Below are 51619 nucleotides of genomic sequence, written 5' to 3'. Positions count from 1 at the left end.
GTCACCTTCTTCAGCGCCTGTGCCACCATGTTGGTCTCGAAGGTCAGCATCGCCTGGTCGAGTGGCGTCATGTCGTGGGTCTCCTCCGCACCCGGCCTTTGTGGCACTAGAACCAGCCATGGCCAGCGGTGATCGTTCATGATCCGCAATTCGCACAGCCCAAGCCACATCAACTGCTCGCTGTCCGCCTCCAGCCGGGCGTCCAGCGTGAATCCGGCCTTCAGGCCCGGCAACATCGGCGTTTCCCTTACTTTTCTTGCTTTCCTCGAACTCGTGGACGCTAGAGCGCTGGCACGGGGGCCGCAAGCGAATCATTGTTTTCCTCACGGTTTGGTGCGTCAAATCTCATGCGCACTTGCATTTCATCGCGCAATTGCCGATATGGACAGCGGGAGGTTGGTGGTGGACGATCCACTCGCCAACCGGGTCAGGTCCGGAAGGAAGCAGCCCTAACGAGCCCGGAACGGGTCATTGTTCCAGCCTCCCGCCTCTTCGCCTTTCTCCCGCGACATTGACGGCGCCAAGCCGAGCGGGCGAAACTATGCGCAGGAATCGGCCGCGTTCAAAGGCGGTCCTTGGAGCTTTACGGGCGAATGAGCGAAGCCGGAAATTCGGGAGCGGACAAGGCCGGCGCCTATCGCGTGCTGGCGCGCAAATACCGTCCGTCGAATTTTTCGGAGCTGGTCGGCCAGGAGCCGATGGTGCGCACCCTCACCAACGCCTTTGCCACCGGCCGCATTGCGCAGGCCTGGATGCTGACCGGCGTACGCGGTGTCGGCAAGACCACGACGGCGCGTATCCTGGCCCGCGCCTTGAACTACAAGACATCAACAGTGGACCAGCCTTCGGTCGACCTTTCGGTGCCCGGCGAGCATTGCCAGGCGATCATGGAAGGCCGCCATGTCGACGTCATCGAGATGGACGCAGCCTCGCACACCGGCATCGACGACATCAGGGACATCATCGAGCGCGTGCGCTACGCCCCGGTTTCGGCTCGCTACAAGGTCTACATCATCGACGAAGTGCACATGCTGTCCACGCAGGCCTTCAACGGCCTGTTGAAGACGCTGGAAGAACCGCCGCCGCACGTCAAATTCATCTTCGCCACCACCGAGATCCGCAAGGTTCCGATCACCGTCCTGTCGCGCTGCCAGCGGTTTGATCTGAGGCGCATCGATGCCGGTGCGCTGGTCGCGCATCTCTCCTCGATCGCGGCCAAGGAAGGCATTTCGGTCGACGACGACGCGCTGGCGATGATCGCGCGCGCCGCCGAGGGTTCGGCCCGCGATTCGCTCTCCATCCTCGACCAGGCGATCGCCCATGGCGCCGGCTCCGTCAGCGCCGAGGCCGTGCGCGCCATGCTCGGCCTGGCCGACCGCGCCCGCATCGTCGATCTGTTCGAACATGTGATGAAAGGTGATGTGGCGGCCGCACTTGGCGAATTCCGCGCCCAATACGACACCGGCGCCGACCCGGCTGCCGTGCTGACCGATCTTGCCGAATTCAACCACCTCGTCACGAGGCTGCGTTTCGTGCCGACCGCCATGGACGACGCATCGCTGTCGCAGGACGAACGCCAGCGTGGCGCCGATTTCGCCAGGGCGCTGTCGGTCAGGGTGCTGTCGCGGACCTGGCAGATGCTGCTCAAGGGCATTCCCGAAGTGCAGTCCTCCAACCGGCCCGTCAGCGCCGCCGAAATGGTGCTGATCCGTCTGGCGCACGCCGCCGACCTGCCGACGCTGGACGAGGCGTTGCGATCGCTCGAAGGGGGAGCACCGGTTCAAAACGGTGCGCCGCGCCCAAATGGAGCGCCCGCCAGTCCCGGCAATGGTGGCGGCAGTGGGGCCAGTGCGGTGGCCCAGACGCGCATGCCCGGCGGATCGGGCGGCGCGCAGACCATGCGGCTGGTCGAGGCCACGCCGGCGCCGGCCGCCTTCGTCGCGCCTCCGCAGCCGGCGCTGGAGACGCAGCCGGTACCGTTGAAATCACTGGCCGACATTGTCGCCCTTGCCGATGCGCAGCGCGACATCGCTTTCAAGGTGCTGCTCAAGAGCTGCATTCGTCTCGTGCGCATCGAGCCCGGCCGCATCGATGTCGGCCTGACCAGCGACGCGCCCAAGATGCTGCTCAACGACCTGACAACGAAGCTGCGCGCCTGGACCGGCCGCAACTGGCTGGTGTCGCTATCGAAGGAAGAAGGTGGCCAGACGCTGGCCGAGATGGAATCGACGAAGCGCGAAAACGCCTTCCTCGATGCCAGGAGCGATCCGACCGTCGCCGCCATCCTGGCGCGCTTTCCCGGCGCCAAGATCATCGACGTGCGCATTCCCGACGTGCCGGAGGTCGACGAGACCGAGGCCGAAGTGCCGGTTGAACCGCCGGCAGATGACGACGAGACCTGACAAATCAAGACAAGGATCGGACCATGAAAGATCTTCTCGGCCTGATGGGCAAGGCGAAGGAAATGCAGGCCAAGTTCCAGGCCATGCAGGATGAGATCGCCACGGTCGAATCCATCGGCCAGGCCGGCGGCGGCCTGGTCAGCGTGACGCTGAGCGGAAAGTTCGAGATGAAGTCGCTGAAGATCGACCCATCTCTGTTCAAGGAGGACGAGGTCGAGATCCTCGAGGATCTGATTCTCGCCGCCCACAATGACGCCAAGGCCAAGGTCGAGCAGATCATGCAGGAAAAGACCAAGGCGCTGACCGCCGGCCTGCCGATCCCGCCCGGAATAAAACTGCCCTTCTAGCCTTCGGCGGCGATGAGCCCATGATCGACGAGCCGTCCGAACGACTGATCGAGCAGCGTATCCGCAACAGGATCTATGAGATCCTGGAAATCCTGGCCGATTGCGATGCCGGCGTCGATATTGTCGGCATCAAGGGCTACTTCAATCTGTTCGAGGATTTCGTGCACCGCCCGTCGATCGAGGCCGGCAGATCGGCGCTTTCGAGGGGGGAGCGCGCGATCGTGCTGGAGATCGCCGAATTCCTCGAGGCGGCTTCCGAAACAAATCCCGATTTCACCAAGGCCGAGTTCATCGACAGCGACTGGCCGGGAAAGATCGCGCCGACGGCCAGGGATGCGCGGGCGCTGTTCCTCAGGCGTGGCCTGTTTTCGGAGAAAGTCGAGGAGGTCGAGCCGGGGCAACCGGCCGCGATTGCGGCGGGGCGATAAAAGCGATTCCGGAAAAGCGTGAGGCGGTTTTCCGTCCGGAATTGCGGCGAAACCAAGAGAGGGCGGTCATCGCATTTATGAAATGATGGCTCGATCTATCTGGAAAGCCACGAAATTGTGCCAATTTGGCAACAGTGCTTCATTAATAACGTTTTAGCCATCATTTTGCCCGAAAGTGTCTCATTCTTGCCGCAGCCTGGGGGCGGGCATCGAAGTGAGAGGGTTACCTGTTGATTGCCATGCGATGGAAGGCGCCGCTGTTGCTCGGCGTCGTTACGTCTCCCCTGTTCTTGGCCGCTTGCAGTCAGACCACGTCGCACGGCATGTCCGTTGCCAGCCTGACCGACGCCATCACGCCGAGTTTCCTGAGCTCGCGGTCTTACAGCCACACGCCGAAGGACAAGGAATGCCTGGAAAGGGCGATGTTCTTCGAATCCAAACGCTCGAGCCGTGACGGCATGATCGCCGTCGGCACCGTCGTCATGAACCGGCTGCGCTCCGGCCAGCACGGCAACACAATCTGCGAAGTGGTGGGCGAGCCCGGGCAGTTCGCGCCAGGTGTCATGACCAGGCAGATGAACTCGCGGGCGATGCCCGATGTCGAGGAAGCCGCCGACGCCGTGCTCAAGGGCGAGCGCAAGGCCAAGCTCAAGAACACGATGTATTTCCACACCGCCGGCCTGCGCTTCCCCTACAACAACATGCATTACACCATGGTCGCCGGCGGCAATGCCTTCTACGAAAAGCGCGGCCGCGACTGGCAGCCGCTGCCCGATGAGCCGATGGTGGCCTCGGTTGAACAGCAGCAGCGCGCGCCTGCGGCGCCCGTGCTTATGGCATCCGCGGAACCGGTGGTCAGGACGATTGTCCATGCCGATCCGGCCAAGCAGGCTGGCGTAACCACCGCGCGCTCGACCCAGGCAACCGCCATACCCGCGCAGCAGACCTATGTGACCGCCGCCGTGGCGCCGGCGGCAAAGTCCGCGCGCGTTGCGGTGAAGCCGACACTGGTGGCGATGCAGGAGCCGATGGAAGAGCCGGATGCCGCCCGTTTCGGCGGCGTCTTGAACACAAGGGTCATCTCCTCGGTCCAGAGCGCGCCGCAGGAAGCGGCGATGGGATTCCAGTCGACGCCTGAGAACACCGATGCCATTGGCGCGATGATCGTCAGCCAGGGTCGGCCGCTCGAAGAGAATTGATCCGCGTCCCGACCCGCAATGGCAGGTCATGCGCGGATGCGGGCTGTTTCAAAGCGCTCTGAAAAATCCTAGATCAGAGCGATGTCGAAGCGAATCGCCGGTCCCGAGATCGAACGCCTGATCCAGCTCCTGGCCAAGGTGCCGGGGCTTGGTCCCCGTTCGGCCAGGCGTGCCGCCCTTCATCTGATCAAGAAGAAGGAGCAACTCCTGTCGCCGCTCGCCGCCGCCATGGGCGAGGCGGCCGACAAGGTGCGCATCTGCTCCACCTGCGGCAATGTCGATACGTCGGACCCTTGCATGATCTGCACCGACCCGCGCCGTGATGCCGCCACCCTCATCGTTGTCGAGGACGTCTCGGATCTCTGGGCGCTGGAGCGGGCGGCGGCGATGAACGTGCGCTACCATGTGCTCGGCGGCACGCTGTCCCCGCTCGACGGCATCGGTCCCGATCAGCTCAACATCCGCTCGCTGGTCGATCGTGTCGCCGGCGGCGATGTGAAGGAAATCATCCTCGCCGTCAACGCGACGGTGGAGGGCCAGACCACCGCGCACTACCTCACCGACCAACTCTCCGGCTTCGACATCAAGGTGACGCGGCTGGCGCATGGCGTGCCGGTCGGCGGCGAGCTCGACTATCTCGACGAAGGCACGCTGGCCGCCGCGCTGCGCTCGCGGACGGCGTTTTGACAAGATTGGCAGGAAGTGCGCGCAATGGCCGTCACAAATCCTTCGACACCTGTGCCAAGTACCCCCCTCTGTCCTGCCGAACATCTCCCCCTCAAGGGGAGAGATTGGCAGTTTCGCGGGCAGCCCATTCCTGTGGATTTTGATAGTTGGCGAAAGCGGTGGCGACGTCTGATCTCCCCCCTTGAGGGGGAGATGTCCGGCAGGACAGAGGGGGGCGCCATAGAGCGCGTCCATCGCAGATTCAGCTTTGTATTCTTTCTGGCCACACTCGTTGGGCTGTTCCTTGCTCTCCCCGCCTCCGCCGCATACGTCGACGACCAGTTCCAGGCCTGGCTCCAAACCGACCTCTGGCCCGAAGCCAAGTCCAAAGGCATCTCGAAAAAAACCTTCGACGCTGCCTTCCTCGGCGTGAAGCCGAACCTCAAGCTGCCGGACCTCGTCATGCCCGGCGAAAAGCCTGCGACGCCGCAGAAGCAGCATCAGGCCGAGTTCGGTGCGCCTGCCAACTATTTCGCCGAGAAGATCGTCCGAGCCGTCACCTTGGGCGGGCGCACACGCGAGAGCGCCAATTCAAGAGTGCTCGGGCTGATCGAGAAGCGCTACGGCGTTCCCGGCGACATCGTCCTGGCGATCTGGGGCCGCGAGACCGGCTTCGGCGCCGCCAAGATGCCTTACGACGCTTTCGAGGTGCTGGGCACCGACGCGTTCATGTCGACCAAGAAGGACTTCTTCCGCACCGAGGTGCTGGCGGCGCTCGAGATCGTCGAACGCGGATTGGCTCCCGTCAACGCCATGAAGTCATCCTGGGCCGGTGCGCTCGGCCAGCCGCAATTCATGCCGACCTCTTTCCTCAAGCATGCCGTGGATTTCGACGGCGATGGCAGACCCGACATCTGGAATTCGACGCCCGACGTGCTCGCCTCGATCGCCAACTATCTCGTCCACTATGGCTGGGTGCGGGGACGTGGCTGGGGTTTCGAGGTGACAGTGCCTGAGAGCGTCTCCTGCTCGCTGGAAGGGCCGGACCAGGGCAAGAGGATCTCGCAATGGGCCGCCATGGGCATCAAACGTGTCGATGGAAAGCCGTTTCCGGCGAGCGAATTGAAGGCGGAGGGTTTCCTGCTGATGCCGGCCGGTCGCAGCGGCCCGGCCTTCATCGTCACGCCGAATTTCTATGTGCTCAAGGAATACAACACCAGCGACCTTTACGCCCTGTTCATCGGCCACGGCGCTGACGGGATTGCCCATGGCGATCAGAATTTTTCCGGCAGCTGGGGGCCGGTCGGCGATCTCCATCGTTCCGACATCGCCGCCCTGCAACGGGCGCTGGAAGCCAAAGGCTATGATGTTGGCAGCGCCGACGGCCTGCCGGGCTTCAAGACCCGACGCTCGATTGGCAAGTGGCAGACCGAGAACGGCGAGCCTGCGACCTGCTTTCCAGACGCCGGCCTGGTCGCTGCGCTGAAATAACCCAAAAAAGTAAGGGATTTGTCCCGTTTGCCAGCCCCGATTGGCCTGCGTGTGCGTCGACGCGCCGCCCGCCATTCCGGTCGAATGAGCCGTCGCGTAAAATCCTCGTCGCCTGCCCCGAAGCGCCGGATATGCTGTTGACCAATTGGACAAAAACCACGACGGTAAGTGGTCGAGGGGCTGTTGCCGGCCCCGAAAAGAACACCGCAATCCTGAGCCGGGAACTCAGGTCAACAAAACAGGGAACAATCACCATGATGATGGAAAAGTTTGCTCTACGATCCCGCATTCTGCTTGCGGGCGCGGCCATGTCGGCGCTGCTTCTGGCTGGTGCCCCGGCCGGGGCGGTCACGCCCGCCGACACACTGGTCGAGGGTTTCGCGATCGACGACATCATCTCCATGGATCCGGGCGAGGCGTTCGAGTTGTCGACCGCCGAGGTCACCGGCAACACCTATGATCTGCTGGTCCGCCTCGACCTCAGCGACACCTCCAAGGTCAAGCCCGATCTTGCCGAAAGCTGGGCCGTCTCCGACGACGGCCTGACCTACACCTTCAAACTCAAGCCCGGCCTGAAATTCGCCTCGGGCAATCCGATCACGGCTGCCGACGTCGCCTACTCGTTCGAGCGCGTTGTCAAGCTGGACAAGAGCCCAGCCTTCATCATCGAACAGTTCGGCATCAGCGGCGACAACGTCGCCGACAAGGCCAAGGCCGTCGACAACACCACCTTCCAGTTTACCGTCGACAAGGCCTATGCGCCGAGCTTCGTGCTGAACTGCCTGTCGGCGACCGTCGCATCGGTCGTCGATAGCAAGCTGGTCAAGGAGCACGTCGTCAAGGCCGCGCCCACCGCCGACTACAAATGGGACAATGACTTCGGCAACGCCTGGCTGAAGACCGGCTATGCCGGTTCCGGCGCCTACAAGCTGCGTGAATGGCGCGCCAACGAAGCCGTCGTCATGGAGCGCAATGACAATTATCACGGCGAAAAGGCCAAGCTCGCCCGCGTCATCTATCGCAACATGAAGGAAAGCTCGGCGCAGCGCCTGGCGCTCGAGGCCGGCGACATCGACGTTGCCCGCAATCTCGAACCGAACGACCTCGACGCCATTGCCAAGAAGGCCGATCTCACCACCAACAGCGCGCCGAAGGGCACGGTCTTCTACATCAGCCTCAACCAGAAGAACCCGAACCTGGCCAAGCCCGAGGTTCGCCAGGCCTTCAAATATCTGGTCGACTATGACGCGCTGAGCTCGACCATCCTCAAGGGCATCGGCGAGATCCACCAGACCTTCCTGCCCAAGGGCGATCTTGGCGCTCTCGACGAAAACCCCTTCAAGCTCGACGTCGCCAAGGCCAAGGAACTGCTGGCGAAGGCAGGTCTGCCAGACGGCTTCAGCGTGACCATGGATGTGCGTACCGGCCAACCGACCACGGGCATGGCGGAATCGATCCAGCAGACGCTCGGACAGGCCGGCATCAAGCTGGAGATCATCCCCGGCGACGGCAAGCAGACGCTGACCAAGTATCGCGCCCGCAACCACGACATCTATATCGGCCAGTGGGGACAGGACTATTTCGATCCGAATTCCAACGCCCAGACCTTCGCCTCGAACCCGGACAATTCGGATGCCGGCAAGTCGCACACACTGGCCTGGCGCAACGCCTGGGACATTCCGGACCTGACCAAGCAGACCGAAGCGGCTCTGCTGGAGAAGGACTCGGCCAAGCGCGCCGCGCTGTACCAGGACCTCGAGAAGAAGGTACTCGACACCAGCCCCTTCGTCCTCATCCACCAGCAACTGGAAGTGGCTGGCTTGCGCAAGAACCTCAAGGGTTTCGCGCTCGGCCCGAGCTTCGACACCAACTTCGTGGGGCCGGTTTCCAAGGAATAGCGCCCGCGGACACGCCGCATGAGCGCGGTTGAAAGCCAGGGGAAGGCGGGGCGCGGCAGCGCCCGCGCTTTTGCCATTCTCTCCTCGATCGGCCGGTTCCTGGTCATCGCGGTGACGACCTACCTTGGTCTTCTCGCGGTCACCTTCTTCATCGGCCGCGTCATCCCGATCGACCCGGTGCTGGCCGTGCTCGGCGACCGCGCGCCGGCAAACGTCGTCGAGCGCACGCGCCGCGAGATGGGCCTGGACCTGCCGCTGATCGAACAGTTTTATATCTATGTCAGGAGTGCGGTGAACGGGGATTTCGGCACTTCGGTGCTGACCACCAACCCTGTCATGACCGACATCCGCCGCGCTCTTCCGGCAACGACGGAACTGGCCACGCTCGGAACGCTGATCGGCGCGCTGTTTGGCGTGCCGCTCGGCGTGCTGGCGGCCGTCAGGCGCGGCAGCTTCATCGACCAGATCGTGCGCGTCATCGGCCTGATCGGCTATTCCGTGCCGATCTTCTGGCTCGGGCTGCTTGGGCTCGTCCTGTTCTACGCCAAGCTGCAATGGGTGGCCTTTCCGGCGCGGCTCGACGTCGTCTACGAATACACCTTCACGCCGGTCACCGGTTTCTACCTGCTCGACTCGGCGATGCAGGGCCAGTGGGATGTCTTTTGGGACGCCTTCCGCCACATCATCCTGCCGGCCTCGCTGCTCGGCTATTTCTCGCTCGCCTATATCAGCCGCATGACGCGATCGTTCATGCTCAACGAACTTGCTCAGGAATATGTCGTCGCCGCGCGCGCCAAGGGCCTGTCGGAACGCCGCATCATCTGGGCCCACGCGCTGCGCAATGCAGCCGTGCCGATGGTGACGGTGATCGCGTTGTCCTATGCCGGCCTGCTCGAAGGTTCGGTGCTGACCGAGACCGTCTTCTCCTGGCCGGGCATCGGGCTTTACATCACCAACTCGCTGCAGAATGCCGACATGAACGCCGTGCTTGGCGGCACCATCGTCATCGGCTCGGTGTTCATCGGCATCAATCTTTTGTCAGACCTGCTCTATCGTTTGCTCGATCCGAGGACGAAATCCGCATGAGCGCCGAGGCGATCCAGAGCCGTCGCGACTGGCTGCTCAGCGAGCGGCCGGCCTCCCGCATGCAGGCAAGGTTCGGCCGCGCCTATGTCGCATGGCGGCGCTTTTCCGCCAATCGGCTGGCCTTTGTCGGCCTGCTGATCATCATCGCGCTGCTGGTCATTGCCGCTCTTGCCGGCGTGCTGGCGCCCTATTCGCCGACTGTCGGCGACCTGAAGAACGCGCGGCTGCTGGCGCCGAGCGCGCAGCACTGGTTCGGCACCGACGACCTTGGCCGCGACATCTATTCGCGCATCCTCTACGGCTCGCGCTGGACGCTCTATGTGGTCATTCTGGTCGCCATCATCGCCGCCCCGATCGGTCTTCTCGTCGGCACCGTCGCCGGCTATGCCGGCGGCTGGACCGATGCCATCCTGATGCGCATCACCGATATCTTCCTCGCTTTCCCCAAGCTGATCCTGGCGCTGGCCTTTGTCGCCGCCCTCGGCCCCGGCATCGAGAATGCGGTGCTTGCCATCGCCATCACGTCCTGGCCACCCTATGCGCGCATCGCGCGTGCCGAAACGCTGACCGTGCGCAACTCCGACTACATCAAGGCGGTGCAGCTGATGGGCGCGTCGCCCGCCCGCATCGTGCTGCGCCACATCATGCCGCTCTGCATCTCCTCGCTGATCATTCGTGTGACGCTCGATATGGCCGGCATCATCCTCACCGCCGCCGGCCTCGGCTTCCTCGGCCTCGGCGCGCAGCCGCCGCTGCCCGAATGGGGCACCATGATCGCCTCGGGCCGCCGCTTCGTGCTCGACCAATGGTGGGTGGCCGGCGCGCCGGGCTTCGCGATCCTCATCGTCAGCCTCGGCTTCAACCTGCTTGGCGATGGCCTGCGCGACGCGCTCGATCCCCGCAGCGGTGACCAATGAGCGCCCTTCTCGACGTCGAGGACCTGCGCGTCACCTTCCCGACCCGCACTGGGCTGATCGAGGCGGTGCGTGGCGTTTCATTCTCGCTTGGCCGCGAACGCCTCGGCATCGTCGGCGAGTCCGGCTCGGGCAAGTCGCAGACGGGCCGCGCCATCATGGGCCTGACGCCGCCGCAGGCCCGGATATCGGCCGGCAAATTGGCCTTCGACGGCATCGACCTGCTCGGCATCTCGCCGCGCGAACGCCGGGCGCTACGAGGCAACCGCATCGCCATGATCCTGCAGGATCCGAAATATTCGCTCGATCCGGTGATGAGCATCGGCCGCCAGATCGTCGAGACGCTGCGCACGCACGAGAAGGTCTCCAAGGCCGAGGCGCGCGAGCGGGCGCTGGCCATGCTGGAGGCCGTACAGATCCGTGACCCCAAACGCGTTTTCGACCTGCATCCGCACGAAGTCTCCGGCGGCATGGGCCAGCGCGCCATGATCGCCATGATGCTGATCGCCGGACCCGAACTGATGATCGCCGACGAGCCGACTTCGGCGCTCGACGTCACCGTGCAACTCGACGTGCTCAACATCCTCGATAAGCTGGTCAGCGAGCGCGGCATGGGGCTGATCTTCATCTCGCACGATCTGCGCCTGGTCTCGTCTTTCTGCGACCGCGTCGTCGTGATGTATGCCGGCAAGGTGGTCGAGCAGTTGAAGGCCTCGGAGCTGCGTGAGGCCCAGCATCCCTATACGCGCGGCCTGCTCAATTGCATGCCGCGGATCGGCTTCGAGCGCCATCCCTTGCCGGTGCTCGACCGCAAGCCGGAGTGGGCGGCATGACGTCAGCGATTGCCGTCGACAGGCTGGAGGTGATCTTCGACCGCTTTCGCGCGCTGAAGGGCGTCAGCCTGGAGGTCAGGGAAGGAGAGTCCTATGGGCTTGTCGGCGAAAGCGGCTCCGGCAAGTCGACATTGCTAAGAGCGATTGCCGGCCTCGCACCGGTCTCCTCCGGCAGCATCGCCGTCAACGGCAAGACGCTCGGCGCGCGCCGCGACAAGGCCTTCTACCGCGAGGTGCAGATGGTCTTTCAGGATCCGTACGGCTCGTTGCATCCGCGCCAGACCGTCGATCGCCTGCTGCAGGAGCCGCTTGCCATCCACGGCTTCGCCGATGGCGAGAAGCGCATCGAACGCGCGCTGGACGAAGTCGGGCTCGGCAACGGTTTTCGCTTCCGCTACGCGCACCAACTCTCGGGCGGCCAACGCCAACGTGTCGCCATTGCCCGCGCGCTGATCCTCGAACCCTCGATCCTGCTGCTCGACGAGCCGACCTCGGCGCTCGACGCCTCGGTACAGGCCGAAGTGCTGAACCTGCTCGAAGAGGTGCGACGGCGGCGCAAGCTCACCTTCCTGATGGTCAGCCACGACCTCGCCATCATCACCCATATGTGCGAGCGGCTGATGGTGATGCAGAACGGCGAAGCGGTGGAGACGCTGACCGCCAGCCAGTTGATCGGCCACCGCGTGAATGCGGACTATACGCGCAATCTGCTCAGGGCGAGCGAGGGGTTTGTGCGCGCCTGACGTTTATCGCTGACGGCATTCGAATTTCCGCCTTAGACCGCTCCACCTTCGGGCACCGTTTCCCCTTGTACGCCGTTGCCTTCGGGCTCCCGCTTCGGCTCCTTGATGCGGAACCACGTTACATAAAGCGCCGGCAGGAACAGCAGCGTGATCGCGGTACCCGCGATGATGCCGCCCATCATGGCGTAGGCCATCGGACCCCAGAACACTTCGCGCGCGATCGGGATCAGCGCCAGGCTGGCCGCGGCCGCCGTCAGCGCGATCGGCCGCATGCGGTGCTCGGTGGCTTCGATGACGGCCGTCCACCGGTCCTTGCCCTCGGTCACGAGGTCCTCGATCTGCACGATCAGGATGACCGAGTTGCGGATCAGGATGCCGATCAGCGCCAGAACGCCGAGGATGGCGACGAAGCCGAGCGGCGCGCCGCTCGGCACCAGGGCCGCCACCACGCCGATGAGGCCGAGCGGCGCCACCGCCACCACCAGGAACAGGCGCTGGAAACTCTGCAACTGGACCATTAGGATCGTCGCCATCACGAACAGCATCAACGGCACAACGGCAGCTATCGGTCCCTGGCTTTTGGCGCTCTCCTCGACCGAGCCGGCGGTTTCGACCGAATAGCCTGGCGGCAGCTTGGCGATGAAGGCGTCGACCGATGGCTTCAGTTCGTTGACCACGGTTGCCGGCAGCGCGTCGCCGACCAGGCCGGCGCGCACCGTGATGGTCGGGATGCGGTCGCGCCGCCACACCGTCGGCTGCTCGAGCTCGTAGCGGAAGTTAGCGACCGCCGCGAGCGGGATCGCCTCGCCGGTGCTGGTCGGCAGCTGCATGTTCTGCAATGTCTCGATCGAGCCGCGCTCGGCCTCGCGCGAGCGCGCCACGACATTGATCAGGTAGGTGGCGTCGCGCACCTGGGTGATCGTGGCGCCGCCGACCGTGCTGTTCAGCGCGCTGGCGATGTCCGAAGAGGTGATGCCGAGCTGGCGCGCCTTGTCCTGCAGCACGTCGACCCTCAGCACACGCTGCGGTTCGTTCCAGTCGAAGGTCGGCGCGGCGAGCTTCGGATTGACCGAGACGAGGCCGGCGAAGTGTTGCGCCAGTTCTCGCACCGTCTGGATGTCGGGTCCGCCGACGCGGTACTGGACAGGACGGCCGACCGGCGGTCCGAGTTCGAGCAGCTTGACGAAGGCGTCGGTGCCGACGAATTCCTCGCGCAGCAGCTTCTCCAGTGCCGCCTTGACCCGGTTGCGGGCCTCGATGCTCTTGGTGACAATCACGGTCTGGCCGAAATAGGGGTTGGCCGGCTGCACGTCATAGGCCAGCACGAAGCGCACCGCGCCCTGTCCGATATAGGACGAGAAATGGTCGATGTCTGGGTTGCCGACCAGCGCCCGCTGCTCGAACCGCTCCATCTGGTCGCGCGTGTCGGCGATCGACGCGTTCTGCGGCAGGTTCCAGTCGACGACCAGCTCCGGCCGGTCGGATGGCGGGAAGAACTGCTGCTGAACGAGACCGAAACCGGCGATGGAGGCGGCGAAGAGAAGCACCGTGACGATGATGGTGAGCCAGTGGCGGCGCACCGAGCCGATAAGGACCCTTCGAAACAGCGACGTGAGGCGGCCGGGCTGGTCGTGGTGCTTGGCCTTCATCGTCGCCGGCAGGATGGTGACGCCGAGCAGTGGCGCAAACAGCACCGCGACGATCCATGACACCAGCAGCGACACGGCGATGACGACGAACAGGGTGAAGGTATATTCGCCGGCTGCGCTGTTGTTGAGGCCGATCGGGATGAAGCCGGCGACCGTGACCAGCGTGCCGGTCAGCATCGGGAAGGCGGTCGAGGTGTAGACATAGGTCGCCGCCTTGCGCAGATTATCGCCGATCTCCAGCCGCGCCACCATCATCTCGACCGCGATCATCGCGTCGTCCACCAGCAGCCCAAGCGCGATGATCAGCGCACCCAGCGAAATGCGCTGCAGCGATATGCCGAGATATTCCATGACGGTGAAGGTGATGGCCAGCACCAGGGGGATCGACAGCGCCACCACGAAGCCGGCGCGCATGCCGAGGCTGATGAACGACACCGCGAGCACGATGGCGACCGCCTCGAACAGCGCGCGGGTGAACCCTGAAACCGCTTCCTCGACGATGACAGGCTGGTCGGCAACCAGATGCACGCCGACGCCGACCGGCAGGTCGGCCAGCACCTTGTTCATCTCCTCATGCAGCGCCTCGCCGAATTGCAGCAGGTTGGCGTTGGGCTTCATGCCGATGGCGAGCCCGATCGCGTCCTGGCCATTGAACCGGAACAGCGCCGTCGGCGGATCGACATAGCCACGTGTGATTGTCGCTACGTCGCTCAGGCGGAAGAAGCGGTCATTGACGCGCAGGTTGATGGCGCGCAGGCTCTCCTCCGAGGTGAACTGGCCGCCGACGCGCACGCTGATGCGCTCCGGGCCGGACTGGATGACACCGGATGGCGTGATTGCGTTCTGCGCCTGCAGGCTTGCCACGATCGCCTGCTGGTTGAGGCCGAGCGCCGCGATCTGGCGGGTCGAGAATTCGAGATAGATCGCCTCGTCTTGCGCGCCGACCAGGTCGACCTTGCCGGCATTGGGCACGGTCAGGATTCTGGTCCTGACATCCTCGACATAATCGCGCAGCTGGCGCGGCGTCAGCCCATCCGACGTGAAGGCGTAGATGTTGCCGTAGACGTCGCCGAAGCGGTCGTTGAAGAATGGTCCCTGCACGCCTTGCGGAAACTGGTTCCGGATGTCGTTGACCATGTTGCGCACCTGCAGCCACGTCGGCACGACGTCGCGCGCCCTGGTGGTCGGCTTCAGGTTGACGAAGATGACGGTCTGGCCGGCTGTGGTGACCGATTTGGTGTAGTCGAGGCTGTCGAGCTCCTCCAGCTTCTTCTCGATGCGGTCGGTCACCTGCCGCACGGTCTCGTTGACCGAGGCGCCTGGCCAGTTGGCCTGGATGATCATCGTCTTGATGGTGAAGGCCGGATCTTCCTCGCGGCCAAGATTGAGGTAGGAAAATACGCCGGCCACCACGAAGACCAGCATGAAATACCAGACCAGCGAGCGGTGGTTGAGCGCCCAGTCGGAGAGATTGAAGCCCTTCATGAGGCCCCTCCCTTGGGCACTTTCACTTTCTGACCTTCGCTCAGGCTGTGGACACCCGCGGTGACGACACGCATGCCGGCTTCAAGCCCCTCGGCCACGGTGAAGGTGCCGCCATTCTTCGATGCGAGCTTGATGTCGCGCGCGCTCACGCTCGATGTCTGCGGATCGACGATCCACACTTTCTCGGCGCCGTCTTTTTCGAGGAGTGCCGACATGGGCAGTTCGATCGTCGGCGCCACCTTGGTCACGCGGGTTGCCGTCACCGTCGAGCCGAGCCGGAAGGCCTGCGGCGGATCGGTCAGCGTCAGTCGCACGCGCCGGGTGCGGGTCGACCCCTCGGCCTGCGGCGCGATCTCGCGCAGCTTGGCCTCCGTCTGGATCGTCGGCAGCGATTGCAGGATGACCTGGAATGGCGTGCCGGCGGAGAGATCGCCGGTCAACTGATCGGGAATATCGACCACCGCTTCGCGCAGGTCCGAGCGCGCCACGGTGACGACCGTCTGCCCGGGTGAAACCGTCTGGCCGACCTCCGCGCCGACTGCGGTGACGACGCCGTCGAAATCCGAGAACAGCCTGGCATAGCCAAGCTGCTCCTGCGACTTGGCCAGCGAAGCCTTGGCCCGTTCGACACTGGCCTCGGCCGCTTTCCTTCCCTGCTGCGCGGCATCGAAGACGGACTGCGAGGTGTTGGCCGAGGCAAGCAGCTGGCGCTGGCGCTCCTCGCTGGCGGCGGCGTTGGCGAACTGCGCCTCGGCGTTGGAGAGCTCCGCCTTGGCCGCTTGCACCGCCAGCTCCAGCGCGGTCGGGTCGAGCGCGGCGATCGTCGTGCCCTTGGTGACGATGTCGCCGACCTTGACGTCGCGCGAGACAACCCGGCCAAGCAGCCGGAAGGCCAGGTCGGCGCTGACCTGTGGCTCGACCGAGCCGGCGAAGCCGAAGGTCCGGGTGGTGCGCGGCTCGACCACGAGCGACAGCACTGGCCGGGTGATCTCCGGCGGCTTTTGATCCGACTTCGAGCAGGCGCCAAGCGCGCCAAGCGCAAACAGGCCAAGCAGGATGCGTACCAGCCGGTTCATTGGCTCGCTCCCGCTATCTCGACCGTCTGGCCGGGGCTGAGCAACTGCCCGCCCGCGGTGACGACGCTTTGGCCTTCATTCAGTCCCTTGGCGATCACGACGGTACCGGAATCGAAAGCCAGCACCTCGACGGGCGTCGTCGCAACCGCCTTGGTCGAAGGATCGACGATCCACACCGCAGGCTTGCCGGCGCTGGATGTCAGCGCTTGCCAGGGCAACAGGATCACCTTCGCGGGCTTGGCGCTGACCGAGCCGATGACGGTGGCCCCTAGCGGCATGCCGGCGGGCGTATCGGGAATGCCGACCTTGACCCGGATCGAACCGGACGCCTGGTCGACCGCCGGCGAAATTTCGCGCACCTTGCCTGTTGCCCTCACCTGCGGATCGGACAACAGCGTGATCGTCACCGCGGGAGAGGTAGGCGTCCTGGCGACCAGCGTCTCCTGCACGTTGAACACGGCGTCCCGGTCGCCGTCCTCGGCTACGGTGAAGACGGTTTGCGCCGCTTGCACCACCTGGCCGGCTTCGACCTGGCGGGCGGTGATCACGCCGGCGGCGCCAGCCTTGAGTTCGGTGAAGGACAGGTTTTGCTGCGCGTTGGCGAACGCGCTCTGCGCCGCATCGACGCTGCCTTGCGCCACCTTCAGCGCCTGGTCGGCGGTGTCAAAATCGCGTCTGGTGGTGAAGCCCTGGGCAAGCAGCGTCTTCTGCCGCGCGAATGTGGCGGCGGCCTGGGTCAGTTGTGCTTGTGCCGCGTCAAGATCGGCCTGCGCGGAACGCAGATCGGATTCCTGTTCCTGCGGATCGATGCGGGCAAGCACCGCGCCCTGGTCGACATGCTGGCCGACATCGACAAGCCGCTCGGCGACGCGGCCGCCGACCCTGAACGACAGATTGTTCAGTGTGCGCGCCGCGATCACGCCCGTCAGCGAGGTTCTTGGCGCATAGTCGGCGAGCGCCACCGTCTCGGTGCGCACCATGATCGGCAGCTTTTTCGCCGCAGCCTCCTGCTTCTGGCAGCCGGTCAGCAGCAGGGCGACCATACAGGCGAAAAGCGCCGAGGCGACTGGAAAAGACAAAAGGCTAGAGGTTTTGACCGATGGCGGCGAGACGGAGGATGTCGCGTTCCTGCTCATGGGCTCCCCTCGACCGCGGACCGCTCGCTGACGCTCGCGGATATCTGGAGGATAATCGATCGCCGGAAAAAGGAAACCGGTCTTGCCTGCCTATCGCCCGACTGGGTAAGGGCAGGCACCCGCCGGCCGCAGGCCCAATTGCCTGCCGGTGGTGCCGACTTGAGGAAAACGTGAAATAAGGTCAGAAGACATCTGACCAACGAGAACGGGCGCCGGCCCGATGAGGGATATTATGAAGAATTCAGCCATTTCCGAACGCAAGAACCAGTCGATTTCACGCGGCGTCGGCATGACCACGCAGATCTATGCCGACCGGGCTGAAAATTCGGAGATCTGGGATGTCGAGGGCCGCCGCTACATCGACTTCTCCTCCGGCATCGCCGTGGTCAATACCGGCCACCGCCATCCCAAGGTAATCGAGGCTGTCAAGGCACAGCTCGACCGCTTCACCCATACCTGCCATCAGGTGGTGCCCTATGAAAGCTACGTGCGGCTGGCCGAACGCCTGAACGCCATGCTGCCCGGCAAGTTCGAGAAGAAGACCATCTTCGTCACCACCGGCGCCGAGGCGGTCGAGAACGCCATCAAGATCGCCCGCAACGCCACCGGCCGCCAGGCCGTCATTGCCTTTGGGGGCGGCTTCCACGGCCGCACCTTCATGGGCATGGCGCTGACCGGCAAGGTCGTTCCCTACAAGGTCGGCTTCGGCGCCATGCCGGGCGACGTCTACCACGTGCCGTTCCCGGTGCAGCTGCATGGCGTCTCGGTCGCCGATTCGCTTGCCGCGCTCGACAAGCTGTTCAAGGCCGATGTCGATCCGGCCCGCGTCGCCGCGATCATCATCGAGCCGGTTCAGGGCGAGGGGGGCTTCTACGATGCGCCGCGTGAGCTCCTGACGGCGCTGCGCAAGCTCTGCGACCAGCATGGAATGCTTCTCATCGCCGATGAAGTGCAGACCGGCTTTGCCCGCACCGGCAAGATGTTCGCGATGGACCATCACGAGGTCGCTGCCGACATCACCACCATGGCCAAGAGCCTTGCCGGCGGCTTCCCACTGGCGGCGGTCACCGGCCGCGCCGAGATCATGGATGCGCCCGGCCCTGGTGGGCTCGGCGGCACCTATGGCGGCAGCCCGATCGGCGTCGCCGCCGCGCATGCGGTTCTCGATGTGATCGAGGACGAAAAGCTGTGCGACCGCGCCAACACGCTGGGTGCGCGGCTGAAGCAGCGCCTTCAGTCGATCCGCGACGACGTGCCCGAGATTGTCGACATCCGCGGCCTCGGCTTCATGAACGCGGTTGAGTTCAACGACATCAAGAAGGGCCTGCCCTCGGCCGAGATCGCCAACGCCGTCCGGCTGAAGGCGCTCGACAAGGGACTGATCCTGCTGACCTGCGGCGTCTATGGCAACGTCATCCGCTTCCTGGCGCCGATCACCATCCAGGACGAAGTCATGAACGAGGCGCTCGACATTCTGGAAAGCTCGATCCGCGAAGCCTGCGCCGCCTGACCACTTTACCTCCCCCTCGTGGGGAGGTCGGACCGAAGGTCCGGGTGGGGGGCTTGGCGCCGACCCCCACCCCGCTGCTTCGCAGCGACCCTTCCCCGCAAGCGGGAGGGTAAGGGCGTCTAGCCCGCAGCCCTTGCCGGCTCATCCTGCTGAAACGCGGCCAGTGCTGCCTTTAGCCCTTCGGGGCCCATGGCCACCGTTTCCCGCGTCGGTGAGAAGCCGGCGCCGAGCATCTTGCGGCCGAGCATGTGGTCGCCCGGCCGATTGACGGATTCGATGCCGAGCAGCCGGTCCCCGGCGTAATGGTAGATCGAAAACTTGTTGTCGGGCAGGTCGCCCAGCACGACATGGCTGTCGCCGCCGGCGGTCAGCCCGACCATCTGCAGCTTCATGTCGCCAATGTCGGACCAGAACCATGGCACCGCGGAATAGGCATCGGCATGGCCTGATATGGTGCGCGCGGCAAGGCGTGCCTGGTCGGTGGCGTTCTGCACCGACTCCAACCGCACGTCGCCGCCGGTGAACCAGTGCCGGTAGGAGGCGGCGTCGCCGATTGCGAGGATTTCAGGCACCGAGCTGCGCATCTGTTGGTCGACGCGGATGCCGTTGGCCACGACGAGGCCGGCTGCCTGCGCCAGTTCGACATTCGGCACGGCGCCGATGCCGACGATGACCATGCGCGCCGGCAGCCTTTCGCCTGTTGAGGTGATCGCGGCCACGACATGACCGTTTTCGCCTTCCAGCCGGGCAATCGAGGTGCCGGTCAGGATGCGCACGCCGGTCGCTTCCAGCCGTTGGCGGACATGGCTCGCCACGGCGGGCGCCACGGCGCGTCCAAGCAGCCGGTCGACCGTTTCGACAACCGTCACCGTGCGGCCGGCCGCCCGCAGCGTCGCGGCAATCTCCAGCCCGATGAAACCGCCGCCGAGGATGACGACATCTTCGCTCTGTGCGCTCAACTCCCGGATCAGCCGCGCATCGGCCAGCGAGCGCAGCGACAAAACGCCGGAGAGGTCCGAGCCTGGCAGCGGCAGGGCGCGCGGGCGCGACCCGGTCGCCAGGATCAGATGGTCGAAGGCAAGCGAGCCGCCACCGGCGATGTCGAGGCTGCGGCGACCGGAATCGATGCGCTCAATCCGGATTCCCGGCCGGTAATCGATGGCGCTGCCAGTATAGAAGGCCTCGCCGCGCAGGGGCTGCGGCTTGGCTTCCGCGTCCTTGATAAAGGTCTTCGACAGTGGCGGCTTGTGGTAGGGCAGTTCGTTCTCGTCACCGACGAGGATCACCGGCCCGTCATAGCCGTCCTCACGCAGGCTTGCCGCCGCTTGCACGCCAGCATGACCCGCGCCGACAATGACCACACTGTTCTTCATCGCATTCCCATCCCGATTTTGATCCTAGGACGTCTCGCCAAGTGGCAATTGTCTGGCGCCGCCGCAAGAGAGCTTTTGCGGGTCGCACCGGGAATGGCGGCTGTCAATCGCACAGTTCGTCGAGAAAACCGGTGAAGGCAGCGGATAAAGTTGACTATCATAGTTTAGAATCATTCTAAACTATTGTTTCGATTGGATTTTCCAGCAATTTTGGTTGACTTCCGCTGGCGTCGAAGCTTTAAGGGATCTCGCGCATTGGCGCATCCCTTTGATGTCTGGGCCTTGAACCCGTTCGATTGGAGGCATTTTGGTGTCTTTCTTCCCTGAGCCGCGCGGCAGCGCGGCATATCCTGCGGCCGGTGGCATGCACACGGCCTGGTGCCGGCTGCCACGCGCGCCGTCTGCGGAATTCCCGAGAGACTGGAGAGCGATGATGACAGCACGATATGGCGGCAGGCTCGCGGCGATTGGTGCCACGGCCTTGCTGACGGCGGCGGTGTTCGTGCTGCCCGCGAAGGCGGAAACCGACCTCAAGGCGGTCATCAAGACTTACGCGGATATCGGGCTTGCCAAATATGAGGATTCCCTGATCACCGCGCAGGCGCTCGACAAGGCGATCGACGCCTTGCTTGCCAAGCCGTCGGCCGAAACGCTCAACGCCGCCCGCGACGCCTGGAAGGCGGCCCGCGTGCTCTATCCGCAGACCGAGGTCTACCGCTTCGGCAACAAGATCGTCGACGACTGGGAAGGCGGGGTGAATTCCTGGCCGCTGGACGAAGGCCTGATCGACTACGTTGCCAAGAGCTACGGCACGGAATCGGACGCGAATTCGCTCTATACGGCCAATGTAATCGCCAACAAGGAAATCGAGATCAACGGCAAGAAGGTCGATGCCTCGACGCTTTCGCCGGAATTCCTCTCCGGCACCTTGCAACAAGCTGGCGGCATCGAGGCCAACGTCGCCACCGGCTATCACGCCATCGAGTTCCTGCTCTGGGGCCAGGATATGCACGGCACCGGTCCGGGCGCCGGCGAGCGTCCCTATACGGATTACGACCTCAAGAACTGCACCGGCGGCAATTGCGCCCGCCGCGCACAGTACCTGAAATCGGCAACTGACCTTCTGGTCTCCGACCTGCAGAAGATGGTCAACGACTGGAAGGAAGACGGCGCCGCGCGCAAGAACCTCGTCGATGGCGGGCCGAACACCGCGATCTCGATCATCTTCACCGGCATGGGCTCGCTGTCCTACGGTGAACTGGCCGGCGAACGCATGAAGCTCGGCCTGCTGCTGCATGATCCGGAAGAGGAGCAAGACTGCTTCTCCGACAACACATACAACTCCCATCTTTACGACGCCGTCGGTATCCGCGCCGCCTATCACGCCAGCTATATCCGCCTCGATGGCACCGTCGTTTCGGGGCCCTCGGTGTCCGATATGGTGAAGGCAGTCGACCCGGCGATCGACAAGGAACTGTCGGGGAAGCTCGAAGTCACCGTCGCCAGGATGGAAGCGATCAAGGCGCGGGCCGAGGCCGGCGAAGCCTATGACCAGCAGATCGCCGAGGGCAATGCGCAAGGCAATGCCACCGTTCAGGCGGCGATCGACGCATTGATCGACCAGACCAAATCGATCGAGCGCGCCGTCGGCTCGCTGAAGCTCAACGCCATCGCCTTCGAGGGTTCCGACAGCCTCGACGCGCCGGACAAGGTGTTCAAGTAAGGCCAGAAGCCTGCTCAGGAGCCGGGCGACCGGCTTCGGAATGAGGAGGCCCCGGCAGTAAGAAATGCCAGGCGGCGCGGGAGCCGCCGCCAGCCATCCGAGCCAAGTAATGCTGATCTGCCATTGCAACATCATCACCGAAACGGAGATCGAGCAGGCCATCGTCGGGCTGCTTGACAAGGACCCCTGGCAGCTCATCGTGCCGGCAAAGGTCTACCACGCCATGCAGAAGCGCGGGCGTTGCTGCGGCTGCTTCCCAAATGTGGTCGAAACGATCATTCGGGTCACCGAAAATTACCACGGCCGCTCGGAGGCGGGCGGTGTGGATGTCGTTTCACATCTGGATCGTGTCAGAGGCCTGCGCGTCCAATACGGGAGCAGAAGCCATGAAAGGCGAACCGCGGATCATCGAGCGGCTTAACGAGGCTCTGTTCCCCTTGAGACGCAACTCGGTCTGCTGCCCTCGATCGGCGAAGAGGAATACTGGCAGCACAACCCCCCGGCGGGCGAGGCGGAATAAGGATATGCGGAAATGCGGCGCCCCATAGCTGTCTTGCGCCGCTTGCGGCGGGCCAAAGGCCCGCTAGGTGTTCAGAAAACGCCAGTTATGTCGGCTGGTCGGCGCTGCACCATTCTCATGCTGGCGCTGGCCTCTTCGGCGGTGGCCGGCGCCCTTCCCGCCGGCCTCGCCACCGTGCGTACCGACCTTAATGCGAAAGACCAGGCGCGCGTCGCTGCCGTCACCAGGGCGACTACGGATTTCTCCAGACCCGAGCCGTTCGAACTGATGCAAGGTGGCGCCGGCACGTCCGAGAAAGACGTCAGCCGTGAGTCCTTCTCGCAATCCTCGGCCAACATCACCTTCGAGGAAGAGAGCATCTTCAAGCTCGGTAACGCCCTGTTCCGCAAGAACTGGGTGTCGTCGCCATCCTCGACGCAGGCGTCGGACGGGCTTGGGCCCCTGTTCAACGAACGGGCCTGCCAGAATTGCCATCTGAAGGATGGTCGCGGCCGCCCGCCGCAAGGTGACGCCGGCACCACCTCGATGTTCCTGCGGCTGGCCCGCGAGGCAAGCAGCGCGGAAGAGAAGGCGGCTATCGCCGACCATCAGTTGCCCAACTTCCCCGATCCGGTTTACGGCACGCAGTTGCAGGAGCTGGCGGTGCCTGGCCTGCACGGCGAAGGCCGGATGCATGTCGACTATCAGGAACGTAAGGTAGAACTGACGGATGGCACGGTGGTTTCCCTGCGGAAGCCCAGTTACTCCGTCACCGATCTTGCCTATGGGTCTCTCGATCCGCGCACCACGCTGTCGCCGCGCCTGACCCCGCCTATGATCGGCCTTGGGCTGATCGAGCAAATCGCGCCGACCGACATCCTTGCTCATGCCGATCCGGAGGACCGCGATGGTGACGGCATCTCCGGCAGGCCGAACATCGTCCGCGACAGGCCGAGCGGTGAGTTGACGGTTGGCCGTTTCGGCTGGAAGGCGCAGACAGCATCGATCCGCCAGCAGGCGGCGGATGCTTTTGTCGGTGACATCGGCATTTCGACGCCGGAAGAACCGAAGCATTGGGGCGACTGCACGGCCGCGCAGGCAAAATGCCTCGCCATGCCCAACGGTGTGCAGGAGCGGCTCGGCCTGGTGGAGGCACCGCCACCGGTGATGGATCTCGTCACCTTCTATGCACAAAACCTGGCCGTGCCGGCACGCCGCGATCTCGCCGCGCCTGATGTGCTCGCAGGAAAAAAGGTCTTTTACGAGATCGGCTGCGTTGCCTGCCACACGCCGAAATTCGTCACCCGCCGCGACGCGCCCAACAAGGCGCAGGCCTTCCAGCTGATCTGGCCCTATTCCGATTTCCTGCTGCACGACATGGGGCCTGACCTTGCCGACGGCCAGGCTTTGGGCGACGCGACCGGCAACGAGTGGCGCACCCCGCCGCTGTGGGGTATCGGCCTGACCGAGATCGTCAACGGCAATTCCTTCTTTCTGCACGATGGCCGTGCCCGCAGCCTGACCGAGGCGATCCTGTGGCATGGCGGCGAGGGCCGGAAGGCGCGCGACCGCTTTGCCGCCGCCGACGCTGCCGAGCGCGATGCATTGCTTAAATTCCTGGAGTCACTTTGATGCTGAAGCGTTCCGCGCTGGTTCTCGCTCTTCCCCTGGCGTTGCTGGGTATTTTTCCGGCATCGGCGGCCGTGAAGGCCTCCGACGTGATCCAGCGCGCGGTCGACGGCTTTGTCCGCCCGGCCTATGCCGGCCTCCACGAACACACGCAATCCCTGGCGAAGGCCATGCACAAGCTCTGTGAGGCACCTTCGCAAGGGGAACTTGATGCGGCGCGTGCCGAGTTTTCGGCCACGGTCTATGCCTGGTCGTCGGCCGAGATCATCGGTTTTGGGCCGATCAAGGAGAACAACCGCCTGGAGCGCATGCTGTTCTGGCCGGACCGCAAGAGCATTGGCCTGAAGCAGGTGCAGGCGGCCATGTCGGACAAGGACGCTACCGCCACCGATCCGGCACAACTGGCCGGCAAGAGCGTTGCCATGCAAGGCTTGGGTGCGCTGGAATTCGTGCTTTACGGGGACGGCGCCGCTGCGCTGACGGGCAAGGATGATGCCTATCGTTGCGCCTATGGGGCCGCGATTGCCGGCAACATCGAGACCATGGCCAAAGACGTCGACGACGCTTGGAACAAGCCGGACGGCTTTGCAATGCTCTGGGCCAATCCGGGACCGCAAAACGCACTTTACCGCGACGGCAACGAAGCAGTGATTGAGCTGGTCGGGGTCTTCATCAAAGAGTTGGAGATGGTTCGCGATGTCCGCCTGAAGGGCTTCCTTGGAGCCGGGCCCGGGACGGACAAGCCGAAACAGGCGATCTACTGGCGTTCGCAAAACACTGCCAATTCGCTGGCCGGAAATCTCGCCGGCATCGATGCGCTGTTCCAGGTCTCGAAGCTCGGCGATGCGCTGCCGGCGGATGCGCGCTGGATGGCGGAGTCGATCCATATCCAGCTGGTCAACGGCGTCGCCACCGCGAAGTCCATCCATGGTCCGATCGACAAGGCGCTCGCCGATCCGGCGCAGCGCGAAAAACTCGAGCATTTCGCGCTGATCACCTCCAGCCTGTCGACGCTGATCGGAGCCAGGCTGACCGCCGAATTCGGCCTGACTGCAGGTTTTTCGTCGTTGGATGGAGATTGAGCGTGAGCCGGAAAATGGCGTGGGCATTTGGCGATAGGCGCAGCGGCTGCGACGCGTGGCCGGTATTTGCGAATCTCCGTCTTTGGAGATTGGTCGAAACGCTAGTCGCTTCGTCATCCTGGGGCGGAGCAAGGAGCGAAGCGACGCGGCGCAGACCCCGGGATCCATGCCGCGACTTCAGGGCGTTGCAACGGTTCGGCTTTCTGCTCCGCTGCGTTCTTCGGCTGAAATCACGGCATGGATCCTTGGGTCTTCGCGACGGAGCTTCGCTCCTGCTTCGCCCAAGCATGACGAATTCTGAAAGGCTTCGGCCAACCTCGGATGGCTGCGATAATCCGCTCGAGCGATCGGTGGGAACTGAATGCCAACTTCGACCTCCGGACATGGCGATGAGCGAGCCTCTAACCGTTGGGATGGTGTCATGAGAACATCCCTCATGGATCGCCGTGATTTCCTGAGGGCCGCGGGCATTGGCTTTGCCGCCGCGATGGCACCGTCGGCCTGGGCAAAAACGCTGGCGGCGGGTGCCGTCTTCGCCACCGCCTTCCTCAAGCGCGACGGCGGTTTTGGTGCTGCCGTCCTGTCGGAGGCCGGCAAGGTGCTGCATGCGATCGACCTGCCCGATCGCGGCCACGACGTCACCTTCGATCCCGTATCCAGGCGTTCGGTGGTTTTCGCCCGCCAGCCGGGCACTTTCGCCGTCGTTTTCGATCACACCGGGCACGATGCTCCGCTGACAATCGCCAGCATCCCCGGCCGGCATTTCTTCGGCCATGGCGTGTTCTCGCCCGACGGCGCGCTGCTCTACGCCACGGAGAATGATTTCGACAACGCTGCAGGCGTGGTCGGCATCTATGATGCGCGGGCGAAATTCAGCCGCGTCGGGGAGTTCCCGACCTACGGCATGGGGCCGCACGAGCTTCTGCTGCTGGGCGATGGCAGGACGATCGCGGTCGCCAATGGCGGCATCGAGACCCATCCCGATTATGGCCGTGCCGAGCTCAACATCGGGACCATGAAGCCGTGCTATGTGCTTGTCGACCGCGTCTCTGGTGACCTCATCGAAAAGCACGAACTGCCGGCGGCGCTGCATCAGCTGTCGATCCGCCACATGGACACCGACCAGACCGGCACCGTCTGGTTCGGCTGCCAATACAGGGGGCCGGGCACCGATCGTCCGGCGCTGGTCGGCCGCGCCACGCGCGGCAAGGATCTGCAGTTGCTCGACATGCCGGGGGATGTGCTGTCCGGCTTTCGCAACTATATCGGCTCGGTCGCCGCCAATCCTTCAGCCGCCACGATCGCCGTCTCGTCGCCGGAAGGCAATTCGCTTGCCGTGATCGACGCGGCGAGTGGCCGGGTGGTCTCGACCCGCGCGCTGGTCGAGGTCTGCGGTGTGGCGCCGGATGGATTGGGCTTCATGGCCACCACGGGCGCCGGTGAGATCATTGAAGGCAGCGGCGTGGCGCGGTCGGAACCGGACTATGTCTGGGACAACCACATGCTGCGCATCGAACAGGTCCGGTAGAGCGCTGGCAGAACCGAAGCCGCTTAACAAATTGTGCTTGCGGTGGCGCGCCTTGGCGGGCACAGGGAAGTGGTTCTCGGAACCGGTCGCTTCATGAAAGTGCTTGCCATCGACTGTGCCGCCAGCCTCTGCGCCGCCTGCGTCTACGACGCGGCGGCAGAGGAGGAACTCGGCCGCTCGGTGCTCGATCTCGGCAAGGGCCATGCCGAACACCTGATGGCGGTCATCGCCGAGGCGATGAAGGCGGGTGCGACTGACTACGCCGGCCTTGGCGCCATCGCCGTCTCCGTCGGTCCCGGTTCCTTCACCGGCCTTCGCGTCGGTGTTTCGACAGCGCGCGGGTTGGCGCTGGCGCTCAAGGTGCCCGCGATCGGCGTGACGACGCTCGAGGCGCTGGCGGCCGAAGCGGCAGCGGCATTTCCCGGCCGCGCCGTGCTGGCGGCGCTCGATGCCGGCCGTGAGGAGATCCATGCCGCATTGTACGATAAAATGTCAGCTTTGACTTACGGCCCCGCGGTGACCACGCTGGCGGAAGCCACGGCCCTGGCGGTCGAAAATGCTGCCGTGCTTGCCGGCACCGCGGCGGCGCACATCGCCGCTTCAGCCGGGCGCGCTTTCGACATCGGGCCACGGATGGCCACCGCCGACATTGTCACCTACGCCCGTCTTGCCGTCGCCAAAGGCGAGAGCGAAAGGCCAAAACCGCTTTACCTGCGCGGCGCTGATGCCAAGCCGCAGGCCGGATTTATTCTTTCGAGGCAAGAAAAATAGAATGCGCATACCCTTTCTTCAGCCGCGTCGCCGGGACTATGCACTCGAGCCGCTCAGGATCACCGACAGTCCCGCGATCTCGCTGCTGCACCGCGAGGATTTCGTCCGCCCGTGGACCGATGGCGAGTTCGCTGCCTTGCTCGAACAGGACACCGTGTTCGGCTACGCCGCGCGCGAAACCGGGCAGGGCGCCAAGCCGCCGGTGGGCTTCGTGCTGGCAAGGCTGGCAGCCGGCGAGGGCGAGATTTTGACCGTCGCCGTGGCGCGATCGCATCGCCGCCAGGGGCTGGGCTGGCAGCTGATGGACGCGGTGCTACGCGAACTGCACGCCCAGCGCGCCGAAGCGCTGTTCCTGGAGGTCGACGAGACCAATGTCGCCGCGATCGCCCTCTATCGGCGGCTCGGCTTCCGCGAAGTCGGCAAGCGCCCGGATTACTATAAGGCGCCCGGGCGCGGGCCGACCGGGGCGCTTGTCATGCGCCGCGATCTTCGCTAGCCAGAGGCCGCATGACCCCGAAAATCGGATCCGATTTCGGAAGGATCATGCGCCAAGATTAAGGTGTTGCAGCGTCCTTTGTGCGGCCAAGAGGACGCGCGGCACTGTAATGGTAAGGCCAAGGACGCATGATCGGAAAAATCAGGATTTTCCTGGCGCTGGGCCTCGTCGTTGCCGGTTCGCTGGTCCTGGTGCCGTTGCAGATACTGTCGATGAAAACCGGCTGGTGGCCGGAAACCGTCATCCTCAAGATATGGCATAGGCTGATCGTCCGGGCGCTCGGCATGCGCATCCATGTCAAGGGGACGCTGTCGGCCAAGCGCCCCTTGCTGGTTGCCGCGAACCACATCTCCTGGACCGACATCATGGTGCTGGGCTCTTTTGCCGATGTGAAGTTCATCGCCAGGGCCGACATGGAAGGCTGGCCGCTGATCGGCATGCTGTCGAAACTGCAGCGCACGGTCTTCATCGAGCGCGAACGCAAGCGTTCCTCGGGGGACCAGGCCAGCGAGATCGCCGGCCGCATGGCCAGGGGCGACGCCATGGTGCTGTTCGCCGAGGGCTCGACCGGTGACGGCAATGTCGTCCTGCCGTTCAAGAGCACGCTGTTCGGGGCCGCCTCGATGGCGATTTCGGAGGGTGCTGCCGAGCAGGTATTCATCCAGCCGGTGGCGATCGTCTATACGCGCCTGCATGGCGTGCCGCTCGGCCGCCGGCACCGCCCGATCGCAGCCTGGATCGGCGACGAGGATTTGATGCCGCACCTCAAGGTGCTGATGGCCGAAGGCGCCCTCGATGTCGAGGTGCATTTCGGCGAAGCGATTGCCTTTTCCAAGGGCTCGAACCGCAAGGAAACGGCGAAGCTGATGGAAAGGCAGGTGCGTGAGATGATGCAGGCGTCACTCGCCGATCCGCGCCCGAGCCGCTAGCCCGGCACGCTCCTGCGGGCGCATACCGAGAATCGTCTGTTTTTTGTCACGGAAAGGCGTTAGAAGCCGCCGGATGGACTTGAACACGATTGAAAGCGACGACATCGGCGCTGTCGCCGGAGAGCCGGCAGCGCGCGCCACGGCAACGAAGAAGGTCTTCATCAAGACCTATGGCTGCCAGATGAACGTCTATGACTCACAGCGCATGAGCGACGCTCTGGCCGCCGACGGCTACACCGCGACCGATGCCATCGGCGAGGCTGATCTCGTGCTGCTCAACACCTGCCATATCAGGGAGAAGGCGGCCGAAAAGGTCTATTCCGAGCTCGGACGCATCCGTGACATCAAGGCGGAGCGCGCCGATGCCGGCCGCGAGTTGCTGATCGGCGTCGCCGGCTGCGTGGCGCAGGCCGAGGGCGCCGAGATCATCAGGCGCTCTCCGGCTGTCGATCTGGTCATCGGTCCGCAGACCTATCACCGCTTGCCTGACGTGCTGGCGAGTGTCCGTGGCGGCGAGAAGATCGTCGAGACCGAATACGCCATTGAGGACAAGTTCGAGCATCTGCCGCAACCCAGGCGCGCCGAGATCATCAAGCGCGGCGTCACCGCCTTCCTCACTGTGCAGGAAGGCTGCGACAAGTTCTGCACCTTTTGCGTCGTGCCCTACACCAGAGGTTCCGAAGTATCGCGCCCGGTCGCACAGATCGTCGCTGAGGCCGAGCGGCTCGCCGAGGCCGGTGTGCGCGAGGTGACGCTGCTTGGCCAGAACGTCAATGCCTGGCATGGCCAAGGCGAAAATGGCGAGGAATGGGGTCTTGGCCGGCTGCTGTTCCGGCTGGCCGAAATCCCCGGCCTTGCGCGGCTGCGCTACACCACCAGCCATCCGCGCGACATGGACGACGAGCTGATTGCTGCCCACCGCGACCTGCCGTCGCTGATGCCCTATCTGCATCTGCCGGTGCAGTCGGGATCCGACCGTATCCTCAAGGCGATGAACCGCAGGCACACGGCCAAGGAGTATCTGGCGTTGCTTGATCGCATCCGTGCCGCGCGGCCGGATATCGCACTGTCTGGCGACTTCATCGTCGGCTTCCCCGGTGAAACGGACGCCGATTTCGAAGCGACCATGGAATTGGTGCGCCAGGTGAACTACGCCTCGGCCTTTTCCTTCAAATATTCGCCACGCCCTGGCACGCCGGGCGCCGATATGCCCGATCATGTGCCGGAATCGGTCAAGGACGAACGCCTGCAGCTCCTGCAGGCTCTGCTTTTGAAACAACAGCAGGATTTCGGCTCGAGCCTGGTCGGCAGCACCATCGACACGCTGATCGAGAAGCCTGGCCGGCAGGCCGGCCAGAAGGTTGGCCGCTCGCCTTGGCTACAGCCGGTTATTGTTGATGAAAAGGCCGGCGAAATCGGTGACATTATCCAGGTACGAATCACGAAGACGGGCTACAATAGCCTGTTCGCCGAATTGGCCTGATGGTCTCGGCAGATGAGGAGAGACGGTTGAGCGCAGCGGAGCTGAAGAATCTGCCCCCGGTACCGGCATCTGGGGCTTCTGACATGGCGCACATCGTTCTGACTTTCGACAACAACAAGCTTGCCAGCGCCCTTTACGGTCAGTTCGACGAGAACCTCGCCCGGCTCGAGCAGAAGCTCGGCGTCGACATACGCTCGCGCGGCAACCAGCTGACCATCAAGGGGTCTGCTTCGGCCGCCGAACAAGCGCGCCGCGCCTTGGACAATCTCTACGGGATTCTGCAGAAAGGCGTCGATATCAGTCAGTCCGATGTCGACGGCGCCGTGCGCATGGCGGTGGCCGCCGACGATCAACTCACGCTGCCGACGCTAGAGCGCAAGGGCAAGGTTTCAGCTGCCCAGATATCCACCCGCAAGAAGACGATCTACGCCCGCTCGCTCACCCAGGACGCCTATATGCGGGCCTTGGAGCGGTCGGAACTGGTGTTCGGCATCGGTCCGGCCGGCACCGGCAAGACTTATCTGGCGGTGGCGCATGCGGCGATGCTGCTCGAACGCGGCATGGTCGAGCGTATCGTGCTGTCGCGCCCCGCGGTCGAAGCCGGCGAGCGGCTGGGTTTCCTGCCCGGCGACATGAAGGAGAAGGTCGATCCCTATCTGCGGCCGCTCTATGACGCGCTCTATGACATGATGCCGGCCGACAAGGTCGAACGCGCCATTGCGGCGGAAGTGATCGAGATCGCGCCGCTCGCCTTCATGCGCGGCCGCACGCTGGCGCATGCCGCGGTCATCCTCGACGAGGCGCAGAACACCACGCCGATGCAGATGAAGATGTTCCTGACGCGTCTTGGCGAAAATTCGCGCATGATCGTGACGGGCGATCCGACCCAGATCGACCTGCCGCCGAACACCAAGTCCGGCCTGGTCGAGGCGCTCAGGATTCTTGACGGCGTGACGGGTATGGTGACGGTGCGCTTCAACGAGGGTGACGTCGTCCGGCATCCGCTGGTCGCCGAGATCGTCAAGGCCTATGACCGGGACGGCAAGCTCGCGCGCGGCATGGGGACCGAAGGCTGATTTGACCCCATGACCGAGCCCGAAAGGCCTGATGGGATGGGCCTGCCCCTTCCCGTCGACATCGATCTGATGGTCGAGGCGGGAAACTGGCCTGGAGAGGCGGTGCTTTTGCAGCTTGTCGACAAAGCCGCCGCGGCCGCTTTCGCCGAAACCGGCGCGGCAGGACATTCCGAACTGAGTGTCGTTTTTTCCGACGACGCCCATATCCGCACGCTGAACGCCGGCTGGCGCGGCAAGGACAAGCCGACCAACGTCTTGTCTTTCCCGGCTTTTCCGCATGCGAAAGGCGCTCCGCTGCCGCCGATGTTGGGCGACATCGTGCTCGCCGCCGAGACGGTGGCGCGCGAGGCGGCACTGGAAGACAAGCCCCTGGAGAACCATATCTCCCATCTCGTCATCCATGGCCTGCTGCATTTGCTGGGCTACGATCACGAGACCGACGCCGAGGCCGAGGAGATGGAAGCTCTCGAACGTACAGCGCTCGCAAGGCTTGCCATTCCCGATCCCTACGCGTAACTACATCTGACAATTGACCGGACGACGATGAACGACAAACCAGAGACTGCCGCCCGCCCCGACGCCGGCAGTGCCGCCAAGGCTTCCGATACGTCGGAAGAGGGATCAAGTCCGAGTACCGTTACCCCTGGTGTTGCCAACACCGGCAGCGTTGCCAGCGAGTCTTCGCCTGCCGGCCCCTCCCTGTTCGAGCGTGTTCTGGGCCTGTTCCGGCAACGCAATGGAACCAGCCTGCGTGAGGAAATCGCCGGCGCGCTTGCCGAGACAGCCAGCGATGCCGAATCCTTCTCGCCTGGCGAGCGCGCCATGCTCAACAACATCCTGCGGTTGCGTGAAGTGCGTGTCGAGGACGTCATGGTGCCGCGCGCCGATATCGAGGCCGTCGAAATCACCACGACTCTCGGCGACCTCCTGGGCACCTTCGAACAATCCGGCCACTCCCGCATGCCGGTCTATTCCGAGACGCTCGATGATCCGCGCGGCATGGTCCATATCCGTGACGTGCTGGCGCACATCACCAAGCTCGCGCGCGTCAAGAAGGGGCGCACGACCAGGAAGACGCCGGCCGCCACGCAGCTTGATCTTGCCCAGGTCGACCTCGCGCGCACCATCGGCGAACTCAACCTGATCCGCCCGGTTCTGTTCGTGCCGCCTTCGATGCTTGCCTCCGACCTGATGGGCCGCATGCAGACGACGCGCACGCAGATGGCACTGGTCATCGACGAATATGGCGGCACGGACGGCCTTGTCTCGCTCGAGGACATTGTCGAGATGGTCGTTGGCGATATCGAGGACGAGCATGACGATGACGAGCCGATGATCACCCAGGCCGGCGACGGCGTGTTCGTCGTCGACGGCAAGGCCGAGATCGACGACGTCGCCAAGATGATCGGCGGCGATTTCGCCGCTGGCGAACATGGCGAATATGTCGACACCATCGGCGGCATGATCTTCAACACGCTCGGCCGCGTGCCGGCGCGCGGTGAGGTGGTGCAGGCCATCCCGGGCTTCGAGTTCCATGTGCTCGATGCCGATCCGCGCCGCGTCAAGCGCGTGCGCATCGTGCAGAGCCAGAAGGGCGAACGCCGCCGGCGTGCCGCGGCGCGCACCGAACAGGCCTGAGCCGCTCGCTCGCCGATGACGATTGAGGATCCGTTCAAGCACGCGCGCGTAGGGTCCGGTGTCTTCTACAGGGGTCCTCGCACCGCGCTCACATGGCTGGAAGCGGCGTTCGGCTTCGAGCGCAACATGGTTGTCAGTGACGCCGAGGGAAAGCTCGTCCATTCCGAGATGCGGTTCGGCGATTGCTACATCATCGTCGATTCTGAATGGGCTGATTATGTCGCCAGCCCGGCTGCGGTCTCCGGCAAGAACACCCAGTCGGTCTATGTCAGGCTGAAGGACGGCCTCGAAGCGCATTGTGAGCAGGCGCGGGCGGCCGGTGCGGTAATAATCCAGGAGCCGACGGATCAGTTCTATGGCGAGCGCCAGTATCGGGCCCGCGATCCCGAGGGTCACGTATGGACCTTCACGCAGGCGATCCGTTCCGTTTCCCGCGAAGAGGCCGAACACCTGGGCGGCCTGCGGATCGAGGGTTGGCATCGATAGAGCGGCGGTCGGGGCATCGCGGCCGTCGGCGTTTGGAGTGCAAGCCGCGGCCTGATAAATCTGGCGTCCTGATTCGCGCGACTCGGAAGTATGCATGGTGCGCCTTGCTGGCCGGATAATTCTGCTTTGGGGTTGGCGGCGCGCGCTCGTTGCCTTTCTTGCCGGAGCGCTGGCGGTGCTCGGCCAGGCGCCATACGATTTCTTCGCCGCCTGCTTTATTTCATTTCCCTTGCTGGTCTGGCTGCTGGACGGTGCAACCGGCGAAGCCTCCGGCAGCCTGTTCCGGCGCCTGCGGCCGGCTTTCGCCGTCGGTTGGTGGTTTGGCTTTGGCTATTTCCTCGCCAGCCTCTGGTGGGTCGGCTCGGCGCTGCTGGTCGAGGCCGACAGCTTTGCCTGGGCGCTTCCCTTCGCCGTAATCGGCATTCCCTTCGCGCTCGCCTTTTTCTATGGCTTTGCGACGATGGTCGCCCGGCTTCTGTGGAGCAGCGATGTCGGCCGCATCGCCGCTCTTGCCTTCGGCTTCGGGTTGACGGAATGGCTGCGCGGCTTCCTGTTCACCGGCTTCCCCTGGAATGCGATCGGCTACGCGGCGATGCCCGTGCCCCTTCTGATGCAGAGCGTCTCGGTGACCGGCATGATCGGCATGAACGCTCTTGCCGTGTTCCTCTTTTCCCTGCCCGCATTGCTGGCGGCGCGCCGGCATCTTCGCCTCGGCGCAGCCCTGTTTGTGCTGCTTGCCGCCGCCCATGTCGGCTTCGGCTATGTCAGGCTTGCCACTCCTGAAAAACCGGCTGAGCGCAGCCTGGATGTCCGCATCGTCCAGCCGGCGGTGGACCTGTCGGAAAAATGGAACGCCTCGGTGCGTGACCGCATCTTCGCCACCCTGTTAGGCCTGTCCGCCAAGGCACCGGACCCCGGTCACGGAAAGCCGCAGCTGATCCTGTGGCCGGAAACCTCGGTGCCGTTCCTCTTCACCGAGCGGCCTGATGCGTTGACGGCGCTGGGCGATATGCTGGCCGATGGCCAGATGCTGATTGCCGGCGTCGTTCGCGAGGAGGGCGGCTCGGCGGCCAGCCCTGACAGCCGCTATTACAATTCCGTGGTGGCGATCAACGACAAGGGCGAAATCGCTGACGCCGTCGACAAGGTCCATCTGGTGCCGTTCGGTGAATACCTGCCTTTTGCCGATCTGTTCGGCCGTTTCGGTATCGACCAGCTCGTCGCCGGGCCGATGACGTTCACGGCCGGCAACGAGCGCCACGCAATCACGCTTCCGGGCGGCATCCATGCCCTGCCATTTATTTGTTATGAGGTGATCTTTCCCGACCTCGTGGCGGTTGACGCTACGTCAGCGCAGCTTATTGTGAACGTTACCAACGATGCGTGGTTTGGCGACACGCCGGGGCCATACCAGCATTTCCGGCAGGCTCAGATTCGCGCAGTGGAGAACGGATTGCCCTTGCTGCGCGCTGCCAATAACGGCATCTCGGCCGTCGTCGATCGACACGGACGCGTCGTCGACGCGCTGGCGATCGACGCGCGCGGAGCCATCGATGTGAAGGTGCCGATTTCCGAACAGACGGTCGTTTCCTCAGGCCAGCGACGCATTAACGGAATGCTGATTATGTTGCTGTTTGCGCTGGTGGGGGCCCTGTTGAATGTAAGGCAAAGGCTACGGGTGAATTGACAGTTGGCACATTAGAAACTCATACTGTACCGCCTGAAAATTTCTCGAAGCCAGTGGATCGTTCTGTTGGGGCAGTTCGCCTCCGGCTTTCTTTGGGCAGGAAAAAAACACAAAGCCGAAAAAATTCGGCGAGGAAAAAATGACAGAAGAAAACAAGAAGAAACCGAATCCGATCGACATCCATGTTGGAAGCCGGGTTCGGCTCCGCCGCAACATGCTCGGAATGAGCCAGGAAAAGCTGGGCGAAAATCTCGGCATCACATTTCAACAGATCCAGAAATATGAAAAGGGCACCAATCGCGTCGGCGCCAGCCGCCTGCAGGCGATTGCCTCGATACTCGGCGTGCCCGTCGCCTTCTTTTTCGAGGATGCGCCGGGTCAGGAGTCTGCGGCCAACCGCGGCTTTGCCGAGGATGCCTCGATGGCTTTTGCCGTCGAATTCTGCGGCAGCCCGGAAGGCCTTCAGCTCAACCGCGCCTTTGTCAAGATCGCCGATGTCAAGGTGCGCCGCAGGATCATCGACTTGGTGAAATCGCTCGCAGCGGACGATCTCGACTGATCCGCGATGCGCTTCGAACCGGCGGCAACCAGCCGCCGGTGGCACAAGATGTCGGCGTCGACATTCATGCCAGAACGGCGGCAACGCTTGACGAGCGGCGCTCTGCCCCGCTAACACGTGGCGCGCCAAAATCGGCAGCCCGCCGATCGTTTTCAAGAGGGGACACCCGTGACGCGGCAGAACTACTTCTTTACCTCGGAATCCGTTGCCGAGGGCCATCCCGACAAAGTCTGTGACCGGATCTCCGACGAGATCGTCGATCTGGTCTATCGTGAAGCCAAGAAGACCGGCATGGACCCATGGAAAGTCCGCGTTGCCTGCGAGACCCTGGCGACCACCAACCGCGTCGTCATCGCCGGTGAGGTGCGCGTCCCCGAGACGCTGCTGAAGAAGGACAAGGCCGGTAACATCCTCAAGGACGCGGCGGGGCACCCTGTCGTGAACCCGGCGAAATTCAAATCCGTCGCCCGCAAGGCGATCCGTGAGATAGGCTATGAGCAGGCAGGCTTCCACTGGAAGACGGCCAAGATCGAGGTCCTGCTGCATGGCCAGTCGCCCGACATCGGCCAGGGCGTCGACAACGCCGCCGACCGGCAGGGTGAGGAAGGCGCCGGCGACCAGGGCATCATGTTCGGTTACGCCTGCCGCGAGACGCCGGACCTGATGCCGGCGCCGATCTACTACAGCCACAAGATCCTCGAACTGCTGGCCGCCGCCCGTCACGAAAACAACGGCGAGGCGGGCAAGCTCGGACCGGATGCCAAGAGCCAGGTCACTGTCCGCTACATCGATGGCAAGGCGGCCGAGGCGACGCAGATCGTCCTGTCGACCCAGCATCTCGACTCGACCTGGGACTCCAAGAAGGTCCGCAAGGTCGTGGAACCCTACGTCCGCGAGGCGCTTGGCGACCTCAAGATCGCCGACGATTGCATGTGGTACATCAACCCGACCGGCAAGTTCGTCATCGGCGGGCCAGACGGCGATGCGGGCCTCACCGGCCGCAAGATCATCGTCGACACCTATGGTGGCGCGGCACCTCACGGCGGCGGCGCCTTCTCCGGCAAGGACACCACCAAGGTCGATCGTTCGGCCGCATATGCGGCGCGTTACCTCGCCAAGAATGTCGTGGCGGCGAAACTTGCCGACCGCTGCACCATCCAGCTTTCCTATGCCATAGGTGTCGCCCAGCCGCTGTCGGTCTATGTCGACCTCCACGGCACCGGCAAGGTCGACGAGGCAAAGCTCGAAGACGTGCTGCGCAGCGTGATGGATCTGTCGCCGTCGGGCATCCGCCGCCACCTGGACCTCAACAAGCCGATTTACGCCAAGACGTCGTCCTACGGTCATTTCGGTCGCAAGGCCGGCCGTGATGGGTCTTTCTCCTGGGAGAAGACCGACCTCGCCAAGGCGCTCAAGGATGCCGTCGCGGCCTGAGCGCCACGACGGACCCTGCGCCCAACCAGATGAGCCCGCAAGACAGGCCAAGCCGTACGACCGAAGCCTTTTTCGGTCGTCGGCGCGGCAAGCCCGTTCGCCCGCAGCAGGCCGCGGCCCTGGAAAGCGGCCTTGGCGCCTATCGGCTCGATCTGGCGACCGCGGCGCCGCCGGATCTGCGCACTCTGTTTGAAGCTGACGTTTCGGCCGTGCGGCTCGAAATCGGCTTTGGCGGTGGCGAACATCTCCTGCATCGCGCCGTCGAGGCGCCGACGATCGGCTTCATCGGCGTCGAGCCCTTCGTCAACGGCATGGCCAAGATGATGATGGCGATTCGGGAAAGGCCGCTTGCCAATCTCAGGGTCTATGACGACGACGCCACGCAATTGCTCGACTGGCTGCCCTCGGCCTCGCTGGACGGCATTGATCTTCTTTATCCCGACCCCTGGCCGAAGAAGAAGCACTGGAAGCGGCGCTTCGTCAGCCAGGTCAATCTCGACCGTTTCGCGCGTGTCCTGAAGCCGGGTTCGAAATTCCGCTTCGCGTCCGATATCGACACGTATGTGAACTGGACCTTGCTGCATTGCCGGGCGCATGGCGCCTTCGCATGGCAGGCCGCGGAAGCGGCGGACTGGCATCGCCCTTACGATGGCTGGCCAGGCACCCGTTACGAGGCGAAGGCCATTCGCGAGGGCCGGCCGCCCGCCTACCTGACTTTCATCAGGACGTAAGCCTTCCGGCAGGCTCAGAAGCGGTCGATTCGGTTGAACACAGCCGGATCCAGCCAAGCTTGCGCAGGTCCTCCGCGCGCGGCTTGCGGCCGGCTTCCACGGCGCGCGATGCGGCGACGACGCTGCCGAACGTTGTGAAGAGATCGCCCAAGGCGGAAAATATTCTGCGGTTGCTCATGATCTTGTCCTTTCGCGCGGCAATTCTGTTCGTGTCGTGGCTAACAGATAGGAGCATCCTGTCGGCGCTCACAGGGATTGCCGCATGGGGGCCATGCGTCTGAAGCAGCGCGGACGCCGTCAGGGCTTTTGCCGCCCCGGCACAGCGGACTTGAAAGGCCGGCCCGGATCGTCTATATCAGCTTCAAATTCTTGGTCGGTATGACGAAGAGTGGGTCCACCCGGTCCCGCTCTTTTTTATTACCTGCCGATAGGTTCGAAAAGAACGACAGGGATTAGATGACTGCAACGGCAAGCGAAGGTGACGACCGCATCATCCGCGAAAGCGGCATCGATGCGCGCATCGCGCTGATCATCCAACCCGTGCTGCGCGGCATCGGGTTTCGCCTGGTGCGCGTGCGACTGTCCGGTCAGAACGGGCTGACGCTGCAGATCATGGCCGAGCGCGAGGACGGCACCATGACCGTCGAGGATTGCGAAGCGGTCAGCCGCGCGGTGTCGCCGGCGCTCGACGTCGACGATCCGATCGAGAAGGCGTATCATCTGGAAGTCTCTTCTCCCGGCATCGACCGGCCGCTGGTCCGCAAGTCGGATTTCACGGCGTGGACTGGCCACCTGGTGAAGATGGAGACGTCGGTCGTCGTCGCCGACCGCAAGCGCTTCAAGGGCAAGATCGCCGAAGCCGGCGAAAATGACGTGCTGATCGAGCGCGACAAGGCGGCCTATGGCGAGGAGCCGACGGTGCGCGTGCCCTACGATGCGATCGCGGAGGCGCGCCTGATCCTGACCGACGACCTGATCCGCGATGCCTTGTCGAAGGACAACAGGGCGCGCAAGGAAGCCAAGAAACGCCGCGGCGAGCCGGACGACGACGTGCCAGAGGGTGCGGAAACGGACGCCACGGAAGAACACGAACAGGAAAGTTGATTGAGCTGCCGGACCCGAAGGTCCGGCAAACAGGCTCGGGAGAAAGAACATGGTTGTAAGCGCCAACAGACTTGAACTGCTGCAGATTGCCGACGCGGTCGCGCGTGAAAAGTCGATCGACAAGTCGATCGTCATCGCCGCCATGGCCGATGCGATCCAGAAAGCGGCGCGTTCGCGGTACGGTCAGGAGACCAATATCCGTGCCGACATCAACCCGAACACCGGCGAGATGAAGCTGCAGCGGCTGATGGAAGTGGTCGAAAAGGTCGACGATTATGCCACGCAGATCGCCATTTCCTCTGCTCGGGAGCGCAATCCCGACGCTCAGCTCGGCGATTTCATCGCCGAACAGCTGCCGCCGATGGATTTCGGCCGCATCGCCGCCCAGTCCGCCAAGCAGGTCATCGTGCAGAAGGTGCGCGAGGCTGAACGCGACCGCCAGTACGACGAATACAAGGACCGCATCGGCGAGATCGTCAACGGCACCGTCAAGCGCGTCGAATATGGCAATGTCATCGTCGATCTCGGCCGTGGCGAGGCGATCATCCGCCGTGACGAACTGATCCCGCGCGAGAACTACAAGTATGGCGACCGCGTCCGTGCCTACGTCTACGACGTGCGCCGCGAGCAGCGCGGCCCGCAGATATTCCTGTCGCGCACCCATCCGCAGTTCATGGCCAAGCTCTTCACCATGGAAGTGCCGGAAATCTATGACGGCATCATCGAGATCAAGTCGGTCGCCCGTGACCCGGGCTCACGCGCCAAGATCGCCGTCATCTCGCGCGACAGCTCGATCGATCCGGTCGGTGCCTGCGTCGGTATGCGCGGCAGCCGCGTCCAGGCGGTCGTCGGCGAATTGCAGGGCGAGAAGATCGACATCATTCCGTGGTCGCCCTCGGCCGCTTCCTTCATCGTCAACGCGCTGCAGCCGGCCGAAGTCGCCAAGGTGGTTCTCGACGAGGATGCCGAGCGCATCGAGGTTGTGGTGCCGGACGATCAACTGTCGTTGGCCATCGGCCGTCGCGGCCAGAACGTGCGCCTTGCCTCGCAGCTCACCGGCTGGGACATCGACATCCTGACCGAGCAGGAAGAGAGCGAGCGGCGGCAGAAGGAATTCGTCGAGCGCTCGGCGCTGTTCATGGAAGCCCTCGACGTCGACGAAATGGTCGGCCAGGTGCTTGCCTCGGAAGGCTTCACCAGCGTCGAGGAAGTGGCCTACGTCGATTCCGGCGAAATCTCCTCGATCGATGGCTTCGACGAGGACACCGCTTCGGAAATCCAGACCCGCGCCCGCGAATATCTGGAGAAGATCGAGGCCCAGCATGACGAGAAGCGCAAGGCGCTGGGTGTCAAGGACGAGCTGCGCGAAATCCCCGGCATCACCACCGCCATGATGGTGACGCTTGGCGAAGACGGCGTGAAGACGATCGAGGATTTCGCCGGCTATGCCGCCGACGACCTGACCGGCTGGAAGGAACGCAAGGACGGCGAAACCAAGGTGTACCCCGGCGTGCTGGCCAATCACGGCGTTTCGCGCGCCGACGCCGAGCAGATGGTGCTCGCCGCCCGTCTCAAGGCCGGCTGGATTTCCGAGGACGAGCTCGCGGCCGAAGAAGCATCGGCTGACGAAGCCGTTGGTGCGTGAGGTGAAACCGCATCGCACAGAACCCGCCCCTGGACGAGATGAACGATCGCACCTGCATCGTCACCCGCAAGCAGGCCGAACCGGATGATCTGATCCGGTTCGTCGTCGGCCCGGATTCGGCCGTCGTTCCCGATCTTAAGAGAAATCTGCCCGGCCGTGGTTGCTGGGTGAGTGCTGACCGCCTACATATCGACACGGCGGCGGCCAAAAACCTCTTTGCCCGCGCCTTCAAGGCACAGGTGGTTGTGCCGCCCAATCTGGGCGGCATGGTCGACGGGTTGCTCTCCAAATCCGCGCTTGGCATGCTGGGTCTCGCCCGCAAGGCAGGCGCGATAGCGCTGGGTGCCACCAAGGTGGAGAGCGCGGTGCGCGGCGGGCTGGCGCTTTTCGTGCTCCACGCGACCGAAGCGTCCGACGATGGCGTACGCAAGATCAGCCAGGCGCGGCGGGCGACCGTCCATATTGGCGGCCCTTCCATCCTTGCCTACAAACTTTTCTCCGAGGCCGAGTTGAGCTTGGCATTGGGGGGTACAAATGTGATACATGCTGCCGTCCTCGCGGGAGACGCGGGTAAGGCGGTCCAGAAGCGCATGGTTGCGCTCGACCGGTATCGGGGCGGTACCCCGGACGATCTGGCAATGCTTGCGGCCGTTGCTGACGAAGATGAGGCCGCAGAGGATATGGAATGAGCGATACGAAATCGGGCGACGACAAGACGTTGAGTGTTACGCCGAAGAAGACCTTGACGCTGAAGCGCCCCGGCATGGAACAGGGCACCGTGCGCCAGAACTTCTCGCATGGCCGTACCAAGTCGGTCGTGGTCGAGACCAAGAAGCGCAAGTTCTCGCTGCCCGGCGACAGGCCGGAGCCGGTAGCCGCTGCCCCTGCGCCTGTTTTCACGCCAAAGCCGCCGGTCGCGGCTGTCGCGCCCGTCGTGCAGGAAGCGCCCAAGGCGCCGCCGCCCCCGCCGCCTCCGGTCGAGCGCAGCGGCATGGTGCTGAACGAATTGTCGCGCAGTGAAATGGAAGCGCGCCGCAGGGCACTCGAGGGCTCGAAGGTTCGCGAAGTCGAGGACCGCCAGCGCGCCGCCGAGGAGGCCAAGCGCCGCGCCGAGGAAGAAGAGCGCCGCAAGCGTGAGCGCGAGGAATCCGCGCGCCGGCAGGCCGAGGAGGAAGCGCGCCTGCAGGCCGAAGCCGAATCCCGCCGCCGCGCCGAGGAAGAGGCACGCCGCCGCGCGCCGCAGGCCGCCGAACTGGCGACATCGGACGAAGAGGAAGAGGTCAAGCCGAAGCGGGCTGGCGCCGGGGCGCCGGTACGCCGCCCGGTCACGCCCGAAGTGGCGCGTCCGGCCAAGCCGACCAAGGGCGAGGAAGACCGTCGCCGCGGCAAGCTGACACTGAATTCCGCGCTTTCCGACGAGGATGCGCGGGCCCGTTCGCTGTCGTCGATGCGTCGCCGTCAGGAGAAGTTCAAGCGCGCGATGCACAATGAACCGCGCGAGAAAGTCATGCGCGAAGTGATCTTGCCCGAGACCATCACCATCCAGGAACTGGCGCAGCGCATGTCCGAACGTGCGGTCGATGTCGTCAAGTTCTTCATGAAGCAGGGCCAGATCCTGAAGCCGGGCGACGTCATCGACGCCGACACGGCCGAGCTGGTCGCCACCGAATTCGGCCACACGGTCCGCCGCGTCGCCGAGTCCGACATCGAGGAAGGCCTGTTCAACATCGCCGATCGTCCGGAAGACCTGGTGCCGCGTCCGCCGGTCGTGACCATCATGGGTCACGTCGACCACGGCAAGACCTCGCTGCTGGATGCGATCCGCAACGCCAATGTCGTGTCCGGCGAGGCCGGCGGCATCACCCAGCATATCGGCGCCTATCAGGTCGAGAAGAACGGTCAGAAGATCACCTTCATCGACACGCCCGGCCACGCCGCCTTCACGGCGATGCGCGCCCGCGGCGCCCAGGCCACCGACATTGCCATTCTCGTGGTGGCTGCCGACGACAGCGTGATGCCGCAGACGATCGAATCGATCAGCCATGCCAAGGCGGCCAACGTTCCGATTATCGTGGCGATCAACAAGATCGACAAGCATGACGCCGATCCGCAGAAGGTGCGCTCCGAACTGCTGCGCCACGAGGTGTTCGTGGAATCGATGGGCGGTGAAGTGCTTGACGTCGAAGTGTCGGCGACCAAGGGCACCAATCTCGACAAGCTGCTCGAAGCGATCCTGCTGCAGGCCGAAATCCTCGACCTGAAGGCCAATCCGGACAGGACCGCCGAGGGCGTCGTCATCGAGGCCCAGCTCGACAAGGGCCGCGGCCCCGTCGCCACAGTGCTGGTGCAGACCGGCACGCTGATGCCGGGCGACATTCTCGTCGCCGGCAACGAATGGGGCCGGGTGCGCGCGCTGGTCAACGATCGTGGCGAACAGATCAAGGAAGCGCCGCCGGCGATGCCGGTCGAGGTGCTCGGCCTTCAGGGCACGCCGCAGGCTGGTGACCGCTTCGCGGTCGTCAACAACGAGGCTCGCGCCCGCGAGATCACCGAATACCGCCAGCGTCTGGCGCGCGAGAAGGCGGTTGCCAAGCATGCCGGTCAGCGCGGCTCGCTCGAACAGATGATGTCGCAGTTGCAGACGAGCGGGCTGAAGGAATTCCCGCTGGTCATCAAGGGCGACGTTCAGGGTTCGATCGAGGCGATCAATGCCGCGCTGGACAAGCTCGGCACCGACGAGGTGCGTGCGCGCATCGTCCACGCCGGCGCCGGCGCCATCACCGAAAGCGACGTTTCCCTGGCGGAGACCTCGGGCGCGGCAATCATCGGCTTCAACGTCCGTGCCAATGTGCAGGCGCGTGCAGCGGCCGCGGCCGCGGGCATCGAGATCCGCTACTACTCGATCATCTACAACCTCGTGGATGATGTGAAAGCGGCTCTGTCGGGCCTGCTGTCGCCGGAGCGTCGCGAAACCTTCATCGGCAATGCCGAGATCCTCGAGATCTTCGACATCACCAAGGTCGGCAAGATCGCCGGCTGCCGTGTCACCGAAGGCAAGGTCGAGCGCGGCGCGGGCGTGCGCCTGATCCGCGACAATGTCGTCATCCACGAAGGCACGCTGAAGACGCTGAAGCGCTTCAAGGACGAGGTTGCGGAAGTCCCCGTCGGCCAGGAGTGCGGCATGGCCTTCCAGAACTACGAGGACATGCGCGTCGGCGACATCATCGAGTGCTTCCGCGTCGAGATGGTGACCCGGACACTCTGAGTTCGAGTGACTTGTCGGTATCGGGCGGTGGTCGTAAGACCGCCGCCCAAAGCCTGTTGAGAACTGTTTGAGACATGCGGCACGGTCCCATCCCGCGCCTCACGCTTTCAGGATTGAGAAAAATGCCCCGTTCCACCACATCCGGTCCATCCCAGCGCATGCTGCGCGTTGGCGAGCAGGTGCGCCATGCGCTTTCCGAAACCCTGCAGCGCGGCGAGATCATCGACCCGTTGATTGAAAACTCGGTCGTTTCGGTCTCCGAAGTGCGCATGTCGCCCGATCTCAAGATCGCCACGGCCTTTGTATCCCCGCTCGGTGCAAAGGATGCCGGCGCCGTCATCGAAGCGCTCAACAAGCATGCGAAATTCGTCCGCGGCCGTGTCTCCGGTGCGCTCAGGCAAATGAAATACATGCCGGAGTTCCGCTTCCGGCTGGACACATCCTTCGACAATTTCGCCAGGATCAACGACCTGCTGAAGTCGCCCGAAGTGGCCCGCGATCTTGATGCGGACGACGACAAGAACAAAGACGACAGGGTCAAAGACGACAGGGACAGCGAATAATGGGGCGTCGCGGCAAGAAAAAGGGTCGGCCGGTCTCCGGCTGGGTGGTGCTGGACAAGCCGGTCGGCATGGGATCGACCGAGGCTGTGTCCAAGATCAAATGGCTGTTCCAGGCCGAAAAAGCCGGCCACGCCGGTACGCTCGACCCTCTGGCTTCCGGCATGCTGCCGATCGCGCTCGGCGAAGCCACCAAGACCGTGCCTTACGTGCAGGACGGCGCCAAGATTTATCGTTTCACCGTCGCCTGGGGCGATGAGCGCTCCACCGACGATCTTGAAGGGCCGGTGACGAAGAGCTCTGACCTGCGTCCGACCGAAGCCGAGGTGCGGGCCCTGCTGCCGAAATACACCGGCGTCATCATGCAGACGCCGCCGCAATTCTCGGCCGTCAAGATCGCGGGCGAACGCGCCTACGACCTCGCCCGCGAAGGCGAGACGGTCGACATCCCCCCGCGCGAGATCGAGATCGGGCGTCTCGACGTCGTCGAGCACGGCGCCGATTACACGGTTTTCGAGGTCGAATGCGGCAAGGGCACCTATGTGCGTTCGCTGGCGCGTGACATGGGCCGCGACCTCGGCTGCTTCGGCCATGTTTCCGACCTGCGCCGGGTCGAGGTCGAGCCGTTCACGCCGCAGGATTTCGTTACCATCGCCGAACTTGAGGCGGCGCGCTTCGGCGCGCAAGGTGAAGACAAGTCAGGTTCGGACGACGGCGGCGACGCCCCGGACGCGCCGATCGACTTCGACGCGATCGATGCGCTTCTTGTCGATACGTCAGCGGCTCTCGATTGCCTGCCGCAGATCGCCATCAGCGATGACGCCGCGACCAAGATCCGTCTCGGCAACCCGGTCATCATTCGTGGCCGCGATGCGCCGGTGGAGGCTGAAGAAGCCTGCGCGACGGCACGCGGCAAGCTGGTTGCCATCGGCGCGATCGAACAGGGCATGTTCAAGCCCAAGCGGGTCTTTGCCGGCTGATGGCTCTCGTCTAACTTCGGTTGGACTTTAAGATCGGGGGGCACATGGCAAAGGCCGAGGCGGTGAAAAAGCGGGCGCCGGTGAAGACGCGGCGGCCGCCGGTCGGCGCCTCGCCGGGCACGCTGATCGCCGATCCGGCGGCGCGGCGCTCCGAACTGCGGCTGACCCTGATCTCGCCGCAGAAATTCAAGACCATCGACAATGCCAGCATCGACGACGTCGAGGCCAATTGCCACAAATGGCCGGTAATCTGGCTCGACTGCACTGGTCTCGCCAACATCCAGCTGATCGAGGAGATCGGCCGCATCTTCAGCCTGCACCCGCTGGCGCTGGAGGACGTCGTCAACACCGGCCAGCGGCCGAAGGTCGACTTCTTCGAGGATCATGTTTTCGTCGTCGTGCGCATGATCGACGATATCACCGCGCATCGCTACGAACAGATCGCTGTGTTCCTCGGCGAGAACTTCGTCGTCACTTTCCAGGAGCGCGAGGGAGATCCGTTCGATCCCGTGCGCAAGCGCATCGAGAGTTCGGCGCCCAATCGGTTGCGCACGCGCGGCGCCGACTATCTGGCCTATGCACTGATCGACGCCATCGTTGACAGCTATTTCCCGCCGATCGAGGCGGCCGGCGACCTGGTCGACGGCATCGAGGACCAGATGCTGCATTCGACGCACAAGCACCAGATGCGGCAGCTGCATGAATTGCGGCGCGACGCCAATGTGCTGAAGGGCGTGCTTTGGCCGATGCGCGATGCCCTGGCGACGCTGATCCGCAACGACGTGGCCTGTGTCAGAGCCGAGACCAAGGTCTTCCTCAACGACACGCTCGACCATTCGCTCCGGCTGATCGAGCTGGTGGAGACCCAGCGCGACATGCTGACCGGACTGATCGAGATGCATCTGTCGCTGAGCCAGGCGCGCACCAACGATGTCATCAGCTATCTCACCATCGTCTCGGTCATCTTCATGCCGCTCACATTCCTGGTTGGCGTCTGGGGCATGAACTTCGATCCCGGGAGTTCGCCCTGGAACATGCCGGAGCTGAAGGCCTATTACGGCTATCCCGCGTCGTTGCTGTTCATGGCCGTTATCGCCGCTGGGCTGATCGCCTTTTTCAAATGGAAGAAATGGCTGTAACCGGTACAAAGTTTGGTACTTGAGCTGAAAAGCCGGCTTCGTGAATTGGGCTGGTGTTTTGCCGGGAATTGCACTATATGCGCCGCAGCATAGCGCTAGGACGCTTTGCTTGCACCGGCCCCTGCTGGACGACATCCCGGCTGAGGGCGACCCGTTTCCTCGAACAGATAAGGAAAAACACGATGTCGATTACTGCCGAGCGCAAGAAGGAATTGATGGGTGAATTCGCTACCGCCAAGGGCGATACCGGGTCTCCGGAAGTCCAGGTGGCCATCCTTTCCGAGCGCATCAAGAACCTGACCGACCATTTCAAGGACCACAAGAAGGATAATCATTCCCGCCGTGGTCTGCTCGCTCTCGTGTCCCAGCGCCGCAGCCTGCTTGACTATCTCAAGCGCAAGGACGACGCGCGCTACCAGACACTGATCGAGAAGCTCGGTCTGCGCCGTTGACGAATTGACCGGCGGGCTCCCACAGGGAGTCCGCCGGTCGCGCATTTGAGCATCGGGCCAACCCGAACTCGAATGCAGGACTGGAGCGCCGCGCACCCATCTGGATGCCGGACGGACGCTCCGAAAAGCTGAATTTGCGCATGACGCGTTCCGTAAGCCGTGGTTTTCGGGGTCATGCGCAGGCCAGTCGATCGATTGGCCATATCCGGCTTCGAGCGCGCAGAGGGCCACTCGAAGTCACCCATGGACGGTCATGGGGCAGGATTGCAGGACGCTCGTATGGCCATTGTGCCGGTCAAACCCGAGCTTCCCGTTGTCTTGCCCGTGGCTGCCCGAGAAAGGAAGCCAGAGGAAAGGGCACCCGCGCATGATGAAAACGGCGCGGTCCTTCCTCATACAAAGGACAAGACATGTTCAATCAACACAAAGTGGAAATCGAATGGGGCGGCCGCCCGCTCATCCTCGAAACCGGCAAGATCGCGCGCCAGGCTGACGGTGCCGTGCTTGCCACTTACGGCGAGACCGTGGTTCTCGCCACCGTCGTTTCGATGAAGGAGCCCAAGCCCGGCCTCGATTTCTTTCCGCTGACCGTCAACTACCAGGAAAAGACCTATGCCGCCGGCAAGATCCCGGGCGGCTATTTCAAGCGCGAAGGCCGTCCGAGCGAGAAGGAAACGCTGGTTTCCCGCCTCATCGACCGCCCGATCCGGCCGCTTTTCGCCGACGGCTACAAGAACGACACCCAGATCGTCGTCACCGTCGTTCAGCACGATCTCGAAAATGACCCGGACATCTTGTCGATCGTCGCCACCTCGGCCGCGCTGACCCTGTCTGGCGTTCCCTTCATGGGCCCGATCGGCGGCGCCCGCGTCGGCTACATCAACGGCGAATATGTTCTCAACCCGCACATTGACGAGATGGAGGAATCCAAGCTCGACCTCGTCGTCGCCGGCACCACCGACGCCGTGCTGATGGTCGAATCCGAAGCCAAGGAACTTTCCGAAGAGCTGATGCTCGGCGCCGTGATGTTCGGCCAGAAGGGCTTCCAGCCGGTAATCGACGCCATCATCAAGCTGGCCGAAGTCGCCGCCAAGGATCCGCGCGACTTCACCGCGCCGGATTATTCCGAGCTCGAAGGCGAGATGCTGAAGATCGTCGGCGACGAACTCCGCGACGCCTACAAGATCACCGACAAGCAGAAGCGCTATGCCGCCGTCGACGCCGTCAAGGCGAAGGTCAAGGCCGCATTTGCTCCGGCCGAGGGCGAGGATCCCAAATACACTTCCGAGCAGATCGGCTCCGTGTTCAAGGAACTCCAGGCCAAGGTCGTGCGCTGGAACATCCTCGACACCGGCTCGCGCATCGATGGCCGTGATCTCAAGACTGTCCGCAAGATCGTCTCCGAAGTCGGCGTCCTGCCGCGTACCCATGGTTCGGCGCTGTTCACCCGCGGCGAGACCCAGGCGCTGGTGGTTGCCACGCTCGGCACCGGCGAGGACGAGCAGTATGTCGATTCGCTGACCGGCATGTACAAGGAGAAGTTCCTCCTTCACTACAACTTCCCTCCCTACTCCGTCGGTGAAACCGGTCGCATGGGTTCGCCGGGCCGCCGCGAAATCGGCCACGGCAAGCTCGCCTGGCGCGCCATCCGCCCGATGCTGCCGAGCGCCGACCAGTTCCCCTACACGCTGCGCGTCGTCTCGGAGATCACCGAGTCCAACGGTTCCTCGTCGATGGCCACGGTCTGCGGCACCTCGCTGGCGCTGATGGATGCCGGCGTGCCGCTGGCCAAGCCGGTTGCTGGCATCGCCATGGGCCTGATCAAGGAAGGTGAGCGCTTCGCCGTGCTGTCGGACATCCTGGGCGACGAGGATCACCTCGGCGACATGGACTTCAAGGTAGCCGGGACCGCCAACGGCATCACCTCGCTGCAGATGGACATCAAGATCGATGGCATCACCGAGGAGATCATGCAGATCGCCCTCGGCCAGGCCAAGGACGGTCGCCTGCATATCCTCGGCGAAATGGCCCATGCGCTGTCCGGCGCACGTGCCGAGCTCGGCGAGTTCGCGCCGCGCATCGAGGTCATGCACATCCCGACCGACAAGATCCGTGACGTCATCGGCTCCGGCGGCAAGGTCATCCGCGAGATCGTCGAGAAGACCGGCGCCAAGATCAACATCGAGGACGACGGCACAGTCAAGATCGCTTCCTCCAACGCCAAGGAGATCGAGGCGGCGAAGAAGTGGATCCACACCATCGTCGCCGAGCCGGAAGTCGGCGAAATCTACGAAGGCACGGTCGTCAAGACCGCCGACTTCGGCGCCTTCGTCAACTTCTTTGGCCCGCGTGACGGTCTCGTCCACATCTCGCAGCTCGCCAATGAGCGCGTTGCCAAGACCTCGGACGTCGTCAAGGAAGGCGACAAGGTCTGGGTCAAGCTGATGGGCTTCGACGAGCGCGGCAAGGTTCGCCTGTCGATGAAGGTCGTCGACCAGGCGACTGGCAAGGAAATCGTGCGCGAGAAGAAGGCCGAAGGCGAAGAAGACGCCGCCTGAGCGATCTGACAACGAAATCGAAGCGGGCGCGGCTGTTGTCGCGCCCGTTTTCGTTTGCAGCAATTCCAGGAAAGGTGCGAAGCGGATTTCCGTCCGGAATTGCGCAAGACACCAAAGGGCAGGGGGACATGTCTGCTGAGGCGCTGAAGACGCTTTTCCATCCGTTCGAGGCCGAGGCTCTTGCCTTGCCAAGCAAGGGCGAACGCGTCCTTTTCCTCGGCGCCGAACCCGGCCTGCGCTTGCCCCAGGGCTTCGCCGCCACTCTGCATCTTGTCCAAGGCTTCCGGCCCTATTTCCGTGCATTGCAGGCGGCTGGCTTCGCGGTCACGCCGCAACCGGCGGGTAATGGTTTTGAAGCCGCGCTGGTGATCGCCGGCCGCCATCGCGGCCAGAACGAACTGCGCGTCGCGGAGGCTCTCCAGCGCTTGGCGCCGGGCGGATTGATCGTCATTGCCGGAAGCAAGGACGACGGCATTGCCAGCCTACGCAAGCGCATCGACGAGCTTGTACCGCTCGACGGCCATATGCCGAAATATCACGGCATCGCTTTCTGGCTGCGCCGGCCGATGGACATGCAGGCTGTCATCGCCTTACGCACCGCCAATCCCGCCTTGCTGGTCGAGGACCGGTTCCACACCGCACCAGGTATGTTCTCCTTCGACCGCGTCGACGCGGGTTCGAAACTGCTGGTCGACAACCTGCCTGGTGATCTGCGTGGCAGCGCGGCCGATTTCTGCGCCGGCTGGGGGTATGTGGCGGCTGAGATGGCTGCCCGCTCGCCAGGCCTGTCGGCTCTCGATCTCTACGAGGCCGATTTTGACGCGCTGGAGGCGGCCAAGGGCAACCTCGGCAACACCTTGGCGCTGGGCTTCTTCTGGACGGATCTGCTCGCCGAGACTGTCGAGCGCCGCTATGACGTCATCGCCATGAACCCGCCCTTTCACCGCAGCCGCGCGGCGGAGCCGGAGATCGGCGCCGGCATGATCCGTGCCGCAGCCAAGGCGTTGAAGCCCGGCGGCAGGCTGTTCATGGTCGCCAACCGCCAGCTTCCCTACGAGCCCGTGCTGTCGGCCGCCTTTGCCAGCCACGCCGAGCTTGCCCGCGACGGTATGTTCAAGGTGTTTTCCGCTCGGCGCTGATATAAGCAGGCGCCCTCAATGCAGAGTGGCGACGCGCCGCATGTCCTCGCCGGCGTGCCCATCGACGACCCCGACCTTCAGCGGCGCCGGCCGCCCGAACAGGTAGCCTTGCACGACTTCGCAGCCTGCCGCCCGCAGCAGCGTTGCCTGGCTCTCGGTCTCGACGCCTTCGGCGATGATGCTGACGCCGAGCGCACGCGAAAGCCCGACAATGGTCGAGACGACGGCGCCGGAACTGGAATCCGTATCGATGCGGCTGACGAAGGAACGATCGATCTTCAGCTTGCCGAACGAGAAGTCGATCAGGTAGCTGAGGTTCGAATAGCCTGTGCCGAAATCGTCGACGGCCACGGATATGCCCATCTCGGCAAGCTCTTTCAGGATGGCGGCCGCGCGGTCACGGTCCTGCATCATCGCCGTCTCGGTGACTTCCAGTTCCAGCCGTGACGGCTTGATGCCGGTGGTCCTCATCGTGTCGCGCACGATGCCGACGAAGTCCTTGGTCATGAACTGGACCGGCGAGATGTTGACAGCCACGAAGCAGTCGTCCGGCAAATGGCTTGCGTCGCTGCAGGCCTTGCGCAGAACCCATTCGCCGATCGGGTTGATCATCCCCGTCTCCTCGGCGATCTGGATGAACTCCATCGGCGGGATCATGCCACGCTCTGGATGATTCCAGCGGATCAGCGCTTCATAGCCGACGATGCGGCCGGTCGGCAGATCGAGTTGCGGCTGATAGTGCAGATCGAAGTCTCCGCGTTCGAAGGCGGTGTGCAGTTCGGATTCGACC

At 63.8% G+C, this 51619-nt stretch carries 45 protein-coding genes, 1 other RNA gene and 1 pseudogene (1 of these 47 running past the window's edge); 40 read left to right on the top strand and 7 right to left on the bottom strand.

All coding sequences use genetic code 11. The features are described 5' to 3' along the window. Positions 1–236: pseudogene (locus tag FJ934_RS06255) on the bottom strand (HIT domain-containing protein); the annotation flags it as partial. Between the two features lie 155 nt (positions 237–391). On the opposite strand from FJ934_RS06255, the gene ffs reads away from it, so the two are divergent. The 12 genes from ffs to FJ934_RS06190 all read left to right on the top strand — a co-directional run bounded on the left by ffs (position 392) and on the right by FJ934_RS06190 (position 12007). Then, positions 392–488, top strand: an RNA gene (gene ffs, locus FJ934_RS06250) — signal recognition particle sRNA small type. Positions 489–593: 105 nt separating this feature from the next. Then, positions 594–2402, top strand: a complete 1809-nt coding sequence (locus FJ934_RS06245; protein WP_140607820.1) for a DNA polymerase III subunit gamma/tau — start codon at positions 594–596, stop codon at positions 2400–2402. Positions 2403–2425: 23 nt separating this feature from the next. After that, positions 2426–2749: a YbaB/EbfC family nucleoid-associated protein gene (locus FJ934_RS06240; protein WP_140607818.1), complete on the top strand. Its 324-nt coding sequence runs from the start codon at positions 2426–2428 to the stop codon at positions 2747–2749. A 20-nt stretch (positions 2750–2769) separates the two neighbouring features. After that, complete coding sequence (locus tag FJ934_RS06235; protein ID WP_140607816.1) at positions 2770–3177, top strand: hypothetical protein; 408 nt, start codon at positions 2770–2772, stop codon at positions 3175–3177. Between the two features lie 230 nt (positions 3178–3407). Further along, positions 3408–4376 carry a cell wall hydrolase gene (locus FJ934_RS06230; RefSeq protein WP_140607814.1) on the top strand — a complete coding sequence of 323 codons (969 nt, stop codon included), beginning with the start codon at positions 3408–3410 and terminating at the stop codon, positions 4374–4376. Positions 4377–4457: 81 nt separating this feature from the next. After that, positions 4458–5063, top strand: coding sequence for a recombination mediator RecR (recR, locus tag FJ934_RS06225; RefSeq protein ID WP_140607812.1), 606 nt, complete (start codon positions 4458–4460; stop codon positions 5061–5063). A 192-nt stretch (positions 5064–5255) separates the two neighbouring features. Continuing rightward, the gene (locus FJ934_RS06215) at positions 5256–6533 is read left to right on the top strand and encodes a lytic murein transglycosylase (RefSeq protein WP_140607810.1); all 1278 of its coding nucleotides are present in this window, start codon (positions 5256–5258) and stop codon (positions 6531–6533) included. A 254-nt stretch (positions 6534–6787) separates the two neighbouring features. Then, the gene (locus FJ934_RS06210) at positions 6788–8431 is read left to right on the top strand and encodes an ABC transporter substrate-binding protein (protein ID WP_140607808.1); all 1644 of its coding nucleotides are present in this window, start codon (positions 6788–6790) and stop codon (positions 8429–8431) included. Between the two features lie 18 nt (positions 8432–8449). Next, on the top strand, positions 8450–9517 hold the full coding sequence (locus FJ934_RS06205; RefSeq protein WP_140607806.1) for an ABC transporter permease: 1068 nt from the start codon (positions 8450–8452) through the stop codon (positions 9515–9517). After that, positions 9514–10434 (top strand): nickel transporter permease, encoded by a 921-nt coding sequence (nikC, locus tag FJ934_RS06200; protein WP_140607804.1) that lies wholly within the window; start codon positions 9514–9516, stop codon positions 10432–10434. The genes FJ934_RS06205 and nikC overlap by 4 nt, the downstream gene beginning before the upstream one ends. Continuing rightward, a complete protein-coding gene (locus FJ934_RS06195; protein WP_140607802.1) occupies positions 10431–11264 on the top strand; it encodes an ABC transporter ATP-binding protein in 834 nt (277 codons plus the stop codon). The genes nikC and FJ934_RS06195 overlap by 4 nt, the downstream gene beginning before the upstream one ends. Next, on the top strand, positions 11261–12007 hold the full coding sequence (locus tag FJ934_RS06190; RefSeq protein ID WP_140607800.1) for an ABC transporter ATP-binding protein: 747 nt from the start codon (positions 11261–11263) through the stop codon (positions 12005–12007). Before FJ934_RS06195 ends, FJ934_RS06190 begins: the two co-directional genes overlap by 4 nt. A gap of 32 nt (positions 12008–12039) precedes the next feature. Here the strand turns inward: FJ934_RS06190 and FJ934_RS06185 are convergent, their stop codons facing one another. Genes FJ934_RS06185 through FJ934_RS06175 form a run of 3 tightly spaced genes read right to left on the bottom strand, consistent with a single transcriptional unit; the run spans position 12040 to position 17353 of the window. Continuing rightward, the gene (locus tag FJ934_RS06185; RefSeq protein WP_140607798.1) at positions 12040–15141 is read right to left on the bottom strand and encodes an efflux RND transporter permease subunit; all 3102 of its coding nucleotides are present in this window, start codon (positions 15139–15141) and stop codon (positions 12040–12042) included. Then, entirely contained in the window at positions 15138–16217 is a 1080-nt protein-coding gene (locus FJ934_RS06180) for an efflux RND transporter periplasmic adaptor subunit (RefSeq protein WP_140607796.1), read from the bottom strand. Before FJ934_RS06180 ends, FJ934_RS06185 begins: the two co-directional genes overlap by 4 nt. Next, positions 16214–17353: an efflux RND transporter periplasmic adaptor subunit gene (locus FJ934_RS06175; RefSeq protein ID WP_140607794.1), complete on the bottom strand. Its 1140-nt coding sequence runs from the start codon at positions 17351–17353 to the stop codon at positions 16214–16216. Before FJ934_RS06175 ends, FJ934_RS06180 begins: the two co-directional genes overlap by 4 nt. Before the next feature lie 232 nt (positions 17354–17585). Here FJ934_RS06175 and FJ934_RS06170 point away from each other — a divergent pair, with 232 nt between their 5' ends. After that, positions 17586–18863: a 4-aminobutyrate--2-oxoglutarate transaminase gene (locus FJ934_RS06170; RefSeq protein WP_140607792.1), complete on the top strand. Its 1278-nt coding sequence runs from the start codon at positions 17586–17588 to the stop codon at positions 18861–18863. 119 nt (positions 18864–18982) lie between these two features. Here the strand turns inward: FJ934_RS06170 and FJ934_RS06165 are convergent, their stop codons facing one another. Beyond that, positions 18983–20236 (bottom strand): FAD-dependent oxidoreductase, encoded by a 1254-nt coding sequence (locus tag FJ934_RS06165; protein WP_140607790.1) that lies wholly within the window; start codon positions 20234–20236, stop codon positions 18983–18985. Positions 20237–20669: 433 nt separating this feature from the next. Between FJ934_RS06165 and FJ934_RS06160 the strand changes: the two genes are divergently transcribed. The 17 genes from FJ934_RS06160 to FJ934_RS06080 all read left to right on the top strand — a co-directional run bounded on the left by FJ934_RS06160 (position 20670) and on the right by FJ934_RS06080 (position 37987). Next, complete coding sequence (locus FJ934_RS06160) at positions 20670–21959, top strand: imelysin family protein (protein ID WP_140607848.1); 1290 nt, start codon at positions 20670–20672, stop codon at positions 21957–21959. A 109-nt stretch (positions 21960–22068) separates the two neighbouring features. Further along, positions 22069–22380 carry a (2Fe-2S)-binding protein gene (locus FJ934_RS06155; protein WP_140607847.1) on the top strand — a complete coding sequence of 104 codons (312 nt, stop codon included), beginning with the start codon at positions 22069–22071 and terminating at the stop codon, positions 22378–22380. 111 nt (positions 22381–22491) lie between these two features. Beyond that, the gene (locus FJ934_RS06150; RefSeq protein WP_140607788.1) at positions 22492–24090 is read left to right on the top strand and encodes a di-heme oxidoredictase family protein; all 1599 of its coding nucleotides are present in this window, start codon (positions 22492–22494) and stop codon (positions 24088–24090) included. Beyond that, complete coding sequence (locus FJ934_RS06145) at positions 24090–25169, top strand: imelysin family protein (protein ID WP_140607786.1); 1080 nt, start codon at positions 24090–24092, stop codon at positions 25167–25169. Before FJ934_RS06150 ends, FJ934_RS06145 begins: the two co-directional genes overlap by 1 nt. Positions 25170–25590: 421 nt before the next feature. Continuing rightward, on the top strand, positions 25591–26697 hold the full coding sequence (locus FJ934_RS06140) for a DUF1513 domain-containing protein (protein WP_140607784.1): 1107 nt from the start codon (positions 25591–25593) through the stop codon (positions 26695–26697). Positions 26698–26790: 93 nt separating this feature from the next. Beyond that, positions 26791–27468: a tRNA (adenosine(37)-N6)-threonylcarbamoyltransferase complex dimerization subunit type 1 TsaB gene (gene tsaB / locus FJ934_RS06135; RefSeq protein WP_140607782.1), complete on the top strand. Its 678-nt coding sequence runs from the start codon at positions 26791–26793 to the stop codon at positions 27466–27468. A gap of 1 nt (position 27469) precedes the next feature. Further along, positions 27470–27964 carry a ribosomal protein S18-alanine N-acetyltransferase gene (gene rimI / locus FJ934_RS06130; RefSeq protein WP_140607780.1) on the top strand — a complete coding sequence of 165 codons (495 nt, stop codon included), beginning with the start codon at positions 27470–27472 and terminating at the stop codon, positions 27962–27964. Between the two features lie 128 nt (positions 27965–28092). Beyond that, on the top strand, positions 28093–28893 hold the full coding sequence (locus tag FJ934_RS06125; protein WP_140607772.1) for a 1-acyl-sn-glycerol-3-phosphate acyltransferase: 801 nt from the start codon (positions 28093–28095) through the stop codon (positions 28891–28893). 73 nt (positions 28894–28966) lie between these two features. After that, positions 28967–30376: a tRNA (N6-isopentenyl adenosine(37)-C2)-methylthiotransferase MiaB gene (miaB, locus tag FJ934_RS06120; RefSeq protein WP_140607770.1), complete on the top strand. Its 1410-nt coding sequence runs from the start codon at positions 28967–28969 to the stop codon at positions 30374–30376. An 83-nt stretch (positions 30377–30459) separates the two neighbouring features. Further along, positions 30460–31452 carry a PhoH family protein gene (locus tag FJ934_RS06115; RefSeq protein ID WP_226890477.1) on the top strand — a complete coding sequence of 331 codons (993 nt, stop codon included), beginning with the start codon at positions 30460–30462 and terminating at the stop codon, positions 31450–31452. A gap of 9 nt (positions 31453–31461) precedes the next feature. After that, entirely contained in the window at positions 31462–31968 is a 507-nt protein-coding gene (gene ybeY, locus FJ934_RS06110; RefSeq protein WP_140607766.1) for an rRNA maturation RNase YbeY, read from the top strand. A gap of 27 nt (positions 31969–31995) precedes the next feature. Further along, a complete protein-coding gene (locus tag FJ934_RS06105; RefSeq protein ID WP_140607764.1) occupies positions 31996–33090 on the top strand; it encodes a hemolysin family protein in 1095 nt (364 codons plus the stop codon). 15 nt (positions 33091–33105) lie between these two features. Continuing rightward, positions 33106–33576: a VOC family protein gene (locus FJ934_RS06100; RefSeq protein WP_140607762.1), complete on the top strand. Its 471-nt coding sequence runs from the start codon at positions 33106–33108 to the stop codon at positions 33574–33576. 94 nt (positions 33577–33670) lie between these two features. After that, the gene (lnt, locus tag FJ934_RS06095) at positions 33671–35263 is read left to right on the top strand and encodes an apolipoprotein N-acyltransferase (RefSeq protein ID WP_140607760.1); all 1593 of its coding nucleotides are present in this window, start codon (positions 33671–33673) and stop codon (positions 35261–35263) included. A gap of 139 nt (positions 35264–35402) precedes the next feature. Further along, entirely contained in the window at positions 35403–35822 is a 420-nt protein-coding gene (locus tag FJ934_RS06090; protein ID WP_140607758.1) for a helix-turn-helix transcriptional regulator, read from the top strand. Positions 35823–35990: 168 nt separating this feature from the next. Then, a complete protein-coding gene (metK, locus tag FJ934_RS06085) occupies positions 35991–37256 on the top strand; it encodes a methionine adenosyltransferase (RefSeq protein WP_140607756.1) in 1266 nt (421 codons plus the stop codon). Positions 37257–37285: 29 nt separating this feature from the next. Next, positions 37286–37987: a tRNA (guanosine(46)-N(7))-methyltransferase TrmB gene (locus FJ934_RS06080; RefSeq protein ID WP_140607754.1), complete on the top strand. Its 702-nt coding sequence runs from the start codon at positions 37286–37288 to the stop codon at positions 37985–37987. Here the strand turns inward: FJ934_RS06080 and FJ934_RS27905 are convergent. After that, a complete protein-coding gene (locus FJ934_RS27905) occupies positions 37977–38237 on the bottom strand; it encodes a hypothetical protein (RefSeq protein ID WP_181165536.1) in 261 nt (86 codons plus the stop codon). The genes FJ934_RS06080 and FJ934_RS27905 overlap by 11 nt on opposite strands. A gap of 206 nt (positions 38238–38443) precedes the next feature. Here FJ934_RS27905 and rimP point away from each other — a divergent pair, with 206 nt between their 5' ends. The 10 genes from rimP to FJ934_RS06025 all read left to right on the top strand — a co-directional run bounded on the left by rimP (position 38444) and on the right by FJ934_RS06025 (position 50829). After that, a complete protein-coding gene (rimP, locus tag FJ934_RS06070) occupies positions 38444–39091 on the top strand; it encodes a ribosome maturation factor RimP (protein WP_140607752.1) in 648 nt (215 codons plus the stop codon). A 49-nt stretch (positions 39092–39140) separates the two neighbouring features. After that, a complete protein-coding gene (gene nusA / locus FJ934_RS06065) occupies positions 39141–40736 on the top strand; it encodes a transcription termination factor NusA (RefSeq protein WP_140607750.1) in 1596 nt (531 codons plus the stop codon). A 38-nt stretch (positions 40737–40774) separates the two neighbouring features. Beyond that, positions 40775–41425, top strand: coding sequence for an RNA-binding protein (locus FJ934_RS06060; protein ID WP_140607748.1), 651 nt, complete (start codon positions 40775–40777; stop codon positions 41423–41425). Continuing rightward, positions 41422–44001 (top strand): translation initiation factor IF-2, encoded by a 2580-nt coding sequence (gene infB, locus FJ934_RS06055; RefSeq protein ID WP_140607746.1) that lies wholly within the window; start codon positions 41422–41424, stop codon positions 43999–44001. Before FJ934_RS06060 ends, infB begins: the two co-directional genes overlap by 4 nt. A 122-nt stretch (positions 44002–44123) precedes the next feature. Beyond that, positions 44124–44564: a 30S ribosome-binding factor RbfA gene (gene rbfA, locus FJ934_RS06050; RefSeq protein ID WP_140607744.1), complete on the top strand. Its 441-nt coding sequence runs from the start codon at positions 44124–44126 to the stop codon at positions 44562–44564. Further along, positions 44564–45541, top strand: coding sequence for a tRNA pseudouridine(55) synthase TruB (gene truB, locus FJ934_RS06045; RefSeq protein WP_140607742.1), 978 nt, complete (start codon positions 44564–44566; stop codon positions 45539–45541). The genes rbfA and truB overlap by 1 nt, the downstream gene beginning before the upstream one ends. A gap of 44 nt (positions 45542–45585) precedes the next feature. Next, entirely contained in the window at positions 45586–46680 is a 1095-nt protein-coding gene (gene corA / locus FJ934_RS06040; RefSeq protein ID WP_140607740.1) for a magnesium/cobalt transporter CorA, read from the top strand. 77 nt (positions 46681–46757) lie between these two features. Beyond that, positions 46758–47132: a 30S ribosomal protein S15 gene (rpsO, locus tag FJ934_RS06035; RefSeq protein ID WP_281406662.1), complete on the top strand. Its 375-nt coding sequence runs from the start codon at positions 46758–46760 to the stop codon at positions 47130–47132. 410 nt (positions 47133–47542) lie between these two features. Further along, positions 47543–49690 carry a polyribonucleotide nucleotidyltransferase gene (pnp, locus tag FJ934_RS06030; protein ID WP_140607738.1) on the top strand — a complete coding sequence of 716 codons (2148 nt, stop codon included), beginning with the start codon at positions 47543–47545 and terminating at the stop codon, positions 49688–49690. A gap of 128 nt (positions 49691–49818) precedes the next feature. Beyond that, positions 49819–50829: a class I SAM-dependent methyltransferase gene (locus FJ934_RS06025; protein ID WP_140607736.1), complete on the top strand. Its 1011-nt coding sequence runs from the start codon at positions 49819–49821 to the stop codon at positions 50827–50829. A gap of 15 nt (positions 50830–50844) precedes the next feature. Here the strand turns inward: FJ934_RS06025 and FJ934_RS06020 are convergent, their stop codons facing one another. Next, positions 50845–51619, bottom strand: the 3' portion of a protein-coding gene (locus tag FJ934_RS06020) for a bifunctional diguanylate cyclase/phosphodiesterase (RefSeq protein ID WP_140607734.1). The gene runs 770 nt beyond the window's last position; only the last 775 of its 1545 coding nucleotides appear in the window; its start codon lies beyond the right edge, outside the window; its stop codon occupies positions 50845–50847.

It is taken from the genome of Mesorhizobium sp. B2-4-12 (assembly GCF_006441575.1).
Classification (GTDB): Bacteria; Pseudomonadota; Alphaproteobacteria; order Rhizobiales; family Rhizobiaceae; genus Mesorhizobium.
Note: the sequence above shows the minus strand (reverse complement) of the source record. Positions and strands in the feature narration are given on the sequence as shown.

Excerpts from the sequence above, each read along its gene's own strand:
- FJ934_RS06245 (WP_140607820.1), top strand. The coding sequence starts at position 594 with ATGAGCGAAGCCGGAAATTCGGGAGCGGACAAGGCCGGCGCCTATCGC.
- FJ934_RS06240 (WP_140607818.1), top strand. The coding sequence starts at position 2,426 with ATGAAAGATCTTCTCGGCCTGATGGGCAAGGCGAAGGAAATGCAGGCC.
- FJ934_RS06235 (WP_140607816.1), top strand. The coding sequence starts at position 2,770 with ATGATCGACGAGCCGTCCGAACGACTGATCGAGCAGCGTATCCGCAAC.
- recR (WP_140607812.1), top strand. The coding sequence starts at position 4,458 with ATGTCGAAGCGAATCGCCGGTCCCGAGATCGAACGCCTGATCCAGCTC.
- FJ934_RS06215 (WP_140607810.1), top strand. The coding sequence starts at position 5,256 with ATGTCCGGCAGGACAGAGGGGGGCGCCATAGAGCGCGTCCATCGCAGA.
- FJ934_RS06210 (WP_140607808.1), top strand. The coding sequence starts at position 6,788 with ATGATGATGGAAAAGTTTGCTCTACGATCCCGCATTCTGCTTGCGGGC.
- FJ934_RS06205 (WP_140607806.1), top strand. The coding sequence starts at position 8,450 with ATGAGCGCGGTTGAAAGCCAGGGGAAGGCGGGGCGCGGCAGCGCCCGC.
- nikC (WP_140607804.1), top strand. The coding sequence starts at position 9,514 with ATGAGCGCCGAGGCGATCCAGAGCCGTCGCGACTGGCTGCTCAGCGAG.
- FJ934_RS06195 (WP_140607802.1), top strand. The coding sequence starts at position 10,431 with ATGAGCGCCCTTCTCGACGTCGAGGACCTGCGCGTCACCTTCCCGACC.
- FJ934_RS06190 (WP_140607800.1), top strand. The coding sequence starts at position 11,261 with ATGACGTCAGCGATTGCCGTCGACAGGCTGGAGGTGATCTTCGACCGC.
- FJ934_RS06185 (WP_140607798.1), bottom strand. The coding sequence starts at position 15,141 with ATGAAGGGCTTCAATCTCTCCGACTGGGCGCTCAACCACCGCTCGCTG.
- FJ934_RS06180 (WP_140607796.1), bottom strand. The coding sequence starts at position 16,217 with ATGAACCGGCTGGTACGCATCCTGCTTGGCCTGTTTGCGCTTGGCGCG.
- FJ934_RS06175 (WP_140607794.1), bottom strand. The coding sequence starts at position 17,353 with ATGAGCAGGAACGCGACATCCTCCGTCTCGCCGCCATCGGTCAAAACC.
- FJ934_RS06170 (WP_140607792.1), top strand. The coding sequence starts at position 17,586 with ATGAAGAATTCAGCCATTTCCGAACGCAAGAACCAGTCGATTTCACGC.
- FJ934_RS06165 (WP_140607790.1), bottom strand. The coding sequence starts at position 20,236 with ATGAAGAACAGTGTGGTCATTGTCGGCGCGGGTCATGCTGGCGTGCAA.
- FJ934_RS06160 (WP_140607848.1), top strand. The coding sequence starts at position 20,670 with ATGACAGCACGATATGGCGGCAGGCTCGCGGCGATTGGTGCCACGGCC.
- FJ934_RS06155 (WP_140607847.1), top strand. The coding sequence starts at position 22,069 with ATGCTGATCTGCCATTGCAACATCATCACCGAAACGGAGATCGAGCAG.
- FJ934_RS06150 (WP_140607788.1), top strand. The coding sequence starts at position 22,492 with ATGCGGCGCCCCATAGCTGTCTTGCGCCGCTTGCGGCGGGCCAAAGGC.
- FJ934_RS06145 (WP_140607786.1), top strand. The coding sequence starts at position 24,090 with ATGCTGAAGCGTTCCGCGCTGGTTCTCGCTCTTCCCCTGGCGTTGCTG.
- FJ934_RS06140 (WP_140607784.1), top strand. The coding sequence starts at position 25,591 with ATGAGAACATCCCTCATGGATCGCCGTGATTTCCTGAGGGCCGCGGGC.
- tsaB (WP_140607782.1), top strand. The coding sequence starts at position 26,791 with ATGAAAGTGCTTGCCATCGACTGTGCCGCCAGCCTCTGCGCCGCCTGC.
- rimI (WP_140607780.1), top strand. The coding sequence starts at position 27,470 with ATGCGCATACCCTTTCTTCAGCCGCGTCGCCGGGACTATGCACTCGAG.
- FJ934_RS06125 (WP_140607772.1), top strand. The coding sequence starts at position 28,093 with ATGATCGGAAAAATCAGGATTTTCCTGGCGCTGGGCCTCGTCGTTGCC.
- miaB (WP_140607770.1), top strand. The coding sequence starts at position 28,967 with ATGGACTTGAACACGATTGAAAGCGACGACATCGGCGCTGTCGCCGGA.
- FJ934_RS06115 (WP_226890477.1), top strand. The coding sequence starts at position 30,460 with ATGGCGCACATCGTTCTGACTTTCGACAACAACAAGCTTGCCAGCGCC.
- ybeY (WP_140607766.1), top strand. The coding sequence starts at position 31,462 with ATGACCGAGCCCGAAAGGCCTGATGGGATGGGCCTGCCCCTTCCCGTC.
- FJ934_RS06105 (WP_140607764.1), top strand. The coding sequence starts at position 31,996 with ATGAACGACAAACCAGAGACTGCCGCCCGCCCCGACGCCGGCAGTGCC.
- FJ934_RS06100 (WP_140607762.1), top strand. The coding sequence starts at position 33,106 with ATGACGATTGAGGATCCGTTCAAGCACGCGCGCGTAGGGTCCGGTGTC.
- lnt (WP_140607760.1), top strand. The coding sequence starts at position 33,671 with ATGGTGCGCCTTGCTGGCCGGATAATTCTGCTTTGGGGTTGGCGGCGC.
- FJ934_RS06090 (WP_140607758.1), top strand. The coding sequence starts at position 35,403 with ATGACAGAAGAAAACAAGAAGAAACCGAATCCGATCGACATCCATGTT.
- FJ934_RS06080 (WP_140607754.1), top strand. The coding sequence starts at position 37,286 with ATGAGCCCGCAAGACAGGCCAAGCCGTACGACCGAAGCCTTTTTCGGT.
- rimP (WP_140607752.1), top strand. The coding sequence starts at position 38,444 with ATGACTGCAACGGCAAGCGAAGGTGACGACCGCATCATCCGCGAAAGC.
- nusA (WP_140607750.1), top strand. The coding sequence starts at position 39,141 with ATGGTTGTAAGCGCCAACAGACTTGAACTGCTGCAGATTGCCGACGCG.
- FJ934_RS06060 (WP_140607748.1), top strand. The coding sequence starts at position 40,775 with ATGAACGATCGCACCTGCATCGTCACCCGCAAGCAGGCCGAACCGGAT.
- infB (WP_140607746.1), top strand. The coding sequence starts at position 41,422 with ATGAGCGATACGAAATCGGGCGACGACAAGACGTTGAGTGTTACGCCG.
- rbfA (WP_140607744.1), top strand. The coding sequence starts at position 44,124 with ATGCCCCGTTCCACCACATCCGGTCCATCCCAGCGCATGCTGCGCGTT.
- truB (WP_140607742.1), top strand. The coding sequence starts at position 44,564 with ATGGGGCGTCGCGGCAAGAAAAAGGGTCGGCCGGTCTCCGGCTGGGTG.
- corA (WP_140607740.1), top strand. The coding sequence starts at position 45,586 with ATGGCAAAGGCCGAGGCGGTGAAAAAGCGGGCGCCGGTGAAGACGCGG.
- rpsO (WP_281406662.1), top strand. The coding sequence starts at position 46,758 with ATGCGCCGCAGCATAGCGCTAGGACGCTTTGCTTGCACCGGCCCCTGC.
- pnp (WP_140607738.1), top strand. The coding sequence starts at position 47,543 with ATGTTCAATCAACACAAAGTGGAAATCGAATGGGGCGGCCGCCCGCTC.
- FJ934_RS06025 (WP_140607736.1), top strand. The coding sequence starts at position 49,819 with ATGTCTGCTGAGGCGCTGAAGACGCTTTTCCATCCGTTCGAGGCCGAG.